Consider the following 54972-nt stretch of genomic DNA (forward strand, 5'->3'; position numbering starts at 1 on the left):
TCTTTCAATCCTACTTAGGTTCTATTTTACACATCCTAATATGCGGGGGAAGCGGCACCGGCAAAAGCTTTCAATCCTACTTAGGTTCTATTTTACCCGTAGCAACGCCGCTAACCAGTAGTCCCAGGACCTTTCAATCCTACTTAGGTTCTATTTTACCCTGGATATCCACACCTGTTTTAGAAAGCGAGAACGACTTTCAATCCTACTTAGGTTCTATTTTACTTAGCAAAAGAGGAAATGAATTGCATTATAATCGACTTTCAATCCTACTTAGGTTCTATTTTACATGGAGCGGGCGAAGGAGATCGCACAGAAGAGGCTCTTTCAATCCTACTTAGGTTCTATTTTACATAAAACCTATCCAGAACGATACCGGAAAACGACAACTTTCAATCCTACTTAGGTTCTATTTTACGGAATTGGATCGGCAATATATTACCATCAATATCAAATCTTTCAATCCTACTTAGGTTCTATTTTACCAATTCATGATACCATTTAGCGTCGAGATGCTGATCCCCTTTCAATCCTACTTAGGTTCTATTTTACCTCCATGAACCTGATAGCTATCTATTGTGGTCAATTTACTTTCAATCCTACTTAGGTTCTATTTTACTTCTGAATATAAATATAGTCCTGAGGAATGGAATAAATCTTTCAATCCTACTTAGGTTCTATTTTACTCTTTTGTTTGTCCATGACGATATTCATTTCCATCACTTTCAATCCTACTTAGGTTCTATTTTACTCGATTGCAAACGGATCAGGAAATATAATAATTGATCTTTCAATCCTACTTAGGTTCTATTTTACGTATTTGCAACCTATCATTGGGGTGGTTTAAAGAACTTTCAATCCTACTTAGGTTCTATTTTACTTTTTGTCTCGTTATTAGGAACGAGAGTGAAAAATATTATCTTTCAATCCTACTTAGGTTCTATTTTACCTCCTATACATCTAACAAAAGGGGCTAAATCGAATACTTTCAATCCTACTTAGGTTCTATTTTACTTAATATATGTGATACATCGTTAGAATTGGATATAGCCCTTTCAATCCTACTTAGGTTCTATTTTACAGACGTACGAGGTGAGGTTCTGATGTCCTATAACCCCACTTTCAATCCTACTTAGGTTCTATTTTACTTTTTAATAAAATATCCTAAAAGTGTAGATTTTCCAGCTTTCAATCCTACTTAGGTTCTATTTTACGTAAACATTGGAAATACTGTAAATATATCAGGAAGTGTACTTTCAATCCTACTTAGGTTCTATTTTACTCGCTAATCATAAAACATAGAGTGAGTAAGACACGATCTTTCAATCCTACTTAGGTTCTATTTTACCCGGCTAAGATGATCAGTTACTGACTATATTATCCTTAGCTTCGAAGTTCGTAAAACGTACATAACCGGAGGTTCTCGGGTGAGTATATAAAGGATCTGTACATTTCTTGAGCGATACCATATCAGATAAAGAGTCATTTAAGACATACCCGCTCAGGCGCAACTAGTATTTCTCTTATAAACTCCTTAAGCCATATTGAGATATCCCTTCAACAGAGGTAAGGCCAAAGTGATTTCATAGGTTCTCAACCCTTAGGTTCTCAACTAAATATACGATTCTAACTCATACAGGCCCAACTTCATTGACCGGGAATGTCCGAGTTCTCAACTAACTACACAATTCTGACTTCAATAAGTATGGTGGTGATATCTTTAGCGATTAATAGATTACTTCGCAATGCCACACAGGAATATCTCCACAGAAGCCTTAGGTTGAAAGGCCGATCGTTTGAGCGCCCCGGACGGGATTTGAACCCATGTCACGGGCTCGACAGGCCCGTATGATAGGCCACTACACTACCGGGGCAACGGGGAGGGGATTTTCACTGTTCAAATAAATTTTTCCCATTCCCCTCTCTCCTCTCTTTCCAGGCCCTCATCTTCCCTATTTCTCCCATCGTCCTTGACCTTATCTCTTCCGGCGTGGGGTACCTTGAGACCCTCCTTCCCCCCTCCAGGTAGGGGGCTAGCACGCCCTCAACTCTCCCTCCACACGGGCACTGCGGCCCGCCCTGGCCAGCGGGCACCACGTATGTGTTCCCGCATGAGGTGCACCTGAACACGTCCTTCCTGCCAGAGAACTTACCCCTCTTCGTCCTCGGCTCCCCGTCCACCTCCACTATGTCCAGGGCGAAGTCGAACGGCCTGGCCGAAGCGATGGATGTGCCTATGCCGAAGACCTCCGCCCCTGCCTGCACTAGGGAATCGAGGTTCTCCAGCGTTATGCCACCAGACACCATGATCCTGACGTCACTGTGGCCCCTTAGCGCCAGTTCCCACCTCACCTCCCTGATGAGCTGCTCGAAGTTGCCCCTCCTTGAAGATGGGGTGTCCAGCCTCATGACCTCCACGTCCGGGTTCTCTTCCACCGCCCTGATCGCGGAGAACTTCTCGTCCATGAACGTGTCGATTAGTATGACCTTCTTCCCCCTGGGCAGTGATTGGAGCGTGTACCTCCACGCGTCATCGTCACCAAGGATTATGGCCAGGGAGTGGGGCATGGTGCCGACTGCGTCCCTGCCTATGATCTCCGCGCCAATTATGCCGCTGACGCCGTCCGCGCCACCTATGTAGGCCGCCCTGTCGATCATGGGCGATATGCCCGGGTGCATCCTCCTTATGCCGAAGGAGTAGAAGGGTATGCTTCCCAGCCTCATCCTGACCCTGGTGGCGTATGTGGATATGCCCGAGGACTGGCATATGAAACCCAGGATGCTAGACTCGAACACACCGAACTCGGAATAACGGCCGGTTATGCTCATGAAAGGCACGGGGATGCCCCTGGAGTCCCTGGGGTTTAGTATTGTGCCCTCCGGGACGGCCCTGAGGTCGACGTCCTTGCCCTCCAGCAGCGATACCACCTCGTCCAGGCCAGAGAAGGTGACGAACGTGTCCAGCGGGCCTGAGACCGTGGCCTCCATGGTCACCACCGGGTCCCTGCCCACTTTCTTGAGCACCTCCATGGTCCTGGAGAAGTAAACGTCAGATGCCCTGCCTTCAAGGATATCCTCCTCTGTCGCTATGTTGAACCTCCTCAAGCGTACCACCACTCCGTCCTCTCCCCCACATCCTGGATCTCTATCCCGCTCTCCCTGAGGGCCTGCCTGATCCTGTCGGACACCTCGTACATCCTCATGGCCCTCATCTCCCTCCTTATGCCCAGAACGTTCTCAACGAGCTTCCCGGTATCGGCCTTTGGCCTCCTGAGTATGCCAAGGAACGCATCTGCCCACTCCAGGAACGACCTGAACTCCTGCACCCTCTCAACCCCCCTGGCGTTGGCCTCCCTGCAGGCCTCCACAACCACCCCTATGGCGCCCCTTGTGTCCATATCACTGTCCATGCAGGCCATGACCCTGCCACTCAGGTCGCCTGTATCAGCGGCCCAGGTGCCGGTGGTGGCCCTGTAGTAGGCGTTCTGTATGTACCTCCTGAGTTCGTCCGAGGCCCTTATGGTCTCCTCATCGAACTGCAGGGTGTTCCTGTACCCGGTGCCCAGAACATGGAGCCTCACGGTCTCCTTCGGGTACCGTCCAAGCAGCTCGCCTATGGTCACATAGTTCCTCAGTGACTTGCTCATCTTCTCCCTGCCCACGTTCACCATGCCTGTGTGCAGCCAGTACCGTGCCAGGTGCCTCCTGCCAGATATGGAACGCATCTGCGCGATCTCGTCCTCGTGGTGCGGGAAGATCAGGTCAGAGCCGCCGCCGTGTATGTCGTACTCCGGTCCGAAGTATGCCTCCGTTATCGACGTGTCCTCTATGTGCCACCCGGGCCTCCCATCACCCCAGGGTGAGGGCCAGTACGGCTCGCCTGGCTTCATGAACTTCCAGAGCACGAAGTCTCCGGGGTTCCTCTTCCCCTCGCCCTCCACCCTCATGTTCGGTATCAGCTCGGAGAGCTTCTGGTGCGACAGCTCCCCGTAGTCCGGGAAGGTGGTTATGTCGAAGTAGACGCCATCGCTGGATACGTAGGCATGGCCTGAATCGAGGAGCCTCTGCACCTGAGACAAGATCTCGTCCATGTAGAGGGTGCTCGGCGCGTACAGGTTCACGGAATCTATGCCCAGGGCCCCCATGTCCTCCATATAAACGCTTAGGAACCTGGAGGCCACCTGCCTGTAGTCCGTGCCCTCCTCCTGTGCCCTCTTGATTATCTTGTCGTCTATGTCCGTTATGTTCTGCAGGTAGAAGACGCTGTAGCCCTTCAGCCTCAGGTACTTCGCAACCGTGTCGAAGAAGACGTATGTGCGCGCGTGGCCCAGGTGGAAGTAGTCATACACCGTGGGGCCGCAGACGAACATGTTCACCCTCCCCCTGTGCATCTCCCTGAACTCCTCCTCGCGGCCGGAGAGGGTGTCCCTGATCCTCATCGGACGCAGGATGGACAGGATCACAATAATGTTTTCTCCGGGCCAGCCTTCCGGAGCACTCCTCACGTCCCGGAAAGTGTTATCTCACCATGCTCCATTCCGCCCTGTTGATCCTGAAGTTCGCCCTCGCCCTGGCGGTGTTCGCGCTCACCCTCTACCTGGTCACGGCAAGGCCGAAGGGCCTGCAGATAGGCTTCGGTGCCATGATAGGTGCAGCCTTGGCACTCCTGGCCGGCATAACCCCGCTCCGTGACGTTGCCACCGTCTGGGGCATCGTGTGGGACTCCACCTTCACCTTCGTTGCCATCGTCGTCATGTCGCTGGTATTTGACGAAGCCGGCTTCTTCGAGCACATCTCGAAGAGGGTGGAGGCCATGACGCACGGGAGCACCAGGAAACTCTTCACCTACAACATACTCCTCGGCGCAGCGGTCTCTGCCCTCTTCTCCAACGACGGCGGGGCCCTGGTGCTCACGCCCATAATATACTCGGTCATAAGGCGCACGGATATACCCGCACACAGGTACCTGGCCTTCATCATGTCGACGCAGTTCATCACAGACACTGCGAGCATACCCTTCGTGATAAGCAACCTCGTGAATATCATAGGGTCGACATACTTCTCCATAACGTTCCTCCAGTACTTTCTGCACATGTTTTTGCCGTTCGCCACCTCCGTTCTATCGTCTCTTGCCATGCTCTACCTGGTCCTGGGCAGGGGCCTGCCGGAGAGGTTCCACTACACGCCTCCCGCAGATACCTACAAGGACGAGAGGGTCATCGCCCTCGCCATCCCGTTCATGGCCTCACTGATCGCCGTCTACTTCGCCACCAGTTTCCTGAACGTGCCTGTTGCATTCATAGCCGTGCCTGCCGTCGCTGGCCTTGCTGGATACGCTGCCGCCAGGGGCCGCATCTCAGTGTCCAGGATACTGAGGGAGGCACCGTGGCAGATCATAGTCTTCTCGCTCGGCATGTTCATCGTCGTATATGGCCTGGGGAACAGCGGCATGACGCAGTACCTCGCTTACGCACTCTCCAGGATACAGGCCACTGGCCCTGTCGCTTCCACGGTCCTGTCGGGCTACATGTTCGCTGGCATGGCGGGCCTTATGAACAATTTGCCCTCTGTGCTCCTTGGCAACCTGGCCATAGCACGCCTGCATGACCCGGGCATACTGCCGTATGTGAACGTGATAGCCAACGACATAGGGCCGAAGTTCACACCCATAGGGTCACTGGCGACCCTGCTCTGGATGTACACGCTGGAGAGGAAGAGCGGTATGAGGGTCTCTGCCCTCTATTATATGAAGATAGGCACAGTCACCGCACTGCCGGTGCTCACACTCACCCTCCTATCCTCCTACCTCGCCTCCCTCCTCTGATCCCTGAAGAAGGGGAATGTGGCGAGCATGGCCAGGGACGATGCGGATGCGAGGACAACAGTGTTCCCGACGCCGAGGATGGGGCCAGCCAGGGAGCCCAGGGCCTGGCCGATGTACATGAAGGTGTTGGATAGGCCGATCACCGAGCCGTATTCACCCCTCACGGAGGCTAGGAGCATTGGGACGAAGAGAGCCTCGAAGAGCGAGTAGCCCAGGAGGAAGAGCGTGTTCGAGACGTAGATGAAGGGCCTCGACGGCAGGATGATGTGCACTGGCAGTGATATCAGCAGTACAGCTGATGCAGTCAGGGCGAATGGCCTCCTCCCCTTTATGTCAGCCAGGCCGGAGAGGCCCACGGCGATCGCTCCGCCGATGACGGCAGGGATCAGGAGGTAAAGGTAATAGGAGTTCAGGCCTATGCCCAGGCTCTGGGTGAAGTAGAAGAAGGCGGAGACGAGGATGCCCGATGCAATGGACGGTATGTAGAGGGGCGATGGCCTAGCGGGGCCGTGCAAGCGTTCCCCGCGCACCTCACTCAGGCCCGGGACGAGTGCAAGGGAGAGGAGGGCCAGAACGCCGGATACTAGGAAGACGTAACTGAGCCCTATGACCGATGCCAGTACGGGCCCGAGAGCTATGCCCAGCAGGAGGGCTGCACCAACGGCAATGCCCGCGATGGCTGTGGCCCTGCTCCTGAACTCCGGTCTCACGCTCTCCTGGAGGAGCGCGTTTGTGCTCACCGAGACGCTACCCACCCCGGACAGGGCCCTGAAGGCTATGAGGCCGTAGATGCTGAAGGGGTGGAAGGAGAGTATGTTGCCGAGGGCGAAGGGCACAAGGGCGATGGCGACAGAGGGCCTCCTGCCCATCCTGTCGGAGACAACGCCCATGGGGTACTGCGATACCAGGAGCAGGATTGGCTGGGCGGCGTAAGCAAGGGATACGAGGAGGTCCGATGAGGTGAACTGCCTCGCATAGAGCACCACGACAGGGAAGGTGAGGAAGAGCGCCATGTACCTGAGGAAGTCCAGTGCGGATACGTTGCGGATGCTCCTTATCTCGTCCCGTGAGAGTGAGGAGAACACACTGCGTGAGGGAAACATGGGTTAATTCAGTTTCCATCGCGTAAAATTTTAGGCCCCGTGGCCAAACCGGGCTCAAATGAAGAAGCGCGCCTCTATTCCAGGCCCGCGCATTTAATCCTTTTACTGCATGCATGCTGCGATCTGACCAGGCATTCGCGAAACCTCACCACGGGTGTGCGAAAGTTTAATCTCAAACCTCGGGAGTTACTCGCACATGGGTGTTGAGGAGTTCCTAGCTCCCGGTGAGACCGTGAGGTTTGCATCCAGGGATACCGTGACGTACCAGGACCAGGAGTACGAGTTCTACATAACGGACAGGAGGCTCATATGGTTCAGCTCAAAGGGGCTGATATTGAAGAAGAAGAACCTGCTGTCCGTGCCCATAGAGCAGGTCAGGAACGTTGCCTACGAGGAGAAGGGGCTGGTGAAGAAGAGGGCCAGGATAGAGATCATCATGGCGGACAGGCGCTATGAGTTCTCGGGCACCGCGCAGTCCATGAGGGCCATATACGGCGAGCTGCAGGCCCATATGGTACCTGCGGGGAAACAGGGCACACAGTGATGGCGCACAGGTGGGCAGGGAAGGTAAGGCGCGGTGGGGCCCTGTCTGGGTACTGGCCAGCGGGACCAGGCCCGGGCAGTACCGCAGGCTGCGCTCCCCATCGCCATCAGTCCCCATGCAAACATGGTGAGGATAATTACAAGGGGATTGCGTGAAACCGTCCCCTGTCGGGATGGGGAACCCTGTCCCTCCACGGACTCATGTCAGGTATTCCCGTTCCGGTGGTGGTCAGAGGCTGAACTCCCCCACCCTCTCGATGGCAGTGCTCCTGTTCCTGTATGCCAGGTATGTTATGACTATGGCGGCAAGGTAGATGCCGGCAATCCACGCGGAGTAGTTCAGGGGTGCAGGCGGTGCGGGGTAGACCGTGTAGAAGATCGCTACAGCTATGGCTGCTGCCACCAGTACAGGTATCACCGTGTGGACGAGGGCCCTGAGATCCCCCTTCCTCCTGTGGTAGGCTGTGAGGCCTATGCCGGCGATGGCGTGGTTGGAGAGGGAGAAGATGGAGTTGCTTATTATCAGGAAGACACCTGCGGTCAGCGGGCCCAGGACGATGCCAGACACTATGGCTATCACAGCCGCCAGGGCGCCGTTGAATATGACCATCCTTCCCGGGGCACCGTGCCTGTTCACCCTGGCCATCCACTGCGGGAAGAGGATGCCGTCCCTGGCGAAGGCGTATGACGTCCTGACCGCCGCGGTCTCGAAGGACACGCCGGAGGAGTTGAAGCTGTTCACTATGAAAACTGCAAAGACTGCGGCCACTGCCGGGCCGAGGAATTTCGCGTATATTATGATGCCCGGGTCGCTGAGGCCCGCGTAATTGAACATGTCCGCTATGCCGTATGATATGGTCTGCGAGTAGCAGTTCAGGATTATCGCCAGGCCCAGGATGGTCGCCAGGAGGGCTAGCGCGAGAGGAACGTTTTTCTTCGGGTTCCTGGTCTCCTCCGCCACTGGCACAACTGTGTTCAGGCCGCCGAACGTCGCTATGCCAAGCACCATGGCGACCAGTAGCGTGGTGGCACTGTTCCCTATCGGTTGGGCTGTGAAGGCCACGGGCGATATGGAGCTGTGGTTCACAACAAGCAGCGCTATGGAGGTGCCGATCAGGAACGCTATCTCGGCCAGGCCGGTGTAGAGCACATAGCGCATGGACGGCTTTATGCCCAGGTAGTTCAGGGCGGAGGTCTCCGCTATCACAGCCAGGGTTATGGGTATCCAGAGCCATGGGTACGCTTTTGCAACTCCAGGGAAGATCACGTATAGGAACGATGAGAGGCCAAGGACGGCGAAGCCTGTGTAGCCCAGGAGGTAATAGTAATAGTAGGTTGTGCCGGCATAGAAGGAGAGGAACCTCCCGGCCCTGTTGAAGGCCTTCCTGTGGTACGCAGCCCAGGAGTAGGCCGAGGCCACCTCCTTCGACCACTCGTACGTTATGAGCGTCATGCCAAGGTATATCAGGAAAGAGAGCGTTACGACAAGCGGGAGCGAGCCTCCGACTATGCCTGCGAGGCTAACGAAGAAGAGCGCAGTGACGGCCGCGGGCCCGTTCGTGCCCAGTCCTTGGGCGAAGGCGTCCCAGAGCGTCAGGACACCCCTCCTGAGTCCCTGTTCTCCTGCCATGAGAGGTAAAATGTGGCACGTACAATATGAATGTTTGGAAATGCGTTCTGGATATTCGCTCTGAAATGGAAGATATTCCCGGCACCATGACGGGATCGTTAACGTGTCACTGCAGATAGAGTGCCACCATGTCCTCCAGGCTGGGCCTCCTCCTCACGAGCCTCGGACTGCCGTCCAGCATGACTTCCGCGGGTGTTGGGAGGAGGTTGTAACTGGATGCCATGGAGGAGACATAGGCACCGCAGTTCCCCACAACCATGAGGTCGCCGGGTGACGGCACAGGCATCCTCAGGCCCCTTGCTGTGAAGTCAGTGTTCTCGCAGGCCTGGCCCACGACATCGAACTCACCCTCATCGCGCTCCGACCTGTAGAGGAAGAGGATCGGGTGGGACGCGCCGTACAGCGGTATGCGTATGAGCGTATTCATGCTCACGTCAGTGCCCACGTATACCCGGTCCGCCACCTTGACCTCTGTCACGGTTGCGATCAGTAGGCCCGCCTCTGCCACAAGGTACCTGCCCGGTTCTATCACCAGGCCAGGAGATCCGGGTATGCCGGCGGAGAGGATGGCCTCATTCGCGAGCCTGGCTGCCCTCTCAAGGTCAAGGGGCTCCTGGCCCTCAGCGTAGGGCACGCCGAAGCCTCCGCCGATGTCGATGTAGTCGAACGCTATGCTGCACCTTGCGGACACTTCCAGCGCTGCCCTTGCCGCAGCCTCAGCCACGGCGCCGAAGAATTCCGGATCAAGGTTGTTCGAGCCCAGCATCATGTGGAGGCCGAAGCTGCAGGCGCCGTGCTCCCTTGCGGTGGAATAGGCCCTAATGGCATCGCCCAAGGGCATACCGAATTTGCTCCCATGGCCTCCAGTGGTTATCGCGCGGAACTGGCCGGAGCCGAAGCCAGGGTTTATCCTGAACGAGACGCGCTCCGGCCCCATGTCCATGACCTTCTTGTACTGCTCGAAACAGTCGAAGTTCACAGCAATGCCGTTTTCCAGGAACCAGATGAGATCCTCCCTGGAGGCGTAGCTGGGCGTGGCCATGACCCTGTCACGGGTAAAGCCCAGTGAGAGCGAGAGCTTTGCCTCGTTGACGGTGGAGGCATCGATGCCCGCACCCAGTCCCCTCAGGACAGAGAGGATCGGAGGGCTCGGGTTTGCCTTGCAGGCATAGTGCACATCCGCCTTTCCGAACGCCCTCTTCATTCTGGCATACCTGGAGCGGATCGTTCCAACATCGTAGACTATGAGCGGCGTACCGAATTCTTCCGCCAGTGACCACAGCGTCCCGGCACCTATACCTTCGTGGAACCGCATTTCCGGTGGGGAGAATCGCTCAATTGATTAAAAAACAGACCCTGCGTGTGGAATGGTGCAGGCTTCCCTGCCGGACGCCCGGGTGAGGTACGCTCCAGTTATTCCTTCTTTACGCCCAGCACCTGTGCTATCTCGGACCTCAGCTGGTCATCGCTCTTGCCATCCACGCTTATGCCCAGGTTCCTGGCGGCCTCCCTCACGTTCACGGTGGCCTGCTGCTGGGGCGTGTAGTTGATGGCGTTCCTAATCTCCCTCTCTATCTCCATCTTGCCCCTCTGAAACTCACCCGATGCCCTGCCCAGGCTCCTGGCCAGTTCCGGTATCTTCTTACTCCCGCCGAAGAGAATGACCGCCACAATCAGTATCTCGAGGATCTCCTCAATACTGATCATTGCTGAGTCATAGTTAGGACATATATTAATCCAACCATGGACGAAATTGAACACTGTCGATCGCCGTATCTAAAGCACGGTGTAGATAAGATAGATATACAGAATCGTACTCTTAACCGCATGGCGAAGTTCCCCAGCGAGGAGTGGGTGAAGCAGTACGTGGAGAAGCTCAACAGCAACCCCGATTACGAAGACGCGGCCAGGAACTGGGAGGGCGATATAACGTTCGTGGTTAAGGGAGATGAGAGGTTCGCGGGAGAGGCATACCTGTACCTCGATCTGTACCACGGGAAGTGCAGGGGTGTCGCCTATGCCTTCAACGACTCCTCGGGCCTTAAGAAGAGCGAGTTCAGGTACATAGGCACATATTCGAACTGGGTGCGCCTGCTGAAAGGGGAGATCGACCCGATACAGGGCGTGCTCATGGGGAAGTTCAGGCTTGAGGGCCCCATGGTCAAGGTCATGAGGTACACAAGGGCGGCGAAGGAGCTGGTGAGGACCGCTGCAATGGTGCCTACGGAGTGGTAGGGTTGTGGTTCTTCAGGGTTCCGCAGGTTGTCTTTGGCGAAGATGCCCTATCGTTTCTGTCGACACTGGGCATCAAAAGGGCCTGCATAGTGTGCGACAGGTATCTGGCCGCTGCGGGGATGCCACAGAGGGTCATGAGGTTCCTGGACGGTGCGGAAGTGGCCGTGGTCAGCGACTTCGGTGAGGAGCCATCTCTCGGAGATGTGGAGAGGAACCTCACGCAGGTCAGGGAATTTGGCCCGGACTGGTTCCTGGGCCTGGGAGGCGGTTCGTCCATGGACATGGCCAAGATCCTCTTCGCCCTGTACGAGAGGCCGGACATCAGCGCGTACGACATAACTCCCCTTGTGCCCCTGGGCCTCAGGAAGAGGGCCAGGCTGGCGCTCATACCGACCACGAGCGGCACGGGCTCGGAGTGTTCCTGGGCAGCGGTGCTCTCCGATGAGGGGCACAGGAAGAACGAGCTGGCTTCGCCGGAGATCATGGCCGACTATGCCATCCTTGACCCCTCCCTGGTGCTTGGCCTGCCGAAGGGCGTGACGAGGAACACCGCGGTCGATGCGATAACGCACTCCGTTGAGGCGTACGCAAGCGCCTGGAGGAACCCTTACTCCGACGCCATGGCGGAGAAGGCCTTCGAGCTGATAGTGAACAGCATCCTTCGGGTCCTGAAGGACCCGTCAGACGTTACTGCCAGGGGGAACGTGCACATAGGTGCCTCCATGGCCGGCTCTGCCTTTTCGAACTCACAGATAGGCCTCGCCCACGCCCTGGGCCACGCCCTGGGCTCGCACTTCAGGGTGCCACATGGCATGTCCGTGGGCCTCTACCTGCCATCGGTGGTGAGGTTCAACAGCCAGGCCGTGCCGGAACGGTACAGGAGGCTGAACTCGCTCGTGCCAGATGGGATACGGAAGGGCACCCTCGATCTCTCCCTCCAGGCCCTGTTTTCGGAAATGGGGCAGCCGCTGAGCGTTGACGAGGCCGGGATCGACAGGTCAAGGTACCTGGAGAGCCTGGAGGGCATGGTAGCAGTCGCATCTGAATCCACAGGCACAGTGGGGAACGCAAAGGACGCGTCCACATCTGACATACGCACCCTGCTGCTCTCCGTGCTGCCTGAAAAATGATTAATAGCCTCACCCGATCTGTGACCATGGGCGTGCCAGGGGTTGACTTCGGCCAGTACCACCACTCCACAAGGGAGGAGAGCGAGGCGCTGAGGCAGAGGATCGCATTGATCTTCTCAAGGGCCTTCTCATACCTCGAGGAGAGCAGGTTCTCCCCATCATCCGTTGTGGACCTCGGTGCCGGCCTTGGGTTCCTAACCCACCTCGTCCTTTCAAGGTTCCCCAGGGCCAGGGCCACGCTGGTGGACACATTCTCAGGCCACGGCCTCCGTGGAGCCTCGGTGGACAGGGCTAGGGCCAATATGGAGGCCCTCGGCTACGCGCAGAGGGTGGACTTCTACGTGGCTGACGTGCGCTCCCTGCCCTTCAGCGACGCGTCTTTCGACATGGCCGTGACGAGCCTGGTCTTCCACAACCTGAGCGATGGGGTTCAGAGGGCTTTCTCGGAGATGCAGAGGGTTGTGAGGCCCCTGGGCTACATGCTGTACGGCGACATATTCATCGAACTGGAGAGGCACAGGGATTACCTCAGCGGCTGCAGGGTGATGCAGAAGTATGAGGAGAGGCTCGGCGAGGAGATGTTCTACACGCTCTACGTCATAAGGAAGGACCCTGACTAGACCTCTCCCTGCTTAGCTTCGATAAGTTCTCTATCAGTGTCCTTGTCCTCCTGTCCCCGCGGTCAAGCGAACCGACCGCTTCCCTGAAGAACTCTATGGCCCTGTCGTAGTCCCTGACGTTGACAGGCTTCGGGACGCCGTCCTTGCCGCCCACCGCGAAGGAGAACTTCACGGGGTCGCGGGTTGATGCCTTCTCTCCCGTTATGACCTCTGCCATGTAAGAGATGGCGCGCAGCGTGCTCTTTCCAAGGCCAGGCATGTCCACCAGCTGCTCGAAACCCGTCACGTCGTACTCGTACAGCTGCCGCAGCCTCTTCCAGTCCACCCTTATGTCCAGGTTCAGCACCGGCTTACCGGTACTGTCCAGCGTCCTCTGGCCACCTATTGCGAACATTGACATGAGGCTCTCTGGCCTCTCCCTTAGGACCTCGACCATTGCCCTCCTGTTCCCCCTGCTTGATGATGCCGTGAGGTCAAGGACGCTGTCCTGCGGGACAGGGGCGGATATGCCCTCCCTGTTGTCGTCCAGCATGGTGCCCATTGTGCCGCTGTACCAGTGGTACCTCCTGGCCATCCTCTTACCCTCGTTCATCCCCTGCTGCACCACCGAGAAAGTGCCGGAGCCAACCACAAGGAACTGCATGTAGAGGTCGTAAGAGTCCTGGAGGAAGGCGTCGTCTATCCTGGCAACCCTCTTCGCCAGCCTCATTGTCGTGTCTGCGTCACCTATGAGGCCAGCGCTTTCCGCGGCCTCGACCTCCTCCCTTGTCGCTGACATGTGCCTCCCCTTGCCACCTGCCACAGCGATCTCCCCTGGGTGCCTGGAGTAATATTCCTTGATGGCCGAGAGCGTTGCGGTGGTCGTGCCGCTTGAGTTCCAGTCAAAGCCTATTACCAGCGACAGGGCATGGAACCAGAAGGGGTCAGAGAAACGCCTCACGAGCTCCTTCGCGCCGTAGACCTGCACTATGGTGTCGCAGAGCAGGCCGCCCAGTTCGACCATCCTCCTGTACAGGTATTCCGGCGGGTGGCCGTAGTGGAGGGGGAGGAGCGAGAAGCCTGTCCTATTCACGCCATGCCAGTGCTGAAATGCATATAAGGCATTCCCATCGCTGCGCAGCCACAAAAATTTTAAGATCGGGGAGGCCATCACACCCTATGGCGGAGTTCAAGTGCTACGTCTGCGGAAAGAAGGTGCTGACCGGCGAGAAGTTCACCTTCACCAAGAGCGGGTCCGTGCACTACGACTGCTTCATATCCGAGAGGAGAAAGCAGGTGAGCGATGACAAGCAGGAGCAGCTCAGGGCCCTCTCGATCATACTCGACATAGAGCTTCAGCACCTCCTGAACGTGCTGTCAATAAAGGTGGACGATGAGAAGGCGCAGGAGATCGTCAAGAAGAAGTACAAGGATATAGAGGCCGCTGCGGGTGACACGACCAGGCAGATAAGTGCCCTCTGATCACCTGCCGCCTTTCTTTTCCTCTTTTCCGGTCTGCTTCTTCTTAAACTCGGTGTACCCGCACCGCCCGCACGATAGCCTGTCCTCGTGCTCCGCGAGGAACACGCCGGGGCCACACCTGGGGCAGTACCTCCTCTCCCTGACTACCTTTTCCCCCTCAAGCTTGTACAGTTCCCTCTTCTGCATCCTCAGCTCGCCTCTTTCTGCTTCAGCCCGTTCCTTATCAGTTCGTAGTCAGGCTCGTACAGCATCGCGCTCTCCCTGTCCCTGTAGACCTTGGCGTAGCCGGTGATCGCGTGCTGCCCTGCCTCCTGCAGGTTCCTGTCCACTATGACCAGGCTGCTGTCCACTCCCAGGTTCCTGGCCAGCAGCTGCCTGACCTCGTCCCTCTTCGGTGTGGGTTCCCTGCCGAAGAGGACCCTGTAGCGCACTTCCTTCCTCTTCAGTAATACGTTGTCCCTTGTCTCCAATACCTTGAGCTCAGCCATTGACCATCATCTCCAGCATCCTCGTAACTCTATCCTTCTCCTCAGGCGTGACCCTTATGCATGCCATGCCAACGTCCGGGACGCCGTAAGCCACCACCGTATTGAGAGGTGCGTAAAAAATTATCGGGATCACCGCCAGGTCCTCCTCTCCCTCCACCTCGATCCTCTTTGGCCTGCCGGTGAGGAAGGCATCCCTTATCTCGATCATGAGGTCGTGGGATATGGTGCCCGCCTCGTTGATCACGCGGACTGAGCCTTCGATGTGCTTGAATGAGGCCTCGCCCCTCTTCGTCTTGAGATCCACGACCTCAACGAAGGGCCTTATGCCTGCCCCCCTGAGCCTCTCGGTCGTCACGTCCCCCACAGACGCCACCATGGCCTCGGACCTCAGGTCTTCTGGGGTGCAGATCCTGTGCTCGAACCTCGATACCCTTTCCCTGACACCGGGGGGCAGGACGAGCCTACTGCCTGACCTTAATTGCATACCTGCCCTTCTCCCTGTACCCTCCTGCCTCCGCTATGACGGAGTGCTCCGGGTCCTCGATGATCACGAAACCGGCCCACTCGTTTGTAGTCTTCTCCTCGGGGTGCACCGAGCACACCTCGTCAGTGGTGAGCCTCTTACACTTCCTGCATGCCCTGTACTCTGCCTTTGCCATGGCACATCACGCCTGTACCTTCTTCTCCGCAAGCCACTGGATCTTGCCTAGGCCCATCTGCTTCATGGTGAGGCCTATCCTGCTGTCGGCGATGGATGAGGAGCTCAGGTTTATGTGCACTATCTTCACCCTGACCTTGTCACCCACCTTCAGGTCCTTCTTGGTGTCCTTGCCTATGAACCTCTGGTTGCCCAGGTCTATGTCGATCCTGTCGTCCATGATCTGGCCTATGTGGAGCAGGCCCTCGAAGGGCCCGATCTTTATGAACGCGCCGAACTTCTGCACCGACACCACTGTGCCCTCGACGATCTCCTGCATTTCCGGATAGAATGCGATTGCCCTGTACCTTACCCTCTGGTAGACGCCACCGTCACCATGGACTATGGTGCCGTCACCCTCTGCGCTCACATCGGTCAGCGTGACAATGTAGCACTTGCCAAGGTTCCTGCCGGTCTTCTCATCGTTAACGTCAACAAGCTGGCCCTCCAGCTTCTCCCTGGCCACCCTCTCCACCACTTCATCGTAGTCCTCACCCAGGAGCTGGGGCGGTATCCTGACAACTTCCTCATCATCAATCTCAACGTACATGTGTGAATCTTCAACCTCCCTGAGAACGTCCAGAGCGTACAGCTCCACAGGTAATCGCTCATGAAAACTTAACTTTTTGCCTCTCCCTCTGAAGTGCATGCATTATATCGGTACCGGCCATATACTCACCATGCTGTCAGAAGAGCTGGAGATGCTCAGGTCAAACGTCAGGGAGTTCGTCTCAAGGCATGTGGAGCCCATCGCCAGGGAGGTTGATGAGAGGGACGAGTTCCCCAGGGAACTCTTCAGGGAGATGGGGAAGCAGGGATACCTTGGCATCACCGTGCCGGAGAGGTACGGTGGCTCTGGCCTGGGCTACACGGCACAGTCTGTGGTGCAGGAGGAACTCGGTTATTCCTCCGCATCGATAGCGCTCTCCTACGGTGCACACAGCAACCTGTGCCTTGATAACCTCTACAGGAACGGGAACGAGCACATAAGGGAGGAGTTTGTGCCCAGACTGTGCTCTGGCGAATGGATAGGTTCGCTCTGCCTCACTGAGCCGGGTTCCGGCTCCGATGCGCTTGCCATGAGGACAAGCGTCACAGAGGACAGGGGCGAGTTCGTCCTAAACGGGAGTAAGACGCTGATCACCAACGCGCCGTACGCGGACCTCATGCTTGTCTACGCCAGGGACGGGGACGGGTACTCCGCATTCGCTGTGAGGGCAACGGACAGGGGAGTTTCGAAGGGCTCGAAGTTCTCCAAGATGGGCATGCGCGGATCGCCCACAGGGGAGCTGCACTTCCAGGACGTCAGGCTTGGCCCAGAGAGGCTCGTGGGCCAGAGGGGGAAGGCCAGGGACGTGATACTGAGCGGCCTGAACATGGAGAGGGTGATCCTGGCCTACCTGTTCCTGGGCCTCGGGAGGAGGGCCTTCGACATGGCCATGGCGTACAGCGTGCAGAGGAAGCAGGGTGGCAGGGAGATAAACGAGTTCGAACTGGTCGAGCAGAAGTTAGCGAACATGTACACTTACCTTAGGACGAGCAGGCTCCTGTGCGACGACGCGCTGGGGGCTGTGAGCAGGGACCCGATGGACGGCGTCGCGGCATCATCCGCCATATACTGGACAGCCGAATCGGCGGAGTACTGTGCCAGGGAGGCTGTGCAGGTGATGGGTGGCTACGGCTACATCAGGGATTCCGGGGCGGAGAGGCTCCTGAGGGACGCTGTCCTGGGGCAGATAGGAGCGGGCACCAGGGAGATAAGGGAGCACGTGATCGCCAGGGGCCTGGTTAAAAGGTATAAGAGAGAGGGCTCAATACGGATATGATGCTGTGCGTGAACTGCGGTGCCAGGGAAGCGGAAGGGGGGCCACTGTGCAGGCAGTGCACCGCAGCCCTCCTGGTCGTGAGGGAGGGGAAGAAGCAGAGGATAGAGGTGTGCCCCAAGTGCAGCTCCATCCACGTGGGCGGGAAGTGGTACAGCGCGGACAGCACCGCTCCGCTGGCCAGGCTCCTGGCATCGTCCTTCCACTTTGAAAACGCGTCGCATGTCAGGGTAGATGAGGCCAGCCTTGACCTGGGATCATCCACCATAAGGGGCAGGGCAACGGCCACAGTGAAGGGTGTCGATGTTTCACTGGACCTTGAGAGGGAGGTGTTCGTTGCCAGGGTCTCCTGCCCGGTGTGCAACAGGGTCACTGGCTCCTACTATGAGAGCATACTCCAGATCAGGACGTATTCCGGGTCGAACAGGAAGCTTCTGGAGGAGGCACTCTCGGTGGTGGAGGAAACGGTCTCAGCGCGCTCAAGCGACCCCTCGTCATTCATATCGAAGGTCGAGTGGCTGCCGGAGGGTGTCGACATATACATGGGCAGGAAGAACGATGGGCAGAGGGCCGCGGCAGCGCTGAGGTCGAGGTACGTGAGCACGGTCAGGGTCAGCAAGAGGCTCGCCGGCTACCGGGAGGGCAGGGAGTTCCACAGGTTCACATACAGCGTCAGGATCCTGGACCTGTCAAGGGGGACAGCCATTAACATGGGCGGGAAACACTACCTCGTCTCGTCCATCTCCGGCTCTGCAGTCCACCTGGTGAACACCGGCGACTGGAGGGAGGAACAGGTTGCGCCGCAGGAGTTCTTCACAAGGCAGTGGGAGCAGAGCAGCGTGCAGCCGGAGAGGAGGCGCGGCCTCGTCCTGGCCAGGAGGCAGGGTGAGACAGACCTCATGGATATGTCCACGTACAGGGTCGTGACGGCCAGGGGAGAGGCCCAGAGCGATGAGGTGGAATACATAGTCTTCAGGGAGCAGGCGTACATAATCTGAGGACACAACACTTAATCTATGCATTTGACCTAACGGTGCGGGTTGTCATGCAGATCAGGTCAGAGTGGGACACGCTGAGGGAGGTCATGGTGCACAGGCCGGAGGTGGAGATCGAGTACGCCATGCTCGCACCGAGGCCCTTCCTCTTCGAGAGGGTGTTCAACACAAGGATAGCGCTGGAGGAGCACCATAGGCTTGAGGATACCCTGAAATCACTGGGCGTCAGGTGCCTTGTCCTGAAGGACACGGTTGTCGAGACTGCGGATAGGGACAGGGCTTTCAGGGAGAAGCTGGAGAGGAGGATACTTGACAGCGTGCGCTTCTTCGGCTCCGTGCAGTCCGTGGAGGCGGCAAAGAGGGAGCTGGAGAGGAACGTGCACGAGATGGACTCGTCAACGCTCTTCAGGATCCTGACCCTGGAGCCCTCCATTGACCTGAAGAAGGACAATGGCTCCGTGGTGGAGTATCCCACAGTCTATTCCAACCTGCCACTTGCGAACCTCTACTTCATGAGGGACCAGCAGGCCGTTTCGCAGGCAGGCATAATCTTCGGCAACATGAGGAAGAGGCAGAGGGCCAAGGAGGCAGACATAACGGAGTTCGTCTTCAGGGAGGCCCTGGGCCTCAGGAACACCTTCAGGGTGGGCGGTGAGGGCACGTTCGAGGGAGGCGACTTCATGCCTGCAGGCGACTTCGCGCTCATAGGTACAGGGCCAAGGACGAACCTGCAGGGCGCAATGCAGGCAATGTCCTCCGGCCTCATGGACTTCGATGAGGTGGCCGTGGTGGACAACCCGGTCTACGACTTCATGGACAGGGAGAGAGACCAGATGGCCAACATGCACCTGGATACATTCTTCAACATAGCTGGAAAGGGCCTTGCCGTTGCTTCGGTGGAGCTCATGAAGAAGGCCAGGGTCTCGGTATACTCGAAGTCCCAGAGGGGCAGGTACGAGAGGATGGCCGATACCACTCTGTATAACTACATCAGGCAGAACGGCTACGACATCCTGGACCTGAGCGTGGGCGAGCAGCTGTGCTACGCCTCCAACTTCCTCACGGTCTCGGACAGGAAGATAGTGGCCGTGGACACGCAGGGGGTGGCCAGGAAGCTGATGGGTGCGGGCGTGCTTGGTGACCAGGTGCTTTCAATCCTGAGGAAGGAGCTGGACGGGCGCAGGATGTTCCCGGACAGCCAGGCGGTGAGGGACTTTGGCATCGATGTCGTGAAGCTCGACCTCAGCGAGCTCACTGGCGGGTACGGAGGGGCGCACTGCATGACCGCGGCACTGGCCAGGTCGTAGGATCGAAAGGTTTAATTGTCGCTCAAAATTACGAAATATTCAAAATTCCACGCTTCACAGAGGGATTGGATGGCAAAGGAAAAGGTTCAGAAGAAGGCAAGGGACAAGTGGCGGGAGAAGGTATGGTTCACGATAATGGCGCCTGACTTCCTGGGCGGGAAGGAGATAGCCATGAGCCCGGCCGAGGACGGGGAGGCCATGGTGTCCAGGAAGGTGGAGGTACCGATATCAGACCTTACGGGCAACTTCAAGAGGGCCAACGCAAAGGCCATCTTCCAGGTCACGGGCTGCCAGGGCTCCAAGTGCTCCACACAGTTCATAGGGCACTACCTCAGCGACGATTACATAAGGAGGATGGTCAGGAGGAGGAAGGAGAGGATAGATATAATTAGGGACTACACGACCTCCGACGGGTCTGTTGTGACGTTCAAGGTCGTGATCGTGACTGACGGCAAGTTAACGAACACCAAGAGGCTCCAGATAAGGCACACCGTTGACGGGATGCTCGAGTCAAAGATCAGGGGCATGGGCTTCCAGGACACCGTGCGCTACATAATAGGCGAGGACATATACAACGACATCATAGAGAGCACCAAGGACATATACCCCATAAAGAAGGTGGAGCTCAGGAAGACAGAGGTGAAGGGCCAGTCCGTGCAACCGGCACAGGGCGAGCAGCAGCAGGAAGTGGAGACCGAGGCCCCTGCAGGTAGCTGAGAGAACAGGCAGGGAACCGGACCTCTCCCATATGGCCTCAGGGGAGAGGCCATGGCACTTTTTCAAGCGTAGAGTTAATTTTTCATCGCCAGGCCTTTTCAAGTCCCGATACTGATAAGAGGAGTGAGGGGATCGCTGGCCATGGGACCCACGGTGGCCGGATACGGCCAGTTCATAGAGAGGAAGAGCAGCCTTTCCTCGATGGAGATATTCGCCAGGGCCTCATCGGAGGCCATGGGCATGGCGGGCCTGTCCCCGGGTGACATAGACGGGTTCCTCTTCGCCACAACGCCCGGGTGCGTGGAGCCTCCGGAGAGGATGATGCTAGCGGACCAGGTCGCCGGATACCTCGGCCTGCATGGCCTGGGCTACATGGAGCACCTGGACATAGGTGGCGCGTCATTCAACGCCATGGTTTTCAGGGCAGCGAGGGCTGTGGATGCGGGCCTCGCCAGGAACGTCCTGGTGCTCGGCGGCGGCAAGGGCAGCATGAGGAAGGAGGCGGCACTGGCCGGCCACAGCTACGAGAGGTATTACACCCCAGCGGCCAGGGCAAGGGAATACCTGCCGCTCAGCGACTACGCAATCCTTACCTCACACTATAACACTGTGAATGGAGGTGAGGACAGGGGCAGGGCCATGATAGCGGTGAGGGAGAGGGAGAACGCGAACCTGAACGGTGGGGCCTTCTTCAGGGGCCCACTGGATGCTGATGATATCCTCGAGTCCCCCGTTGTCTCTGACCCACTGCACCTCCTGGAGTGTGCCTCGCCCTCCGACGGCGCCTCAGCCTTCATAGTGTCCTCCTCGGCCGGGTCTGACTGTTCCGTCTCGATCCTCTCCTATTCAGAGGCGCATGACCCCAGGCCGCTCTTCGAGAGGCCCGAAATGCTGAAGACGCCGGCACACAGGAGCATACCTTCGGCCATGTCCGCTGCCGGCGTGTCCGCAGGGAAGGTCGACCTCGTGATGCTCTACGACGCCTTCACGACCATGGTCATGCTGGAGGTGGAAGCGGCCGGGCTGGCGGAGAGGGGAAAGGGGTGGAAGTACGCGGAGGAGAACAGCTTCGGGCCGGAGTCGAGCACGCCTATCAACACTAACGGTGGCACGCTGAACACCACACAGCCAGCTTTCATGAGCGGGGGCGTGATACTGCACGAGGCCCTCGAGCAGCTCTGTGGCAGGGCGGGCAGGAGGCAGGTGAAGGGCGCCCAGAGGGCCATGGTGAACGCCATAGGCGGCATCATGAACCACTCCACCACCATAGTGCTGGGGGTGTGAGCCGTGCTGCTGGAGATCGAGGAGAAGTATATGGAGGCGGAGCGCTCTGGCCTCCTGCCCTACTGCGTGTGCAACATGTGCGGCCACAGGTTCTTCCTGCCTAGGGCCCACTGCCCAGCCTGCCTCTCCAGCGACGTATCGGTCACTGCGTCTGATGTCACAGGTAAGCTGGTTGCGTTCACGGTCATAAGGAGGGTCTTCAGCGAGCCAGTTGCGGTCGGCATTGCTGACTTCGGTGGCCTCCTGGTGCACGGTAACATGACGACCGCGGAAGGCCTGGCCGTGGGCATGGAGGTCAGGGTCGCCGGCGCATCCACGTCAGGGTCGCCTCTCCTGGCCCCTGCAGGGCGCACTACGTGACGGAGAGCCCACCGTCGATGACGTATGTTTGGCCGGTGATGTATGAAGCGCGGTCTGAGCAGAGGAAGAGGGCCAGGTCCGCGACGTCCCTGGTCGTCGCAAGCCTGCCAAGCGGTGCCCTCCTGGACACCGCCCGCCTGAACTCCTGCGGGTCAATGGAAGACTGCTCAGCGTACCTCCTCACCATGTCAGTCTCGGCCCAGCCTGGAGCTATGGCGTTAGCCCTGACCCCGTAGCGCCCGTACTCCGCAGCAATGGACCTTGTGAGCATGATGAGTGCGGCCTTGGAGGCAGAATAGGGCATGCCGTTGTGCACCGGTATTAACCCGCCCAGAGATGCTATGTTCACTATGGACCCCCTGCGCTGGCCCGCCATCTCCCTCAGTGCATGCCTGCACATCAGGAACGCACCGGTGAAGTTCACCCTCATTATCCTGTCAAGGTCAGCCGGGTCTATGTCCGCCACCGGGGCTGGCCTCCCGTCTATGCCGGCGTTGTTGATGAGTACATCCACAGACCCGAAGGACTCCCTGGCCAGCCTCACGGCGGATGCGCAGTCCCCGTCCAGGGAGACGTCTGTGCGGAGGAAGATGGCCTCGCCCCCGGAGTCCCTTATCATCCTCTCCGTCTCCCTACCCGCCGCCTCGTTGAGTTCGGCAACGACGACCTTCGCGCCCTCGGAGGCGAAGAGCAGTGCTATCTCCCTCCCTATGCCGCTGCCTGCACCTGTCACTATGGCGCTCCTTCCCCTGATCCCTTCCATGGTGTGAGAAGGGCACGGTGGTAGAGAAATGTAACCCTTCCGGGGAAGCAGGGGGAGGAAAAATGGATGGTTTCGGTGATCTTTATATACAGTGTTATGTTGATTATAATATGCCGGAATATAATTATCAGCTAATACTGAAGAATATCTTTCCATCGGCAATGTGGGACCACCCGGACCAGGAGATAGTGTACAGGGAGCTGAGGCGGTACAGACTGGCGCAGTTCTACGACAGGGTGTCAAGGCTGGCATCCGGGCTCTCAAAGATCGGGGTGAGGATGGGTGACAGGGTCGCTGTGCTTGACTGGGACACGGACAGGTACATGGAGGCGTACTACGCGATACCCATGATGGGTGCCGTGCTGCACACGGTCAACATAAGGTACCCGCAGGACCTCATATTCTACACCATGCAGCACGCGGAGGACTCGTTCGTCATACTCAGCGAGGAGTTCCTGCCCGTGATAGAGAGGACATCGAACCTCTTCAGCTTCGTTAGGGGCTGGATCGTCCACTCCGACACGAAGAAGGAGGTGAAGACCTCTCTCCCCAACGTCTACCAGTACGAAGACCTTGTGTCACATTCGGAACCATACGAGTTTCCGGACCTGAGTGAGAACACCACTGCCACGATATTCTACACCTCGGGCACAACGGGCCTGCCGAAGGGTGTGACCTTCACTCACAGGCAGCTGGTGCTTCAGGCCATGGCCAACTCCCTGGTGGGCAACAGGAACCCGCTGCACCTGAACGAAGACGACGTCTACATGAGCCTGGTGCCAATGTTCCATGTGCATTCATGGACAATGCCCTACTTCGTCGTGATCTCGGGCAACAAGTACGTGCTGCCCGGCCGCTTCGACGTGAAGAGGGTCCTCGATCTCATCAAGAATGAGGGCGTGACCTACTCCTTCATGGTCCCGTCGATCCTCTACATGATACTGACGCACCCGGAGGTCGACCAGTACAGGGACTACCTGAGGGGCTGGAAGGTATCGGTCGGTGGCTCGGCCCTCCCCAAGGGGCTCGCTGAGATGGCCTCAAAGTTTGGTATAACCACCATAGGCGGCTACGGCCTATCGGAGACGTGCCCGGTGCTCACCGTTGCGACCTACACCAGGAGTGTTAAGGCAATGAGGGAGGAGGAGCAGATCGAATACAGGATAAGCACGGGGATCCCGCTGCCCCTTGTTAACCTCAGGGTCGTAGATTCCAATGGCAAAGACGTTAAGAGGGACGGTAAGACCATAGGGGAGATAGTTGTCAGGGCCCCGTGGCTCACGAAGGAGTATTACAAGGACCCGGAGAAGACGCAGGCACTGTGGAGGGACGGCTGGCTACACACCGGCGACCTTGCCACCATAGACACGATGGGATACCTGCACATAGTGGACAGGGAGAAGGATGCAATCAAGAGTGGAGGAGAGTTCATACCCTCTCTCCTCCTGGAGGACATAATATCCCTGGCGCCCGGGGTGGGCGAGGTTGCGGTGGTGGGGAAGCACGACGAGAAGTGGGGCGAGAGGCCCGTGGCCTTCGTCACGAAGAAGGGAGACGTGACGGAGAAGTCCATACTGGAGTTCCTGGAGAAGCAGGCATCCGCGGGCAGGATACAGAAGTGGTGGATACCAGACAGCATAGTCTTCGTGGACAGCATGCCCAGGACGAGCACAAACAAGATCGACAAGAAGGAGCTCAGGAAGGTCCTGGAGGCAGGGGTCAGGGGGTGAGGCCCTCACTGCCACCGGATCTCGTGCCTCCGTCGCTGGAAGAGTGCACCCGGATGGCGGATCGGTTCTGGGAGCACCCTGTCACACCCCCATGAGTCCGTCCGTGCCTCCGGCACGCCCCTTGCCCCATACTTTTCCTGTGGTCCCCTGCTGAAGCCGCGCATGTGGCCTGGGTCCCCATGCAACCCGTGCCCTGTTGGACAGGGACATCGGGGCCACCTTCCGGGCCACTGCTGTCAGGTAGTTGCTGTTTCATGGGGTCTGTCTAGAGAGGCCCAGGGGAAAAGGCAAGGGCCGTTACGCACCTCTGCCACCTGTGCCCGTGGGGGCCCTGCAGCATGGCCGGATCGGGGAGAACAGTATGGTCATCCCTGCCGGGAACTCGCGCTACCCGGGTGGGGCAACGGTTCAGTGGGTGTCAGGCCCGTTCAAGCTGTCCCAGAATAGCAGTTCGAACCTGCAGGTTTCCCTGAACACCCCGGCGGCTGTTTTCTGATCTCCCTGCATCCCCTCCACCATTTCCCTGAGGCGCTCAACGTACTCGCAGAATTCCCTTGAAGACCAGTGGGACGAGAGCCTCACAAGTACCGGGTGCTGGGACTTTCCTGAAAGCCACTTCCAGGCCTGGTAGTAGGCCCATTCCTCTGCAAACAGTGCCACAGCCCCGTATACGAAGTCCATGGAGGTGGCCAGGTGGTTCAGGAAGGAGACGTAGGAAACAGTGGCCATTGAAGGCTCACGGCCCAGGTCCACCCCCAGGTCCCTGGAGACCTCCAGGAAGATGGGCACTTCCATTGTGGCGAGGCGGTGCGTGGACTCCAGGAGGAAGTCCAGGTGCCCTTCCGGGGCCCTGCTCGCCAGGGCCAGCATGAACCTGATGGCGCCCCTGACGAAGTGGTAGTCTTCCAGCACCCACGGTCTGAGGGAACCGGGGTCTCCCACGACCTTCACCATGTACGGGTGTGGTACGAACCTGGCCCACACGTCCCTGTTTTCACCGATAAGCCGTTCAGTGTCCACCCTCATATCCGGCCAACACAATAGCGGCGAGGCTTTATACTTTAGTGCCGGGGCCACAGTTTGCACTCCATGGCCCGTGTGGGGGGCCGGAGAGTGCCAGCCGTATGGCAGGGTCCATCAGGATACTCATTGAAGCACCGCAGCCGGGACACAAAGCACGGGCCTGTGACCATCAGAGCATCGCATCACGTTATGGTGGAGGTGTGTCACGGCGGTGCGGTCACGGTGTGACCACCTGCCTGCCAAGCACCTGGCCGCTGTGGAGGGCCTGCAGGCCAGCGTATGCATCGTCCAGGGGCATCCTGGCCGTAACTGGCTTCCTGTAGTCGATCACACCCTTCCTGGCGAGCGCCACCACCTCGTGCTGCTCCGCCAGGGTCCCCACATAGGAGCCGGATATGTTCCTCTCCAGCAGCACCGTGGAACCTGGGGAGATTGTATCCGTCTTCCCGCTGCCCATGAGGCCCACCAGTACGTATATCCCGCCCTTGGCCAGGGCACGTATGTATGTGGATAGCGTGCCGGAACCCACGAGGTCTATGACTGCACGCAGCCCAGACCCGTGGGTCTCGGCCCTGATGCTGGACAGCACGTCGCCGTCGTGGGGCACGATGTGGCTGTCCAGCGGGGTGATACTGGATACGAAGTCGACGGCGCTCTCCTTCATGTCTATGCCGATCAGGTTGGCCTGGGGGCAGAACTTCCTTATGTACTGGGCAGCGTACGCCCCCAGCCCACCGAGGCCTATGACCGCCACGTAGTCGTCCGGGCGGACGTACGGCGCTGCCTTCCTCACCGCCCTGTACGTTGTGAGGCCTCCGCAGGTCAGGGGTGCAGCGGCCGCCAGGTCTGAAATGCCAGATGCATTTATCAGGTACCTGTAGTGGGGTACCAGGTAGTATTCCTGGAAGCCCCCGTCCGTGTGGATGCCTGGGACAAGGGGGGAATCCGAGAGGTTGGTGAGGCCCTCTGCTGTGAACATGTCGTCGTGCTCCCACTGCCACGCGTAGACCAGAACGCCTGTGCCCTCCCTGAAGGCGTCTGGTACCCTTTCCCCTACCCTCTCAACCACGCCCGCGATCTCGTGGGACTGTATGTGCGGGAGCCTCCTGGGGGCCCCGGTCGAGGACCACACGCCCTCCCAGACATGCACGTCGCTGTGGCAAATGCCCGCGCCCACCACCCTTATAAGCACCTGTTCTCCCCTGGGCTCCGGCGTTTCGGCAGTACCGGGGGAGAGGGGCTTCCTGAACTCTGTCAGGTACACTGCCCTGTGCCTTCCTTCGTCTGGCATGTGCATGAATACGCCTCACTCGTTTGTTAGGTTTACCCTCAATAGGAAGACTGCACACATTCCCCATGCGGGGCCGTCCAGGAGCAGCACGGGGGTTTGAGACCACCGGCCATGGCCGGAATAGAAAACGCAGGAACCCCCGATCGCACCAAGGGAAAGTTTTTTGATGTGGTGTGGGACTGAGGCAGTATGTTCGAGATAAGGGGGAAGACCGCTGTGGTTACAGGTTCCGGAAGGGGCATAGGCCGTGACATAGCAGTGCAGCTGGCCAGGCTCGGGGCAAGGGTCGTTGTGAACGTCAAGAAGAGGCAGGAGGACGGAAAGGAGACGCTCAACATGGTGCTGGGCTACAGCGACGGGATCCTGGTACAGGCCGACGTCTCCAGGAGGGACGGGGCCAGGACACTGGTCAGGGAAACACTTGACGCCTTCGGGCAGGTGCACATCCTCGTGAACAACGCAGGGCTCGGCATAGGCGCACCGTTCCTTGATGCGGACGACGCGCTGATAGACAAGATGGTCTCAACCAACCTGATGTCCGCCGTCTACTGCTCGCAGGAGTTCGCCAGGGTCATGCAGCCCGGGGGCTGCATAGTCATGATGGCCTCCATGGCGGGCGTGAGGCCAATGTCCATGCTCTCGCTCTACGGCATATCCAAGGCCGCGGTGATAAAGCTGGCGGAGTACCTTGCGCTCGAGCTCGCGCCGAAGAGGATCAGGGTGAACGCCGTGGCGCCCTCGGTCGTGAGGACGAAGATGGGGGAGAGCCTGATAGAGTTCCTCGGCCTCGACGATGAAGAATACGGCATGAAGCACACGCTCACGGGGAGGATGATAACGGTGGAAGAGGTCACCGATGCTGTGCTGTTCCTGATCCGGTCGGAGAGCATTACAGGCCATACCCTCATGATCGATTCCGGCCAGGCCCTCATGAGCGAGCTGAGCCTCGCCAGGCTGGGGGCCGGCCAGGAGTGATCAGATCTCTCTATCGATACCTGCAGCGAACCTGGCGAGTCTCTTGCTGTCCGTGTAGTCGTAGGACCTGAAGAGCTCCAGGACGCTCGCCTCTATCGATCCCTCCGCGTGGATCATGGCGGCCGTGTAGAGGGCGCCGAACGATGACAGTATCTCCCTGGTCAGGGCGATGAGCCGTGCCCTCTCCATGGGGTCAGAGCCCTTCCTGCCCTTCAAGTACTTTGCAACCAGTTCCCCCAGTTCACCTGAGAAGTCCTGGGATGAAGGCATGGTGGAGGCCAGCCCTCCAGCGACGTCCACAAGCGCCTTAACCATGTCAAGGTAGCCTGTGTTCGCAACCAGCTTGCCGACGTTGGTGAACACCGTGTCGGGTATTGCTATGCCGGTCTCCCTGTCCACCCTGCAGTTCACAGCTGCTGCTATGGCGGTGGCCCTTAGGAGCTCCTTGTACCTTATGGCCTCCACCACATCCCTCCTTATGTGGGACCTGTCGTCCACGCCGTTGTACTCGGCCAGCAGCTTGGCCAGGCCGGTGAACAGGTCACCTATGCCTGCCCTGTATGATATCGCCGTGAACCTGTGGAACGTGGGGAACATGAGGGAGAGCGCGCTGGCGGCCCTCCATTCGCCCGCTAGGAAGACCCTGTCCCAGGGGACAAAGACATCGTCGAATACCGTAAGCGATTCCGTCTCAATGTTCTCCCGGCCCAGTACGAACCAGGGGTCTGTGAGCGCGGCCTCCGCAGCGGGCTCGGGCTTTGCCACCATCTTCAGCCCGGGCGCGTTCGCCGGCACGGCGAAGGCCACAGCATAGTCGGAGTCCTCCTGCGACATGGCCCTGGTGGGCAGCACTATTATCTCGTTCGATACCGGGGCCTGCGTTGTGTGCGACTTCGCACCCCTTACGACTATGCCGTCGCTCCTCCTCTCCACTATCCTCACGTACATGTCAGGGTCTTCCTGCTCGTGGGGCCTCAGCAGCCTGTCACCCTTCACGTCCGTCTGCGCCACCGCGATTGCGGGGTCCGTGTCTAGGACGTGGGAATAGTACCTCTGGACCCTGCTGCTGTAGTCCGTTCCGGCCTCCCTGTCAACCGCCTTCGATACTATCATGAGGGCGAAGAGCGCGTCGCTGCCTATTGCCTTGATTATGTTGAAGGTACCCCGGCCCATCCTCGTTGTCCTGTAGACGAGTTCGAACCTCTCCATCAGGTCCTGGCTGCTCCTGGGCACGGTGAAGAACCTGCTTACCTCCCCGTGCTCTCTGTCCTGTGCAACCGTCAGTGCCCTCGTCTCCGGGGACGCCTGCCACCGGTAGACCAGTGACGCGTGCCTCACAGCGGCTGACAACACCTGGTGCGATGTTATGTCCTCCACCTTCTTCCCCCTGTAGTACACGGAGCGCCCGTCCCTGAGGCTGCTCATGTATTCACTATCGGTCCTGAGCATGGCACATCCATGTTCCCATGGGATCGGACGTTAATAATGGTTGTATGCAGTGCAACGTCCGGGAACCCCCCGGTCATGCCTCCCCCTGCAGGCCCATGCGTCCCGGCAGGTCCAGCTGCAGTAAAATGTTTGTATTCAAATTCGAATTATAATTGAAAAATGTAGAACGCTAATAATTTTGTTAAGGAAACAATTAAATATATGGAATAACCTGTTTTCTCGGGTGCAAAAGTTGCCAGAGGAGAACAGGTCATGGGTATCGGTCGTGGCGCTCGCCAACACAGGCTTCGGCTTCACACTGTTCCTTGATGGCTTCATATACACGGGCCTGGTGCCGGAGGCCCAGGCACTGGGAATGCTTGTGTTCAGCCTGATATTCATGATAGGCCTTGGCTACTTCATTGCGGGCGTGATCGAACTGAGGCTCGGCATGCACAACACCGGCTATGTGGTTATGGCGTACAGCGTCTTCGGCTTCGTCATAGGGTCGATATACCTTTTCTCGTACGGCCTGAAGCTCTTCTACCCACCGTCGCCAACGGTGATGCTTGCCTTCTGGATCTTCTGGATATTCGTTTCCGCTCTGTCCGGCGTCATACTCAGGCCGCTTGGAAGGATAGTCTCCATTAACCTCTACTGGCTCGCCGTGACCTTCGCCCTCTTCGCGGCTGCCGGCTACGGGAACCCAGTAGTCGAGCTTGTGACCGGAATAGTGGCATTCGCACAGGGGATACTGAACTGGTACATTGTGGCGGGCGTGGTCGTGAACACGACTTACGGAAAGATGCTGGTGCCGATGAGGTAAGTACATAAAATAAATAAATATCATTTTCTCAATGTAAGCGCATGGCCTCCAGGGTATCCGTCATCGGGTTCGGCACCATGGGCTCCGGAATAGCAGAGGTATTCGCACTCAGGGGCATGGACGTACGCGTGTACGAGGTGTCGGACGCTGTCTTCGGACAGAACGTTAAGGCGGTCAGGTCGAGCGTTGAGAGGCTCAGGCAGAGGGGCATAACTGCCGAGGGGCCAGACGACGTCCTGGGCAGGATCAGGAGGGCCGGCAGCATCGAAGAGTGCGTCAGGGACAGCGAGGTTGTGGTCGAAGCGGTCAACGAGGACGCAGCGCTGAAGCGTGATGTATTCAGGAAGGTCTCCATGGCGGCACCAGGTGGTGCAGTCCTCTCCACGAACACGAGCTCCATATCCATAACGTACATACAGAGAGCGGCCGAGAGGCCGGAAAGGGTCGCAGGCCTGCACTGGTTCAACCCCCCGGTCCTCATGCGGCTGGTCGAGGTGGTCAGGGGCGACCTCACCTCGGACAGCACTGTCGAAGCATTAGAAGCATTAGGCAGGGAGGTGGGGAAGGAGGTCGTGGTGTGCAGGAGGGACATAAGGGGCTTCATTGGCAACAGGATCATAAGGGCCATGAAGTACCACTGCACTCTCCTGGTGAGGAGTGCAAGGTACACCGTGAGGCAGATCGATGCCTCACTGGTGCACGGCATAGGCATGCCGCTGGGCATATTCGCGCTCACAGATTTCACGGGCGGGCTGGTGCTTGAGAGCCAGGAGAGCAGGACATACGCGGAGATCGTCAGGGAGGTTCCGGGGTATGAACCTTCCCTGGGGTACCACAGAATGTTCATGCACTACCTCTCCCTGGTTGCACCTATGGTGCAGGAGGGGCGGACAGGGTACAGGCAGGGCCGGGGCTTCTATGATTACCCGGGCCCGGGGGTATGGGAGAGGCCTGAACTCCGGCCCGAGGAGGCGGAGGGTGTTGAGGAAGTCCATATCCTGGCTCCGGTCTACAACCAGGCGGAACACATGGTGCGCCACGGGGTCTGCAACGAGGGAGACATCGAGAGGGCGCTCAGGTACGGGTTCAACGTGTCCCGGCCACTGATGCCGTATGTGAGGGAGAGGTTCGGGGAGTGGGCCGTGGAAAGCACCCTCAGGGAGTTCTCTGATACCTACAGTATGGTGCAACCGTTCTACTCGAGGGGTGAGTGGTGATGGATAGCGTACTCTTCTCAAAGGAAGGGCAGCTGGCCAGGATAGTTCTGAACAGGCCAGAGAAGCTCAATGCCATCAGTGTGGAGATGCGGCACGCCATGATGAGGATGCTGGATGAGGCTGAGGGTGACAGTGAGGTCAGGGCCCTGTCCATATCTGGGAACGGCAAGGCGTTTTCTGCAGGGGCAGACGTCTCAGACCTGCATGGCATAGCCTCTAAGAAAAGCCTGGAGGAGAGGGAACAGGCCTCCAGGGGCGACACGATCACGGACCTGGGCATGAGGATAAGGTCACTGGACATCCCGGTGATAGCGGAGGTGCACGGCTACTGCCTGGGTGGCGGGTTCGAGCTCGTCCAGTTCTGTGACATGGTCTACTGCACCGAGGACGCTGTGTTCGGGCAGCCAGAGGTAAGGATAGGCATCATACCCGGGGGCGGTGGCACGCAGAACCTCCCGAGGATCGCGGGGCAGAGGGCAGCGAGGGAGATGGTGTTCACCGCCAGGAGGATCGGTGCCCAGGAGGCCCTGCGCCTGGGCGTCGTGAACAGGGTGTTCGGGGGCCAGGATGAGATGCACAGGTACGTCATGGACACTGTGAGCGAAATATCGCAGGCGCCGAGGGTCACCATAGCGTATGCCAAGAGGGCCATGAACGCAACGCTCAGCACGCCCATCCAGGACGGCCTGGCGTTCGAGAGGCACCTGGTCAAGGCGCTCTTCGGGTCTCCGGAGACGGAGAGGCTGATGTCCGCCTTCCTCTCAAGGCAGGGTCACAGGTAGCCGGACCTGCGGCCGAAGATGGCGGTGGACGCGACCTCCAAATCCAGGTCAGGCCTGACAAGGAGGGCCTCCAGGGCGATCACGTCCCTGTAGAACCTCTCCACGCCGGTCTGCTGGAAGTACCCGTAGCCCCCGTGGGCCTGCAGAGCCAGGTCCGTGGCCTCCCTTGATACAGTGAGTGCTGCGTGCTTGAACGCGGCCTGCCTTGCTGGGTCCACTGACCTTATGGTGGGCAGCATATCGGTCAAGAGGGCAACAGTGCCGGAGAGGAGTGCCAGGCGCCCGCCGATCACGCCCAGGTCGCTGAGGCTCTGGCCGAACGCCTTCCTGCTTGACGCGTATTCAACAGCCCTGCCCAGGGCGGCACCGGCCATGCCCAGGGCCATGGCCCCTATCTCGGGGCCCAGGCGTGACAGGAACATGGGCGAGCCACCGCTGTTTCCGAACTCATGTACGGATAGCACCTCCACCACCTCAATGTCACCGGTGCCAAGTGCCCTGAGCCCCAGCGGGACTTTCGTCCCCATGTCCCTGCGCACACCCTCAAGGAGGAATGCCCTCTCCCTGCGTATCGCGATGAATTGCCGGGAACCTGGACCGACGACACCCTGGAGCAGAGAGCCCCGCTCCACGGTGTCCCCGGATGAGGCGTCTATGTGCAGGCCGGGCGGCCGCAAGCCACCAGGGCCGGTCTTCACCCTGTCCCAGGCGCTCTCGAAGAGGGGCAGCATGGAGCAGAGAGCCACTGTCTGGAGGGCAAGGGAAGGGCTACGCGCTGCTGTGTCATGGATCACGTACAGGTAAGCTTCGTCTCCCAGGCCAGGCCCACCAAGCCTCTCTGGCAGGCCGCAGGTCAGGAAGCCCATCTCGGTGAACTGTCTGATGAAGCCCTCCTGGAACCCGGATTCTTCGGATTCCTCCAGGTCCGCCGCGTGCCCATCGAGGAACTCCCTGAGGGAGTTCCTCACCATCTCCACCTCCTCAGATGGCATCGAAGTCGAGACCTCCCCTGAGGACTTCCCTGGCAATGACGAGGTCCTCTATCTCGCTCGTGCCCTCCCATATGGGCATTATGCGTGCGTCCCTCAGGAACCTCTCCGCCCTTCCGCTTATGCCCGACTGGCCCAGGTACCGTACGACCTCACTGGACACCTGGACCGCCACCTCGCTGGCGAACTTCTTGGCCATGCTGGAGAGTGCCGGGTTTGCCCTGCCGTCCTGGGCCTCCTCAGCTGCCCTGTACGTTATCGCCCTTGCCAGGGACACCCTGGTGAAGAGGGAGGAGAGCAGTGACATGCCGTGGCCCTTCCTCATGTGCTCCAGGCGGCCACCACGCACCTCTCCGACAAGTATGTCCATGGCCCCCTCGGCTATCCCGAGGGACATTGCGGCCACGTTTATCCTTGACCTGTTGAAGAACTCCATGACATGGTAGAATCCCATGCCCACCTGCCCGAGCACGTTCTCCTCGGGCACCCTGCACCCGTCCAGGACGACCTCCGTGGTAACCGAGGGCCTCACACCCATCTTGCCCCTGAGCCTCGTCGCCTCCAGACCCGCTGTGCCCCTGTCGACTATGAAGAGCGTGAGGCCCCTGTGCCTCTTCTCCTCCACCGATGTCCTGGCCAGGACGATGAGGTAGTCTGCCACGGAACCGTTAGTGATGAACATCTTCCTCCCGTTCAGCACATAGAATCCGCCCTCCTTCCTTGCCTCAGTCCTCACCGATGCAACGTCACTGCCCCCGCCGGGCTCCGTGACGGCAAGGGCGGAAATGGCCTCTCCCCTCACTGACCTGTCAAGGTACTCCCTCTTCTGCCGCTCGTTCCCGAACATTGCCACCAGCTCTGAACCGAAGAGGGGCTGCTCCACAGCGGTCAGGCCAAGGCCCGGGTTCACTTTGCAGACCTCCTCAATCACGGCAACCCTTGTCATGACGCTCCCGGTCAGGTAGTGGAGGAGCGGCCTTGCGGCCCTGCGTATTTCCTCCGGGTATGCCCCTTCGTCCTCATAGGCCTCAGTACCTGGGCCTGTGAGCTCACGGAGGGCAAAGGCCCTGGCCTCCTCCCTGGCCCTCAGGATTTCTGGTCCGTTCCACCTGCCCATGTTACCACCCCATCAAGGATCCTGGATGCGACCCCGTGGGACGTCAGACGCTGTGGCTCAGGTTGTCCACACGCCCGCCGTCGACAACGATTACCTGGCCGTTCATGTAGGACGAGGCACCGGAGGCCAGGAAGAGGACAACGCTGGCAATGTCCTCCGGCCTGCCAGTCCTGCGCAGTGTGGTCCTGGAACGGAAGTGTTCCCTCGTGGCCTCAACCTCTTCTTGGCTCCTGCCACCTACGGTCATGTCAGTCTCCACCCAGCCAGGTGCTATGCAGTTGACCCTCACGCCTGTGCCCGAGAGGTCGAAGGCTAGCCTCTTGGTGAACGCGATCACGGCTGCCTTGGTCATGGCGTAGAAAGTTGTCCCCGGCGCAGCCGTGCCTATCCCGGCATTGGAGGCTATGTTCACAACGCAACCTTCGCTTGACCTGAGGTCGTCCAGGAACTCAAGCACTGTGTATACGGGCCCCATCATGTTGACGCCCACCATCCTCCACATGAGCTTGTCATCGTAGTGCTCCAGGTCCATTGGGTAGAGCACGCCGGCGTTGTTCACCAGTATGCTTACCTTGCCCAAGTCGCGGTGTATCTCCTCCGCCATCCTGTGCACATCTTCCCTCTTCGATACATCAGCGTGGTATGCCCTGCCCCCGACTCTCTCCGCGGTCTCCACGGCACCCTCCCGGTCCCTGCTGTAGTTCACAGCGACCCTTGCCCCAGCTGCGGCCAGCGCCTCGGCCACTGCCCTGCCGATGCCCCTGCCGGAGCCGGTAACCAGGGCGACCCTGCCATCCAGGATACCAGGCATGCCTTTTAATACGTTCACAACTAGATACGGTTTTCCATGCCCCTGGACGCCGTGGGCGTGGGTGCACCGCTCAGACGTGAGACCTGAGCGTTCCGCCATCGACAACTATGAACTCCCCGTTTATGTAAGATGCCGCTGGCGAACACACGAACGCCACTACCCGGGCCACCTCCTCCGGCGTTGCTATCCTGCCCACAGGTATCTCCCTCTCGATGTCCCTGGTTATTGCCTCGACCGGTATGGACAGCCTCTTCGACCGGTACTGGAGGAGCTGGGACTGCCTGTTCGTCATCACGTAGCCCGGCCCGATGCCGTTCACCCTTATTCCCCTGGGCCCGAGCTCGAAGGCCAGGGTCTTTGTGAGGCCTGCTATGGCTGGCCTCATGGCATTGGAGATCGCAAGGTTGGGCAGGAACTCCTTGGACGACCTGGACATCATGTTCACTATGCACGAGCCAGGCCCCATGAGGGGCAAGGATGACCGGACGAGCCGGACAACGCCCATGAAGAGCGAGTTGAACGATGCGACCCACTGCTCGTCGGTTATGTCCAGAAACTGGCCCGCGGGCGGGCCACCGGTGTTCGTGACCAGGATGTCAATGCTCCCGAGCCTTGAGGAGAACTCTGCCACGAGAGAGGATATCGAGGTCGCGTCTCCGGTGTCCACGGTGGCCGGTATCACTTCCACAGAGTGCCTTGAGGATATCTCCGACGCTGCCCTAGTTATGCGTTCCCTGTCCCTCGACGCCACCATGACCGTGCAGCCCTCGGATGCGAGGACGTCCGCAATGGAGAAGCCAATGCCATCGCTGGCGCCTGTGACCAGGGCCTTCTTACCCCTGAGCCCGAGGTCCATGGCCTGCCATTGCTAAGTGGTATTTTACAGGATCTGGGAGGGTGAACGATTGCGATCTCATTAACTGCATTCACTTGTCCCGGGAAGGCCCCGGCAGATGCCAAATTTTATTATCACCCGCAGGCTGTATGACCGATGTCATACACAGCCGAGATCAGCAGGAGGAACCCCGGGCTTTTCATATTCCTCCTTGACCAGTCAAGGTCAATGAGCCACAGGATCGCAGGCGGAAAGAGGTCCAAGGCAGAGGAGGCCACCGATGCCATAAACAGGCAGATCTACGAGCTGGTGAACAGGTGCACTAAGTCCGATGGCATCCGTGATTACTTCGAGGTTGGCATTATAGGCTACGGCTTCAGGAAGGGGGAGGCTGCATCGTTACTGGTCAACAGGAACCTGGTGCCCATATCGGAGATGGACTCCCTGATCCTAAGGATGGAGACCAGGAAGCAGGTGATAGACGGGGAGGAGGTTGACTTCGAGTTCCCCATCTGGTTCGAGCCCGTGGCTGCCAGCGACACGCCCATGGTCAGGGCACTGTCACTAGCGGAGGAGTGGGCCAGCGCCTGGGCATCGGAACACCAGTCCAGCTTCCCACCGGTCATAATAAACATAAGCGACGGCGATTCCACTGACGGCGACCCGGTGCCAGTGGCGGAGAGGATCATGGGCATAAGTACCGATGACGGGAACGCGATGATATGGAACTGCCACCTCTCTGAAACGAAGACCGACCCGGTCTCGTTCCCCTCAGACCCCGGGCAGCTCCCACCTGACAAGTACGCGAGGCAGATGTTCTCCATGTCCTCCCTTATACCGGAGAGCATGGTGGCCATAGCCAGGGAGGAGTACAGGGACGTCAGCGAGGGGGCCAGAGCCTACGTGTTCAACGCGCAGCTGGAGGACCTGATCAAACTGTTGGACATAGGCACCAGGGCCATAACGAACCAAATGAGGTAGATGCAGGCAATACGAGGGAGCGTCCCCAAGGCGGGCAACAGGCCCGAGGAGAACGAGGACGCCTGGGCCTGTGCCGGGGACAGGGGTATGTTCTCTGTCTCCGACGGGGCCAGCGAGTCCATATTCTCCGGCCTCTGGGCCAGGATACTGGTCGAGAGGGCCGTGTCGCTCAGCCCCCAGTTCGTTACGGTGCGTTCCGTGCTGGATGCCATGGTGGACAGGGCCAGGGATGCCTGGTACTCTGGCATTAACTGGGAGGGGCTGAAGTGGAATGTGAAGAACAAGGCGACCAGGGGGTCTCATGCCACGCTCCTGATCGTCCATGTCGGCGAGACCGTTGTGTCCTCCGCTGTGGGCGATTCCTGCCTCTTCATAAGGAAGGGGCAGCAGCTGGTATCGTTCCCGATAAGGCATGTGAATGAGTTCGGCATAACGCCTAGCCTTGTGTGGAGCGGCTACGGGGCGCCGCTGAGGAAGAGGGTGAGCACCAGGAATCCGTGGAAGGTCTTCAGTTACACCGGCCCATATGACGAGGTTCTTCTTGCCACTGACGCCCTCTCGGCCTGGGTCATGTCAGAGGGCGCAGGGGCAATGGAGAGGCTCAGGAGCGAGGAGCCGGAGACGCTGCTGCCGTCCCTCCAGAGGGAGGGCTCGGTTAGGAACGATGACCTCACCTTCATCCTTGTCAGGAGATAGGGCTCACCTGTAGGCTTCCCTGACCTTCTGCGGGCTGCCGCCGGCCCAGTCCGGGTCCTCGTCCAGGAACTTCACCAGGAACTGGGTCAGCTTCTTCACCTTCCCGCCCATGGAGATGAGCCTGGATATGAGTTCGGATTCTCCAGGTGCCGTGAAGTCCCTGGAGGTGAAAAGGAGCCTGTCAGCATCGCCGTCGTTGTAGTCCCATAGACTAGGGTCTTTTGCCACAGCGATGAGGGAGAGGAGGATCACGAGGCTGGAGAAGCCATCGATCCTCTCGTTATATTCGTACCTCCTCCTGGGGTGCTGGAAGTTCTCATGGCCCATCTCGGGGGCCTTCTTGCCCCTGAAGGCAGGCACGTACATGCCGTCGTAGTCTATGAAGTACATCTTTCCATCGGACACAAGGATGTTGTCGCCGGACAGGTCGCCGTGCGCTATGCCGTTCCTCTGGAGGGCATACACCTGGTCTATGAACGTCCTTGCGGCAGATTCCAGCACCCTTGGCTTCCCCAGGTTCTGCTCTATGAACCTGTTCAGGTTGATGCCCTCTATCCATGACATCCTCAGGGCAGGATAGTAAGTTTCGGGCCTGCTCATGACCCTGATGGCCTCCTGGAGGTAGTGGAACTCCACCAGGAAAGGCAGTTCCCTGGAACGCAGGTACCTGCTTACCTCCCTGTACCGCACGTTCAGTTCTCCGCTGGCCCTGGTGAAGCACTTGAGGGCGTAGTACCTGCCGGACACATCGATCTTGAAGACAACGCCGAAGTTCCCGGAGCCGTGGATGTAGCTGCTGTACCTGACATTCGGGTTCTTCACCGGCGTACCGGAACGGAGGTCCTGGTACCTGCTGTTTATAGAGAACCCGGGCTTCTGTATTGCCTGCGCGTACTGCGATGAGGTGGGCCACTGGGTTGGAAGGGGCTTCAGGGGCTCTTCCTCGGCCTCGGCACTGCCAGGTGCTGCCTCTCCCTTCTCCCTTGCAATGAAGGTGAATGCCCTGTGCCTCTCACTGCCATCCCTGTATGTGATGGATATCTCAACTGCGTACTCCCCAACCTTCCTGGCCACCACGGGGATGTAGAAGACGCCGGGGCCCAGCATCCTCATCTCCCTCTCCCTGGCGGACGTGGGGCCGCTGATCCTTGCAGTTGCCTCCTTTACCTCCCTCCCGGGGGATGCCCTCACAACTATGACGTTCTTCTCGCCCCTCGCCACCTCGTCCTCCCCGTCCACCCTGACGGACCTCTTACCCCCTGTGATGCTTTTCCTCATCAGGAAATCCCTCAGGCCCATTGCCAAAGACCGCAGTGGCTTGTAGGTGTAAAGTATACATAATAGTTCTGACCTCCTGTGCACCACCGTATCTGGGCCATGCGGGCAGGCAGCCCTGGCCTCCCATGCTCTTTCGCATACGCACTTGTCCAGGCTGTAGTGTGGGTGTACCCTCCACCCGGTAAATATTCTCAGGAGCAGGCATTCTTTAAAATTGGTGAAGTGCTCGAAAAATTTAATATTATTCTTATCAATTATGATAAGTGGAAGACAGGCAGGAGCGGGGAAAGCTGGAGCAGATGGTCAGGAACTACCTCATGCTCTACCCGGACATCTACTCCTCACTGAGGAGCGGGATAGTGAACATAAGCAGCCTGGCCAGGGACATACATGACAAGTTCCCAGAGTACAGCATATCATCCATAAGGTACACGCTGAACAAGATATCATCCGAGACTGCTGAGAAGGGCACTTCCAGAGGCTACCTTGAGGAACTCCTCGGCAGGAGCAAGATCACCCTGCAGGACAAGATTGCTGTCGTAACCACATCAAGGCCAATAAACGTCAAGTACCTCTCCGCCACCTACCTCCAGGACTCCATAGTTTACATAGTGGACGAGCTCAGGGTGGGAAAGATAGAGGTGGGCACATCAGGCCAGGTGGAGAGGGACGTGAGTGCAATACATATCCTGTCGCCCAAGGAGATAGAGAGGGTGCCGGGTTTCGTCATGAGGATAACGGAGAGGCTCTTCTCCGCCGGGATAAACATACTGCAGCTCATTTCCTGCTCAAACGAGACCATAATCGTGGTGAGGAGGAGCGACGGCATAAGGGCCTACGAGGCCCTCACCCTCTAGTCGAACCTCCTGATCCTGGCGTTCTCCATCAGGTCGCTGAGGGCCTGGAATGCCCTGGGGGCCTGCGATGCTTTCAGTAGGACCAGGGTGTCGGTGTAGCTGTTCGTCGCCTCCTCTATGTTCACGCCTGCCATGGCAAGCTTCTCGTACAGGTATGCGAGGAAACCCTCTGTTTCGATGAGCTCCTCGGGCCCCCTTATGACTATGAGCGACAGATCCTCTGCAATGTGTACCGCTTTCCTCTCCAGGTCCTTCCTGAACTCCCCGATGACCTGAGCCTCCGCTATGACCGTGACGTAGTTTGGGCTCGTTGTTACGTATATGTTGTATATCTTGTTCCCCGAGAGGATGTCTCCGAGTATCTGGAGGGCACTCTCCGTGCCCAGGACTACCTTCACCACACCGCCGTAGAGCGATAGGTTGGAGTGTGCCAGGACGTTCATTATCCTGTTCTCGGCCCTGGGCAGGGAGGCCCTCTTCCTCTTGAGCGCGGAGAGGATGGCCTGCTCGGTCACCTCCGAGTTCAGCCTGTCCCTGACGATTGGCCTTATCATCCTGGCCACCTGGCTGAGGTTCGCGTAGCCCCTCTTGAGCGCGTTCGCTAGGAATATGTCGTTTTCGACCACCTCACTGACCATGGACTGTACGCTCCGCTCCCTGGCCTGATCCGTCATGCTGTGACCGATATTGGTCAAAAACTATTTATACTGAGCGGTCATACATCGACACTCATTGACAGGGTGTTGGAATGAAGACGGAGTGCAGCATGTGCGGTGGTTTAATCGAGGTACCGGATGACTGCTTGAAGGGCGAGCTTGTGAGCTGCCCAGACTGCGGCACTGACTATGAGGTCGTGGGCGTGGGCGGCGGGCAGGTCACGCTGCAGGCCGCGGAGGACGTTAAGGAAGACTGGGGAGAATAAAATCAGAATTATTTGTAATTAATCCGAGAGAATTGATATTTTTGACAACTATCTTTTCAGAGTGATAGAAATGGTGAGCGTTGGAGTTGTAGGTGCCTCTGGCTACGTTGGCGGAGAGATACTCAGGCTCCTCCTGCAGCACGGAGGGGTCGACGTAACCCTCGCCACCAGCAGGACCATGAAGGGAGAATACGTTTTCAAGGCCCACCCTAACCTCAAGGGCTTCACGGAGCTCAAGTTCACAGACGATGACCCGGTGACCGCGGCATCAAAGGTGGACCTACTCTTCCTCTCCGTGCCACACGGCTCTTCCGTGAAGGTCACGCCGGAGATAGTGGAGATGGGCACCAGGCTCATAGACATGACCGGCGACTTCAGGCTCAAAGATCCGTCCCTCTACCCCATCTGGTACGGGTTCGAGCACCCTGCACCCGACCTCCTGCCGAGGTTCGTCTACGGGCTCCCTGAGACCCACAGGGAGGAGATAAGGAATGCCAGGTTTGTGGCCAACCCTGGCTGCATAGCATCCTCCACCATATACTCCCTCCTGCCCTTCGCCAGGTCGGGCATGATCAACGACGTCACTGTCGTCGACGCGAAGACAGGGTCGTCGGCCTCAGGGAATGCGGCGAACAGGGCTTCGGTGTACTCGGAACGTTACAACTCCATCAGGCCATACAGGGCTGCAGGCCACAGGCACACGGCGGAGATCGAGCAGGAACTCTCGCAGCACGCGGGGAGGAAGGTGAAGGTGGCCCTCTCCGCGCACGCGGTGAACATGGTGAGGGGCATACAGACCACATCTTCTGTCTTCACGGACAGGGAGGTGGCAGAGGTGGACGTGTGGAAGATCATGAGGCAGACCTACCGCGGGGAGCCCTTCGTACGCTTCATCAGGGACAGGGACGGAGTATACAGGCTCCCAGACCCCAAGATCACGGTGGGCTCAAACTTCGTGGACATAGGCTTCGAGATAGACAGGCACACGGGCAGGGTTGTCGTCATATCGACAATAGACAACCTTATCAAGGGAGCTGCAGGGAACTCGGTGCACTCCATGAACCTGATGCTGGGCTTCCCCGAGACACAGGGGCTGAGCACGATCCCGCTTCATCCGGCCTGATTGATATGATAGTGGTGAAACTGGGTGGGAGCCTCCTTTCCTCGGAGGCCTGGAAGCAGGTGGTGAGGGAGGCAGCCTCCATGGGAACAGTCATACTGGTGCACGGAGGGGGCCACAGGGTTAACAGCCTGGGCCAGAGGTACGGCGTGGAGCAGAAGTTCGTAACTTCTCCTGAGGGCTACAGGAGCAGGTACACCGACTGGGAGACCATGGAGTTCTTCAGCATGGTCATGCGTGGTCTGGTTGCAATGGACATCCTCAGGGAGATGCGCGCCTGCGGCAGGGACGCCATATCCCTCACTGGCCTGGACATGGGCCTCATAAGGGGAGAGAGGAAGAAGAGGCTAGTCGTGCTGAACGAGAGGGGGCGCAGGATGGTGATAGACGGGGGGTTCACGGGGAGGCCAACGCACCTGCGGGCAGACGTCCTCACCGGGATAATGTCGTCAGGTGCGGTGCCTGTGATCGCGCCGATAATATGTGGGGAGGAGAACGAGCCGCTGAACGTTGACGGAGACAGACTCGCCGCTTTCATAGCGTCCAGGATGCGTGCGGACGCTCTTGTCCTCCTTACGAACGTGCCTGGCGTTGTTCTGGACGGCCAGGTGCTGAACAAAATCGACAGGTCGAACTACGATGCGGTGCTCCAGAGGGTCGGGAACGGCATGGACAAGAAGCTCATGGCGGCCAGGGAGGCAGTCGAGGGGGGTGCCAGATTGGCTGTGATCGCGCAGGGGAGCTCTGAGAATGCCATCTCCAGGGCCATATCTGGGGCATCGGGGACGGTGGTCACATGGACGTGAGGGAAACGGAAGAGGAGCTGATGGTCCATTCATACCAGAGGTTCGGGCTCGTCATCTCCAGGGGCAGCGGTGACAGGCTCTACGATCCATCTGGAAAGGAGTATGTGGACCTGATGAGCGGCTACGGGGTGGCAATACTTGGCCACGGCAACAGGGGGGTCCTCGAGGCCCTGGAGAGGCAGTTCATGGAGATGGACATAGCCCACGCCTCTCTCTACACGCCGGCGAGGGCGCAGTTCCTCAGGGAGTTCTCGTCCATCCTGCCATGGAAGTCATCCATGACTTACCTGGGGAACAGCGGCACCGAGGCTGTGGAGGCCGCGATGAAGGTCGCCTTCAAGTACACGAAGAGGAGGAAGTTCATCGCAATGGAGAGGTCATACCACGGGAAGACTATGGGCTCTGTATCCCTGACACACTCGCAGAAGTACAGGAAGTCCTTTAGCGGGCTCCTGTACCCGGAAGTCACGTTCGTGCCATTCGGGGACGCGGAGGCCCTGCGCAGGGTCCCGGACCTGGACAGCTACGCCGCTGTGTTTGTGGAGCCAGTGCAGGGAGAGGGCGGCGTGAACATACCTCCAGGGGAGTACCTGAAGGAGGTAAGGGAGGTATGCGATGACAACGGCATCCTCATGGTGACGGATGAGGTCCAGTCAGGCATGGGCAGGACTGGCAAGTGGTGGGCGCACCAGCACTTCGGCATCGTCCCGGACATCCTGACTGCGGGAAAGGGCATAGGCGGCGGCATACCCATGTCCGCAACATCCGGCAGGAAGGAGTTCATGGAGGTGCTCGAGGTTGGGGAGCAGTCGTCCACCACGGGCGGCAACCCGCTTGCCTGCGCTGCGGGCACAGAGGTCATAAGGCAGCTGAAGGGCGGGTTGCTTGAGCGCGTTGACAGCATTGGGAGGGTACTCAGGGATTCGCTCACGGAAACCGTGGGTGACCACAGGCTCGTAAAAGAGGTCAGGGGCATGGGCCTCATGAACGCCGTGGAGCTCAGAATACGCTTCCTTCCGGTCCTCATGTCCATGATAGACGGGGGTGCAATACCCCTCTACTCCGGGATAAACACAATCAGGCTTCTGCCGCCATATGTGATAACAAGGGAGTCCGTAGAGATCGCAGCTTCCGCCATGGAGGGCGCGCTGGAGAGGCAGGTGGCCAGTGCAAGGGAGGGTGGCGCGTGACGCAGGTGTCAATAGTCTACGACCTTGTCAGGTGGGAGGAGAAGGCCCTGATGAAGGCCGCCCAGGACAGGGGCCTCACCGTGAGGATGATCGATTCCTCAGACATCGTAATGGACCTGAACGGAAAGGTACCGGAGGAGTTCGGTGACGTGACGCTGCAGCGTTCTGTCAGTTATTACCGGGGGCTGCACATAACCGCCTACCTGGAGTACCTGGGCCACCCCGTTGTGAACGACCTGAACAGCACACTGATAAGCGGCAACAAGATGCTCTCCTCACTTGCCTTCGTGAAGAACCGGGTGCCGACACCGCACACGGTTGTGGCCTTATCCACTGAGAAAGCAATGGAGGCATTCTCAGGCATACTTGGTGGCAGGGCCGTGATAAAGCCCGTGACCGGTAGCTGGGGCAGGATGGTGGCACTCCTCAGGGACAGGGATGCTGCGGAAGCCGTCCTGGAGGACAGGGAACACATGTATCCCCTGTACTCCGTCTCATACCTCCAGGAGTTCGTCGAGAAGCCAGGGAGGGACATCAGGGTGTTCGTTGCAGGAGACCGTGCCCTGGCCGCAATATACAGGTACGGGGGAGACCAGTGGAGGACCAACACTGCACGTGGTGGGAGGGCGGAGAAGTGCCCGATAGACAGCGAGCTGGAGGATGTGGCCGTGAGGGCCGCAAGGGCAGTGGGCCCCGGGGTGTACGGTGTGGATGTGATGGAATCGAAGGACGGCTACCTCGTCCACGAGATCAACGGCACCACGGAGTTCAAGAACACGGTGGCCCAGACAGGCGTCGACATACCAGGGGCCATCGTGGACTACGCCCTGAGTGTGATAAAATGAACGTCTCCCGGGCCCTTCTGGAACTCCTGGAGCACTATTCGCCGAGCGGCAGGGAGGAGGGCGTTGCCAGGGTCGTTGAGAGGCTGGCCAGTGAGGCTGGGTACAGCCAGGTTCGTGTGGATGCAACTGGCAACGTCATAGCGGAGGCCGGCTCGGGGAGGCCCAGCGTTCTGCTCTGCGGCCACATGGACACCGTGGCAGGCTTCATTGAGCCCAGGGTGGATGGCGACCGAATATTCGGGAGGGGAGCGGTGGACGCCAAGTCACCTCTACTGGCCCTCCTGCTCGGCGGCGCCATGGCACACAGGTCTGGCTTCCCTGGGAAGGTGGTGTTCGCGGGCGCTGTTGGCGAGGAGAGCAGGAGCAAGGGCATATACAGCATATCCAGGGAGCTCCAGGCGACGGACTTCGCTGTGTTCGGCGAACCCAGCAACACCAAGGACATCACCGTTGGGTACAAGGGCAGGCTCCTCGTTTCGGTTTCTGTGGACACAGAGGCGCACCACGCAAGTGCACCATGGCTGGGCAGGAACGCTGTTGACGTCGTTTATGATATCCTGGGAAGGCTGAGGGGCGAGTTCGGGAACGGCTCACAGTTCAGGGACACCTCATGCTCCGTTACAAGGCTGAGTGCGGGCACCGCGCACAACGTCACGCCCTCCAGCGCGAGGATGCTACTGGACTTGAGGTTCCCGCCATCGGTCACCGCGGCGGAGGCCATGGAGAGGCTCAGGGGCGTGCTTGGCGGCGACGGTAGCCTGAGGGTGAGGAAGCTCTCCTCTGTGGAAGCCTATGTCTCCGACATGAAGTCGCCCCTGGTCGCGAGCTTCAGGAGGGCCATTGAAAGTGTCACGGGCTCAAGGCCGTCTCTCCTGTTCAAGAGCGGGAGCGGGGACATGAACATCCTGGGCAGGCTCTGGGGGATCCCGTGCATAACATACGGTCCAGGCGACCCGCAGATGTCACACACCCGGCTGGAGTGGGTGAGTGCAGGTGACGTGGAGAAGGCCGCTTCGGTCACGGCGGAGGCCCTCCTTGGCCTTGGCAATGTGTCCAGGGGTGATTGATGCCATACCGGTCCGTATACGTGGGCTTCCATGGCACAACCTTAAATAGGGGTGGTATGATACGCTCTATCACATGAACGCTTACGACGGTCGTGAGATGACTCCTGCAAAGGACAGGAGTCGGTGCCTTCATCAGTGATGGCCTGGAGCGCAGGGACACAAGATCTCTTCTACCAAAGGTCGCTGAGAGGCTGAGGCTCACATTCTCGCTGTGGGGCTATGAGGAGGCCTTCCTGCCGAAGGTGCAGAGGTACGATGGCCTGCTCGCCGATGGCATACGCCTTGTGTACGGCAACGAGTTCTACGTTGCCGGGCCAGACCTGACTTCGCAGATAGCGGTGAACTGGAGGCGGGACACCTGGAGCAGGAGGCTGTACTACATTTCCCAGGTCCTGAGGTCCGGCCCTGAGGGCCAGTGGCAGGCTGGCGCTGAGGTCGTGCGCGGCGATCCCCTGGATGACACGGTTGAGGCCATATCCCTGATGATATCTTGCCTCGAATCCCTGGGCATAGGGGACTTCTCCATCGACGTGGGTGACATGTCTGTGATAAAGGAGGCAGTGCCGGAGTCACTTTGGGAGCAGGTCAGGTCCGCGTTCCTGAGGAGGAGTCCTGGTGTCCTGCGGCAGGTACCACTCGACGACAGGTCGAGGGCAAAGCTGCTGGAATTCCTGGGTTCCAGGGGAGAGAGCATGGGCATCCCGTCCCTGGAGTACATTAGGGAGAAGGTGGGGGACAGCAGGCTCACCTTTGACATGTGCACCGTGAACCCGGAACCTTACTATAGCGGGATCGTCTTTGAGGTCTACTCTCCCAGGAGCGGTGTCCTCCTTGGCAGGGGTGGAAGGTACTCCATAGGCAGCTTCTCAGGCTCAGGCTTCGCCCTGGACATGGAGGCAATCGCCTCGCTCTACGACAACAGGAGGGGCGTGGAGAGGAGAGTGATCACGCGGTCAGACATAGGCCGGGCCATGGTGGAGGCCAGGCGTATGGTCAGCATGGGCATACCTGTGGAGGTGGTGCCGTGATCTTCGTGATCCCCAAGGGCCGGCTGATGGGGCCCTCCCTGCAGGTGCTCAGGCTATCGGGTGTGGAAGTCCCGGACACTGCGGGCAGGTCACTGGCCCTCAGGTCTGGGGGCAACACCTTCCTGATATCCAGGGCGGCGGACGTTCCGGGCTACGTGGAGGCAGGGGCGGAAATAGGCATAACGGGGAGCGATGTGGTCGAGGAGAGCGGGAATGACGTGCTGGTCCCCCTGGACCTCCCGTTCGGCAGGTGCAGGCTCAGCATAGCCGCACCGCCTGGCTTCAGGGGCCTGAGGGACGGAGTCAGGATAGCGTCCAGGTACACGAACATAGCCTCAAGGCTGCTCTCCAGCAGGCGCGTGAGCGGTTCCGTGCTCAAGCTCTCCGGCTCTGTGGAGCTGGCCGCGGTCACTGGCATGGCCGATGCGATCCTTGATATAGTTGAGACTGGCAGGACACTGGAACAGAACGGCCTGCTGGAGTACGAGAAGGTGATGGACGTGCGTGCCCAGGTGGTTGTGAACAGGGTCTCGTGGAAGACGAAGTACAGGGAGATGAGGGCCCTTATCTCGAGGATGGAGGCGGCATGCAATGGGGGGTATTGAGAGTTACGTTGCCGGTATCCTTGAGGATATAAGGGCCCACGGGCTGGAAGCGCTGAGGCGCTACTCACAGGAGTTCGACGGCTTCGGTGGCCCCTTCCGTGTACCGGAGGACGAGGTCGAGGGTTCAGGGCAGTTGCTCCCCCAGGGTGTCAGGGAGTCGATAGAGAGGGTGGTGGAGAGGGTCACGGAACACCACAGGCTGCAGGTGAGGGGGAACGAGCTCTATGTTAAAGACGGCTCACTCTACGGCATACTCAGGAGGCCCATCAGGAGGATAGGCATATACGTGCCCGGGGGCAAGCCCCTCCCCTCTTCACTGATAATGGCAGCAGTGCCCGCCAGGGTGGCCGGGGTTGAGGAGATCGCCGTGTGCACGCCACCGAAGTCAGGCAGGGTTGCAGCGGAGATACTGTATGTGGCTAAGGTCCTGGGCATAAGGGAGGTGTACAGGATAGGAGGTGTGCAGGCCATAGCTGCCATGGCCTTCGGTGTTGGCATGGAGAGGGTCGACAAGATATTCGGTCCAGGGAATAGGTACGTAAATGAAGCGAAGAGGCAGGTCTTCGGGCAGGTGGGCATAGACGGCCTCGCAGGCCCATCGGAGGTCTTCGTTGTATCCGATGGGAGCCAGCCCCCCGAACTGGTCCTTGCCGACCTGGAATCGCAGCTGGAGCACGGGCCAGATTCGAAGGCATGGCTATGCACCACGTCCGCCAGGGAGGCCATGTCGCTCAACGGGGGCAGGATAGAGGTCATGCTCGCCGGTAGCGTGGAGGAGTGCATAGACAGGGCCAACGAGATTGCACCTGAGCACCTGGAGATACTGTGCGCTGAGCCCCTCAGGTACCTGGAAAGGGTGAAGAACGCAGGTGCGGTCTACATGGGGCCCTTCACACCTGTGCCGGCGGGTGACTACTTCCTCGGCGTCAACCATGTCCTCCCAACGGGCGGCACGGTCAGGTTCGGCTCAGCGCTAACTGTGGAGGACTTTGTCAGGCGCATCTCGTTTGCGCACGTGTCCAGGGGTGACTTTCAGTCCGGTGTCGGGAGCGGCATAACCCTGGCCAGGGCTGAGGGCATGGAGGGGCATGCAAGGTCTCTGGAGGCGAGGCTGTGAGGAGGCAGACCAGGGAGACCGATGTTTACGTTGAGGTCTCCACAGGGCCTGGGAGCACCGAGGTCGCCACCGGTGACAGCGTCTTCGACCACATGCTGAGGACTCTCTACTTCCACGCGAGGTTCTCGGGCACTGTGAGGGCCACCTGGGACCTCAGGCACCACCTCTGGGAGGACGTGGGCATCACCATGGGGCAGGAGCTCAGGCGGTTCAGGGAGAACTGTGCGAGGTTCCACTCCACCATCGTGCCAATGGACGAGTCGCTGGTCCTGTGTTCCGTGGACGTCTCAAGGGCCTTCCTCAGCTTTGATATGGATGTCAGGGAAGCGGAGGGCTTCGACCCGATGCTGGTCCGTGAGTTCATGTGGGCCCTCTGCAGGGAGCTCGGCCTCACGCTCCACATCGTCGGCATGAGGGTGGGGAACACACACCACGCCGTGGAAGCATCGTTCAAGGCCCTTGGCATGTGCCTTGGCAGTGCGCTCAGGCCCTCTGACAGGACCGAGAGCACGAAGGGGTCACTATGATGGGCGTTGTTGACCTAGGTCTTGGGAACATGAGCAACGTGCTCAGGGCCGTGAGGGGCACCGCAGTGAGGGATGTCTACGGTGTCGAAAGGGCGAGTGCACTCATCATACCTGGCGTCGGTTCTTTCAGCGCGGCCATGCCGACGCTGGAAACGGTGAGGGAAGCGATCATTGGCAGGGTGAGGGAGGGCATACCCGTGCTGGGGATATGCCTGGGCCTGCAGCTCCTCTACGAGGGAAGCGAGGAGGGACCTGGCCGCGGCCTGAGCATATTCAGGGGCACCGTGAAGCGCTTCTCAGGAGTCCGGGTGCCCCACATAGGCTGGAACCAGGTGGAGCCGTCAGGAGAATCTGTGCTTCTGAAGGGCATAAGGCGTGGGGAGTTCTTCTACTTCGTGCACTCCTATTACGCCCCGGTATCGGAGTTCACAAGGGGCTTGACGGATTACGGGGGTGCCTTCTCTTCTGTGGTCGAGAAGGGCAACGTTTTCGGGGTGCAGTTCCATCCAGAGAAGTCTGGCCAGGCAGGGGCCAGGGTGCTAAGGAACTTCGGGGTGATGGCATGAGGTTCAGGGTATTTCCAGCAGTTGACATACTCAACGGCAGGGCGGTGAGGCTGTACCGGGGCATGAGGGAGAGGGCCACGGACTACGGCGACCCCGTGGAGGTGGCGGAGAGGTTTGCATCGGTAACCGGCACGCTCCACATCATCGACCTTGACGGTGCATTCACAGGCTCGCCTAAGAACATGGCAGTCGTGAAGAGGATCGTTGACAGGACAGGTGCCTACGTGCAGGTGGGAGGTGGATTCCGGAGGATGGAGGCGATAGAGGAAGCATATTCCACAGGCGTCCGCTCGGTTATACTGGGCACAGCTGCACAGGACCTCGATTTTGTCAGGGAGGTCGTCAGGCTCTTCCCGGATACGGCTGTCAGCCTGGACTCCAGGGGCGGCCTCATGGCCACCAACGGCTGGACCCGCGTCTCAGGGCGGCATGTGTCCTCGGGCTACTCTGCCATGAAAGGCCTGGTGAGGAGGTTCATATACACGTCCGTGGACAGGGACGGCACCATGGCCGGTGTGGAAACGGTCGAGAGGTTCTGGGCAGACGAGGACTTCATTTACGCGGGCGGGGTGACAACCGCTGACGACGTCCTGAGGCTCATCAGGTCAGGCTTCACTGGCTGCATAATAGGGAAGGCTCTTTACGAGGGCACGGTTGACCTGAAGTCCCTGGGGGGCCTGTGAGTTGCTGGCGAAGAGGGTTGTCGTTGCGCTTGACGTGGCCGGTAGGAGGGTTGTCAAGGGCATCCGCTTCAGGGGCCTGAGGGACGCAGGGGACCCCGTGGAGCTGGCACGGCACTACGAGGAGCAGGGTGCAGACGAGGTCGTGTTCCTTGACATAACGGCCTCCCGGGAGTCCAGGGAAACCATGGTGGCACTGGCAAAGGCTGTGGCGGAGGTGCTAACAGTCCCGTTCATGGTCGGCGGCGGAATCGGGGACCTCGTGACAGCGGTGAACATAATAAGGTCAGGTGCGGACAAGGTCTTCGTGAACACTGCAGCCGTAAGGAACCCGGAGCTGCTGAGGGACATGGCCAGGACAATCGGCTCCTCCAACGTGGTCTGCGCCATTGACGCAAAGAGGGCAGGGGGAGGGTACGAGGTCTTCGTGGCTGGCGGTACTGCACCAACTGGCCTCAAGCTTGAAGACTGGGCCCGCAGGGTGGAGGACCTCGGGGCAGGTGAAATAATGCTGACGTCCATTGACAGGGACGGCACAGGACAGGGCTTCGACACTGGCATGCTAACGGCAGCAAGGGAGGCCACATCGCTACCAATAATAATTTCCGGGGGCGCGGGGACCATGGAACACTTTCTCGATGCGTTCAGGGCAGGCGCTGACGCGGCCCTGGGGGCCTCGGTCTTCCACTATTCCCGCTTCAGCATTGGCGACCTTAAGGAATACCTCTGGAGGAACGGTATACATGTCAGGAGGTGAACTGGCGGAACTCATTTCAAGGATAGGCGACAGGGTGCTCCCGGTGGTGGTGCAGTCCGTAGGGGGAGAGGTGCTGACCCTGGCCTACGCCAACAGGGAGGCCCTGGAGCTCACGGCCCGGACAGGTTACGCCCACTATTATTCGAGGTCCATGGGCAGGGTGAGGATGAAGGGGGAGGTGAGCGGCAACACCCAGAGGGTAGTTGAGATAAGGGGAGACTGCGACTTCGACTCTCTCCTTTACCTGGTGGAGCAGAAGGGGCCTGCCTGCCACATGGGCTATAGGACGTGCTTCTTCAGGAACGCTCCCGGTGCGGAGAGGGAGAACGTTGATTACTCCCTTGCTGTTCTCAGAGACCTGGAGGACGTGATTGAGAGAAGGAGGAGGGAGGGCGGAGAAAACTCGTACACCCGGAGCCTCTTCATGAAGGGGAGGGAGGAGGTCTACAAGAAGTTCGGGGAGGAGAGCATCGAGGTGCTGCTCGCGCAGGGGAGGGAGAGGATCATATACGAGGGTGCCGACATGCTCTACCACTTTCTGGTGCTCCTGAACCTGAACGGTGTCAAGCTCTCTGAAATCATGTCGGAACTTTCGAGGAGGAGGAGATGAGGTACCAGAACAGGCCATCTGGCCTTGTCAGGCTTGATAGGAACGAGAGCCCCTTCGATATACCTGCAGAGGTCAAGGAAGAGGCGGTAAGGGCCATGCTGGAAAGGGAATGGAACAGGTACCCGGACGCTGAGGGGGAAGGCCTCAGGCAGGACATAGCGGATTCACTGGGACTGGGCATGGGGAACGTGGTTGTGGGAAACGGCAGCGACGACCTGCTGCCAGAGGTCATAACCATGTTCAGGCGTATCTATGTATACGAACCGACATTCGAGATGTACAGGTTCTTTGCAGAGAAGCACGGGGTGCAGTACGTCCCGGTGTGGCTCAGCCCGGAGTTCAGGTTCCCGGAGCCTCCGGAGACAGGCAGCGGCGACCTTCTGGTAGTGTGCAGGCCCAACAACCCGACCGGGACGGAGGCGGAAGAGGACATAGTCCTTTCAGCACTGGAGCGTGGCACCAATGTCCTTCTAGATGAAGCGTACTGGGACTTCTCTGGCCACACGATGGTAGAAAAGGTCAGCGATTACCCGAACCTAATGGTGCTCCGGACATTCTCCAAGGCGTTCTCCATGGCAGGCGTGAGGGTCGGCTACCTGGTGGCCAGTGAAGAGACGGCATCTAGGGTGCTGGGCAGGAGGGCGCCGTTCCCGGTCAACGTCCTCTCAGAGTGCGTGGCGCGTGCAATGCTGAGGCACCGCGACCTCGTCAGGAAGACTGTCGATTACATAGTGGCTGAGCGGGAGAGGATGGAGCAGCGGCTGGGCGAACTCTGCGTCAGGAGCACCACAAACTTCTTTCTTGTAAAGGGCGACATGAGGGAGAGGCTGGCCGAGAGGGGCATCCTGGTCAGGAAACTGTCTGGCAGGCTATCTGAGATGAGCAGGGTCACCGTGGGCGAGAGGAGGGAGAACGACGCGTTCCTGGAGGCCTACCTTGAGCTGGTGTCCGGGGCTGGCGGCCGCCTGGCCGGGCCATGATGGTTTAGGCACCACCACAGGGGCGGCTTGAAGCGGAAGCACTGGTAGGCCCCCTTGACCGGCATGCCCGTGTTGCCATGGTGTGCATGGTGCCGGGACAGGTAACCCATGGCCTGTCGTCATGCGGATTACCAGGGCCATGAAGTGCCGGTATATCTGGTGGAGCACAGCTGGTGGCACCGTACCTCGGTCTATGGTGCCGGGCGAATGGGAGGCGCCCACCGCTGGCCAGTTTCCGTTTTGAAAAGTTGCCGTATTTTCACTGCAGTTTCTACCATTCCCTTCACCCCTGACAGTTCATGCATCAATATATTACAGCTAACTAGTCTAATACTTAATATATTACAATAGATGTCACTTGATATCAGAAATGAAATGAATAAATAGATACAATTGATAATACTGTGTATGGAAAGTGCGAACGCGGAACATACGCACGAGAACCAGGACAGGAAACTGAGGAAAGCGCTCTCCACCTGGGACCTGCTGATGCTCAGCGTGGGCGGCATAATAGGCTCCGGCTGGTTATTTGCCGCCTACGGTGCATCCGTCCTCTCGGGGCCAGGCTCCATAGCGGCCTGGGTTATAGGGGGCGTCATAGTGATATTCATAGCGCTCGTCTATGCGGAACTGGGCGCGATGATACCTAGGAGCGGTGCCATAGTGAGGTACGGATACCTGTCACATGGCAGCTTCGCTGGTTTCATATTTGGCTGGGCTTACTTTCTCAGCGCTGTTTCTGTCCCGGCCATCGAGGCGGAGGCTGTGGTGACCTATGCCGCCAGCTACGTGAAGCACCCTACCCTGGTGGCCAACGGTGTCATGACTGGCATCGGGACGCTCATTGCCATGCTCCTCATGACCGGCTTCTTCGTCCTGAACTACTTCGGTGTCAACATAATGGGCAAGTCAAACCAGGGCCTGACATGGGTGAAGGTGGCCATACCTGTCGTGACGATAGTGGTGCTCTTCGCGGTGCACTTCAACCCCTCAGATGTGGTGCCTCCCAACGGCTTCCTCCCGTACGGGTGGGCGCCCGTATTCGCCGCAATATCGAGCAGTGGCATAGTCTTCTCGTACTTCGGCTTCAGGCAGGCCCTGGACTACGGTGGCGAGGCCAAGAACCCGCAGAGGTCGATACCGATAGCAACTGTTGTCTCTGTGCTGATAGGCATACTCATTTACTCGCTCCTCCAGGTCCTCTTCGTAGGGGGCATCAACTGGTCGGCAATGGGCATTGCCCCGGGCCAGTGGCAGACACTGAACGCCCTGGCCACAGCAAGGGATGCCGCGGCCCTGCACCCCCTTGCCTATAACCTGAGGAACTCACCGTTCGCAACGATAGCACTTTCAGCCGGCATGGTGTGGCTCACTTACACACTTTATGCGAGCGCATACCTGGCGCCTGCAGGGACGCTCAACGTGTACATGGGCACATCCACAAGGACACTCTACGGCATGGCGGTGAACGGCCACCTACCTGCTTCGTTCAAGAGGATCAGCGATTGGACCAGGATACCACTGCTGCCCCTGGTGGCCACGCTGCTCGTTGGCTTCCTCTTCTTCCTCCCATTCCCCAGCTGGTACAAGATGGTGGGCTTCATAAGCGGGGCCACGGTATTCACCTACGTGGTCGGCGGGGCCGCCCTCATGAACCTGAGGAGGCAGGCGCCAGAGCTGAGGAGGCCCTTCAGGCTGTGGGGTGCCAGGGTGCTATCGCCGGTCGCGTTCGTCCTGGCCTCTGAGACGGTGTACTGGACTGGGTGGCCGGACACGCTCTACCTCGCGATAGCGATATTCGCAGGCTTCATCCTCTACTTCGCCCTTGCCTTCGCCGGCAAGATCAGGCAGAGCTTCGACAGAAAGAACCTGAAGGCAGGTGCCTGGGTGCCTGTGTTTATCCTAGCCCTGACGCTCCTCTCCTACCTCGGAGAGTACGGTGGAATCGGTGTCCTGGGGTTCCCTGTGGACCTCATCGTTGTGGCGGTATTCAGCCTCGGCATGTACTTCTGGGCAGTGCACTCGGGCATCAGGACGGAGGAGGTGGAGGCCATGGTCAGGTCAGGGGACCAGTACGTCTGATGCACACCCTTACCCCTGGCCCACATGTCCTGAATTCTTGCCCACAGGCTCGGGATTTTCCGTTCGACCAAGTTTTTAATACTATCACCGCATTGCGTCCTGAAATCGTAAATCTCTTTACGAAATTCGTAGAGGTGTACGTGTTGGCAATGAACATGGTGGAGAAGATCCTGGCGGAACATTCCGGCCTTAGCACGGTGTCGCCGGGCGATATTGTGAATGTGAGCGTGGACAGGGCCATACTCCTGGACATA

59 protein-coding genes, 1 tRNA gene and 1 CRISPR repeat array (1 of these 61 only partly in view) are annotated in these 54972 nt (G+C 58.8%); of the genes, 37 read left to right on the plus strand and 23 right to left on the minus strand.

The window, feature by feature from the left end; genetic code table 11:
* The first annotated feature begins 1 nt into the window (after position 1).
* Positions 2–1348: direct repeats of the CRISPR family, unit length 29 nt; unit sequence CTTTCAATCCTACTTAGGTTCTATTTTAC.
* A gap of 453 nt (positions 1349–1801) precedes the next feature.
* From IEW66_RS05920 to cysS, 3 genes are all read right to left on the minus strand, one after another.
* A tRNA-Asp gene (locus IEW66_RS05920) sits at positions 1802–1874 on the minus strand.
* 16 nt (positions 1875–1890) lie between these two features.
* The gene (locus tag IEW66_RS05925; protein ID WP_188681264.1) at positions 1891–3105 is read right to left on the minus strand and encodes a nicotinate phosphoribosyltransferase; all 1215 of its coding nucleotides are present in this window, start codon (positions 3103–3105) and stop codon (positions 1891–1893) included.
* Positions 3102–4439, minus strand: coding sequence for a cysteine--tRNA ligase (gene cysS, locus IEW66_RS05930; protein ID WP_188681266.1), 1338 nt, complete (start codon positions 4437–4439; stop codon positions 3102–3104). The genes IEW66_RS05925 and cysS overlap by 4 nt, the downstream gene beginning before the upstream one ends.
* 107 nt (positions 4440–4546) lie before the next feature.
* Here cysS and arsB point away from each other — a divergent pair, with 107 nt between their 5' ends.
* A complete protein-coding gene (gene arsB, locus IEW66_RS05935) occupies positions 4547–5824 on the plus strand; it encodes an arsenical efflux pump membrane protein ArsB (protein ID WP_229657524.1) in 1278 nt (425 codons plus the stop codon).
* Here arsB and IEW66_RS05940 read toward each other — a convergent pair.
* Positions 5803–6927, minus strand: coding sequence for an MFS transporter (locus tag IEW66_RS05940; protein WP_188681268.1), 1125 nt, complete (start codon positions 6925–6927; stop codon positions 5803–5805). The genes arsB and IEW66_RS05940 overlap by 22 nt on opposite strands.
* 196 nt (positions 6928–7123) lie before the next feature.
* Here IEW66_RS05940 and IEW66_RS05945 point away from each other — a divergent pair, with 196 nt between their 5' ends.
* The gene (locus IEW66_RS05945; RefSeq protein WP_188681270.1) at positions 7124–7471 is read left to right on the plus strand and encodes a PH domain-containing protein; all 348 of its coding nucleotides are present in this window, start codon (positions 7124–7126) and stop codon (positions 7469–7471) included.
* A 228-nt stretch (positions 7472–7699) separates the two neighbouring features.
* On the opposite strand, the gene IEW66_RS05950 is transcribed toward IEW66_RS05945, so the two are convergent.
* The 3 genes from IEW66_RS05950 to IEW66_RS05960 all read right to left on the minus strand — a co-directional run bounded on the left by IEW66_RS05950 (position 7700) and on the right by IEW66_RS05960 (position 10807).
* Positions 7700–9100 carry an APC family permease gene (locus IEW66_RS05950; protein WP_188681272.1) on the minus strand — a complete coding sequence of 467 codons (1401 nt, stop codon included), beginning with the start codon at positions 9098–9100 and terminating at the stop codon, positions 7700–7702.
* Between the two features lie 106 nt (positions 9101–9206).
* On the minus strand, positions 9207–10415 hold the full coding sequence (locus IEW66_RS05955) for a diaminopimelate decarboxylase (protein WP_188681274.1): 1209 nt from the start codon (positions 10413–10415) through the stop codon (positions 9207–9209).
* A 98-nt stretch (positions 10416–10513) separates the two neighbouring features.
* Positions 10514–10807, minus strand: coding sequence for a Sec-independent protein translocase subunit TatA/TatB (locus IEW66_RS05960; protein WP_188681276.1), 294 nt, complete (start codon positions 10805–10807; stop codon positions 10514–10516).
* A 120-nt stretch (positions 10808–10927) separates the two neighbouring features.
* On the opposite strand from IEW66_RS05960, the gene IEW66_RS05965 reads away from it, so the two are divergent.
* From IEW66_RS05965 to IEW66_RS05975, 3 genes are read left to right on the plus strand one after another with little or no spacing between them, the layout of a single operon-like run.
* Positions 10928–11335, plus strand: a complete 408-nt coding sequence (locus IEW66_RS05965; RefSeq protein WP_188681278.1) for an SCP2 sterol-binding domain-containing protein — start codon at positions 10928–10930, stop codon at positions 11333–11335.
* Positions 11329–12465, plus strand: coding sequence for an iron-containing alcohol dehydrogenase (locus IEW66_RS05970; RefSeq protein ID WP_229657525.1), 1137 nt, complete (start codon positions 11329–11331; stop codon positions 12463–12465). The genes IEW66_RS05965 and IEW66_RS05970 overlap by 7 nt, the downstream gene beginning before the upstream one ends.
* Before the next feature lie 26 nt (positions 12466–12491).
* Entirely contained in the window at positions 12492–13085 is a 594-nt protein-coding gene (locus IEW66_RS05975) for a class I SAM-dependent methyltransferase (protein WP_188681282.1), read from the plus strand.
* On the opposite strand, the gene IEW66_RS05980 is transcribed toward IEW66_RS05975, so the two are convergent.
* On the minus strand, positions 13063–14157 hold the full coding sequence (locus tag IEW66_RS05980) for a DUF763 domain-containing protein (RefSeq protein WP_188681284.1): 1095 nt from the start codon (positions 14155–14157) through the stop codon (positions 13063–13065). The genes IEW66_RS05975 and IEW66_RS05980 overlap by 23 nt on opposite strands.
* A gap of 86 nt (positions 14158–14243) precedes the next feature.
* On the opposite strand from IEW66_RS05980, the gene IEW66_RS05985 reads away from it, so the two are divergent.
* Positions 14244–14546, plus strand: a complete 303-nt coding sequence (locus IEW66_RS05985; RefSeq protein WP_075056955.1) for a DUF2175 family protein — start codon at positions 14244–14246, stop codon at positions 14544–14546.
* Here the strand turns inward: IEW66_RS05985 and IEW66_RS05990 are convergent, their stop codons facing one another.
* Genes IEW66_RS05990 through IEW66_RS06010 form a run of 5 tightly spaced genes read right to left on the minus strand, consistent with a single transcriptional unit; the run spans position 14547 to position 16329 of the window.
* On the minus strand, positions 14547–14732 hold the full coding sequence (locus IEW66_RS05990) for a 30S ribosomal protein S27ae (RefSeq protein ID WP_188681286.1): 186 nt from the start codon (positions 14730–14732) through the stop codon (positions 14547–14549).
* A 2-nt stretch (positions 14733–14734) separates the two neighbouring features.
* Positions 14735–15034, minus strand: a complete 300-nt coding sequence (locus IEW66_RS05995) for a 30S ribosomal protein S24e (RefSeq protein WP_075056957.1) — start codon at positions 15032–15034, stop codon at positions 14735–14737.
* Complete coding sequence (locus IEW66_RS06000) at positions 15027–15518, minus strand: GTP-dependent dephospho-CoA kinase family protein (RefSeq protein ID WP_188681288.1); 492 nt, start codon at positions 15516–15518, stop codon at positions 15027–15029. Before IEW66_RS06000 ends, IEW66_RS05995 begins: the two co-directional genes overlap by 8 nt.
* Entirely contained in the window at positions 15496–15693 is a 198-nt protein-coding gene (gene spt4, locus IEW66_RS06005) for a transcription elongation factor subunit Spt4 (protein WP_075056958.1), read from the minus strand. The genes IEW66_RS06000 and spt4 overlap by 23 nt, the downstream gene beginning before the upstream one ends.
* Positions 15694–15699: 6 nt before the next feature.
* Entirely contained in the window at positions 15700–16329 is a 630-nt protein-coding gene (locus IEW66_RS06010) for a DNA-directed RNA polymerase (RefSeq protein ID WP_229657526.1), read from the minus strand.
* Between the two features lie 82 nt (positions 16330–16411).
* On the opposite strand from IEW66_RS06010, the gene IEW66_RS06015 reads away from it, so the two are divergent.
* The 6 genes from IEW66_RS06015 to IEW66_RS06040 all read left to right on the plus strand — a co-directional run bounded on the left by IEW66_RS06015 (position 16412) and on the right by IEW66_RS06040 (position 22217).
* A complete protein-coding gene (locus IEW66_RS06015) occupies positions 16412–17557 on the plus strand; it encodes an acyl-CoA dehydrogenase family protein (protein ID WP_188681290.1) in 1146 nt (381 codons plus the stop codon).
* The gene (locus tag IEW66_RS06020; protein ID WP_188681292.1) at positions 17554–18552 is read left to right on the plus strand and encodes an NMD3-related protein; all 999 of its coding nucleotides are present in this window, start codon (positions 17554–17556) and stop codon (positions 18550–18552) included. Before IEW66_RS06015 ends, IEW66_RS06020 begins: the two co-directional genes overlap by 4 nt.
* A 47-nt stretch (positions 18553–18599) precedes the next feature.
* On the plus strand, positions 18600–19856 hold the full coding sequence (locus IEW66_RS06025; protein WP_188681294.1) for an arginine deiminase family protein: 1257 nt from the start codon (positions 18600–18602) through the stop codon (positions 19854–19856).
* A 69-nt stretch (positions 19857–19925) separates the two neighbouring features.
* Positions 19926–20573, plus strand: a complete 648-nt coding sequence (locus tag IEW66_RS06030; RefSeq protein WP_188681296.1) for a 30S ribosomal protein S3ae — start codon at positions 19926–19928, stop codon at positions 20571–20573.
* A gap of 141 nt (positions 20574–20714) precedes the next feature.
* Positions 20715–21857 (plus strand): thiolase family protein, encoded by a 1143-nt coding sequence (locus tag IEW66_RS06035; protein ID WP_188681298.1) that lies wholly within the window; start codon positions 20715–20717, stop codon positions 21855–21857.
* Between the two features lie 3 nt (positions 21858–21860).
* A complete protein-coding gene (locus tag IEW66_RS06040) occupies positions 21861–22217 on the plus strand; it encodes a Zn-ribbon domain-containing OB-fold protein (protein WP_188681300.1) in 357 nt (118 codons plus the stop codon).
* On the opposite strand, the gene IEW66_RS06045 is transcribed toward IEW66_RS06040, so the two are convergent.
* On the minus strand, positions 22210–22980 hold the full coding sequence (locus tag IEW66_RS06045) for an SDR family NAD(P)-dependent oxidoreductase (RefSeq protein WP_188681302.1): 771 nt from the start codon (positions 22978–22980) through the stop codon (positions 22210–22212). The two genes, IEW66_RS06040 and IEW66_RS06045, sit on opposite strands and share 8 nt — an antisense overlap.
* A 110-nt stretch (positions 22981–23090) precedes the next feature.
* On the opposite strand from IEW66_RS06045, the gene IEW66_RS06050 reads away from it, so the two are divergent.
* On the plus strand, positions 23091–24710 hold the full coding sequence (locus IEW66_RS06050; RefSeq protein WP_188681304.1) for a fatty acid--CoA ligase: 1620 nt from the start codon (positions 23091–23093) through the stop codon (positions 24708–24710).
* 408 nt (positions 24711–25118) lie between these two features.
* On the opposite strand, the gene IEW66_RS06055 is transcribed toward IEW66_RS06050, so the two are convergent.
* Both IEW66_RS06055 and IEW66_RS06060 read right to left on the minus strand, forming a co-directional pair.
* Entirely contained in the window at positions 25119–25736 is a 618-nt protein-coding gene (locus IEW66_RS06055; protein ID WP_188681306.1) for a thiaminase II/PqqC family protein, read from the minus strand.
* Positions 25737–25950: 214 nt separating this feature from the next.
* Positions 25951–27024 carry an alcohol dehydrogenase catalytic domain-containing protein gene (locus IEW66_RS06060; protein WP_188681308.1) on the minus strand — a complete coding sequence of 358 codons (1074 nt, stop codon included), beginning with the start codon at positions 27022–27024 and terminating at the stop codon, positions 25951–25953.
* Between the two features lie 189 nt (positions 27025–27213).
* Here IEW66_RS06060 and IEW66_RS06065 point away from each other — a divergent pair, with 189 nt between their 5' ends.
* Entirely contained in the window at positions 27214–27999 is a 786-nt protein-coding gene (locus tag IEW66_RS06065; protein ID WP_188681309.1) for an SDR family oxidoreductase, read from the plus strand.
* Here IEW66_RS06065 and IEW66_RS06070 read toward each other — a convergent pair whose 3' ends face one another.
* Entirely contained in the window at positions 28000–29448 is a 1449-nt protein-coding gene (locus IEW66_RS06070) for a 4-hydroxyphenylacetate 3-hydroxylase N-terminal domain-containing protein (RefSeq protein ID WP_188681311.1), read from the minus strand.
* 232 nt (positions 29449–29680) lie between these two features.
* Here IEW66_RS06070 and IEW66_RS06075 point away from each other — a divergent pair, with 232 nt between their 5' ends.
* The 3 genes from IEW66_RS06075 to IEW66_RS06085 are packed head-to-tail and all read left to right on the plus strand — an operon-like array spanning position 29681 to position 32252.
* Positions 29681–30253, plus strand: coding sequence for an acetate uptake transporter family protein (locus IEW66_RS06075; RefSeq protein ID WP_229657527.1), 573 nt, complete (start codon positions 29681–29683; stop codon positions 30251–30253).
* A gap of 41 nt (positions 30254–30294) precedes the next feature.
* On the plus strand, positions 30295–31470 hold the full coding sequence (locus tag IEW66_RS06080) for a 3-hydroxyacyl-CoA dehydrogenase family protein (protein WP_188681315.1): 1176 nt from the start codon (positions 30295–30297) through the stop codon (positions 31468–31470).
* Positions 31470–32252 carry an enoyl-CoA hydratase/isomerase family protein gene (locus IEW66_RS06085; protein WP_188681317.1) on the plus strand — a complete coding sequence of 261 codons (783 nt, stop codon included), beginning with the start codon at positions 31470–31472 and terminating at the stop codon, positions 32250–32252. The genes IEW66_RS06080 and IEW66_RS06085 overlap by 1 nt, the downstream gene beginning before the upstream one ends.
* Here the strand turns inward: IEW66_RS06085 and IEW66_RS06090 are convergent.
* From IEW66_RS06090 to IEW66_RS06105, 4 genes are all read right to left on the minus strand, one after another.
* Positions 32243–33244 carry an acyl-CoA dehydrogenase family protein gene (locus tag IEW66_RS06090; RefSeq protein ID WP_188681319.1) on the minus strand — a complete coding sequence of 334 codons (1002 nt, stop codon included), beginning with the start codon at positions 33242–33244 and terminating at the stop codon, positions 32243–32245. The two genes, IEW66_RS06085 and IEW66_RS06090, sit on opposite strands and share 10 nt — an antisense overlap.
* Entirely contained in the window at positions 33234–34358 is a 1125-nt protein-coding gene (locus IEW66_RS06095; protein ID WP_188681321.1) for an acyl-CoA dehydrogenase family protein, read from the minus strand. Before IEW66_RS06095 ends, IEW66_RS06090 begins: the two co-directional genes overlap by 11 nt.
* Positions 34359–34401: 43 nt before the next feature.
* Positions 34402–35169: a glucose 1-dehydrogenase gene (locus IEW66_RS06100; RefSeq protein WP_188681323.1), complete on the minus strand. Its 768-nt coding sequence runs from the start codon at positions 35167–35169 to the stop codon at positions 34402–34404.
* A gap of 70 nt (positions 35170–35239) precedes the next feature.
* A complete protein-coding gene (locus IEW66_RS06105) occupies positions 35240–36025 on the minus strand; it encodes an SDR family oxidoreductase (protein ID WP_188681325.1) in 786 nt (261 codons plus the stop codon).
* A gap of 135 nt (positions 36026–36160) precedes the next feature.
* On the opposite strand from IEW66_RS06105, the gene IEW66_RS06110 reads away from it, so the two are divergent.
* Both IEW66_RS06110 and IEW66_RS06115 read left to right on the plus strand, forming a co-directional pair.
* Positions 36161–36985 carry a vWA domain-containing protein gene (locus tag IEW66_RS06110; RefSeq protein ID WP_188681327.1) on the plus strand — a complete coding sequence of 275 codons (825 nt, stop codon included), beginning with the start codon at positions 36161–36163 and terminating at the stop codon, positions 36983–36985.
* A complete protein-coding gene (locus IEW66_RS06115) occupies positions 36986–37681 on the plus strand; it encodes a protein phosphatase 2C domain-containing protein (RefSeq protein WP_188681329.1) in 696 nt (231 codons plus the stop codon).
* Positions 37682–37684: 3 nt separating this feature from the next.
* Here IEW66_RS06115 and IEW66_RS06120 read toward each other — a convergent pair whose 3' ends face one another.
* The gene (locus tag IEW66_RS06120) at positions 37685–38959 is read right to left on the minus strand and encodes a protein kinase family protein (protein ID WP_188681330.1); all 1275 of its coding nucleotides are present in this window, start codon (positions 38957–38959) and stop codon (positions 37685–37687) included.
* Positions 38960–39222: 263 nt separating this feature from the next.
* Here IEW66_RS06120 and IEW66_RS06125 point away from each other — a divergent pair, with 263 nt between their 5' ends.
* A complete protein-coding gene (locus tag IEW66_RS06125; protein WP_229657528.1) occupies positions 39223–39816 on the plus strand; it encodes an ACT domain-containing protein in 594 nt (197 codons plus the stop codon).
* On the opposite strand, the gene IEW66_RS06130 is transcribed toward IEW66_RS06125, so the two are convergent.
* Complete coding sequence (locus tag IEW66_RS06130) at positions 39813–40490, minus strand: ACT domain-containing protein (RefSeq protein WP_188681332.1); 678 nt, start codon at positions 40488–40490, stop codon at positions 39813–39815. The two genes, IEW66_RS06125 and IEW66_RS06130, sit on opposite strands and share 4 nt — an antisense overlap.
* A gap of 74 nt (positions 40491–40564) precedes the next feature.
* Here IEW66_RS06130 and lysW/argW point away from each other — a divergent pair, with 74 nt between their 5' ends.
* From lysW/argW to IEW66_RS06215, 17 genes are all read left to right on the plus strand, one after another.
* Entirely contained in the window at positions 40565–40738 is a 174-nt protein-coding gene (gene lysW/argW / locus IEW66_RS06135) for an alpha-aminoadipate/glutamate carrier protein LysW/ArgW (RefSeq protein ID WP_188681333.1), read from the plus strand.
* 70 nt (positions 40739–40808) lie between these two features.
* Positions 40809–41861: an N-acetyl-gamma-glutamyl-phosphate reductase gene (argC, locus tag IEW66_RS06140; protein ID WP_229657561.1), complete on the plus strand. Its 1053-nt coding sequence runs from the start codon at positions 40809–40811 to the stop codon at positions 41859–41861.
* 5 nt (positions 41862–41866) lie between these two features.
* Positions 41867–42664 (plus strand): [LysW]-aminoadipate/[LysW]-glutamate kinase, encoded by a 798-nt coding sequence (locus IEW66_RS06145; protein ID WP_188681335.1) that lies wholly within the window; start codon positions 41867–41869, stop codon positions 42662–42664.
* Positions 42655–43854, plus strand: coding sequence for an aspartate aminotransferase family protein (locus tag IEW66_RS06150; RefSeq protein WP_188681337.1), 1200 nt, complete (start codon positions 42655–42657; stop codon positions 43852–43854). Before IEW66_RS06145 ends, IEW66_RS06150 begins: the two co-directional genes overlap by 10 nt.
* The gene (gene lysX / locus IEW66_RS06155; protein ID WP_188681339.1) at positions 43851–44699 is read left to right on the plus strand and encodes a lysine biosynthesis protein LysX; all 849 of its coding nucleotides are present in this window, start codon (positions 43851–43853) and stop codon (positions 44697–44699) included. The genes IEW66_RS06150 and lysX overlap by 4 nt, the downstream gene beginning before the upstream one ends.
* Positions 44696–45766 (plus strand): M20/M25/M40 family metallo-hydrolase, encoded by a 1071-nt coding sequence (locus tag IEW66_RS06160; RefSeq protein ID WP_188681341.1) that lies wholly within the window; start codon positions 44696–44698, stop codon positions 45764–45766. The genes lysX and IEW66_RS06160 overlap by 4 nt, the downstream gene beginning before the upstream one ends.
* A gap of 143 nt (positions 45767–45909) precedes the next feature.
* Positions 45910–46794 carry an ATP phosphoribosyltransferase regulatory subunit gene (locus IEW66_RS06165; RefSeq protein WP_306789770.1) on the plus strand — a complete coding sequence of 295 codons (885 nt, stop codon included), beginning with the start codon at positions 45910–45912 and terminating at the stop codon, positions 46792–46794.
* The gene (gene hisG / locus IEW66_RS06170; RefSeq protein WP_188681345.1) at positions 46791–47399 is read left to right on the plus strand and encodes an ATP phosphoribosyltransferase; all 609 of its coding nucleotides are present in this window, start codon (positions 46791–46793) and stop codon (positions 47397–47399) included. Before IEW66_RS06165 ends, hisG begins: the two co-directional genes overlap by 4 nt.
* Positions 47386–48516: a histidinol dehydrogenase gene (hisD, locus tag IEW66_RS06175; protein WP_188681346.1), complete on the plus strand. Its 1131-nt coding sequence runs from the start codon at positions 47386–47388 to the stop codon at positions 48514–48516. Before hisG ends, hisD begins: the two co-directional genes overlap by 14 nt.
* Positions 48513–49043 (plus strand): imidazoleglycerol-phosphate dehydratase, encoded by a 531-nt coding sequence (locus tag IEW66_RS06180; protein WP_188681348.1) that lies wholly within the window; start codon positions 48513–48515, stop codon positions 49041–49043. Before hisD ends, IEW66_RS06180 begins: the two co-directional genes overlap by 4 nt.
* The gene (hisH, locus tag IEW66_RS06185; RefSeq protein WP_229657529.1) at positions 49043–49609 is read left to right on the plus strand and encodes an imidazole glycerol phosphate synthase subunit HisH; all 567 of its coding nucleotides are present in this window, start codon (positions 49043–49045) and stop codon (positions 49607–49609) included. Before IEW66_RS06180 ends, hisH begins: the two co-directional genes overlap by 1 nt.
* On the plus strand, positions 49606–50292 hold the full coding sequence (gene hisA / locus IEW66_RS06190; RefSeq protein WP_188681351.1) for a 1-(5-phosphoribosyl)-5-((5-phosphoribosylamino)methylideneamino)imidazole-4-carboxamide isomerase: 687 nt from the start codon (positions 49606–49608) through the stop codon (positions 50290–50292). Before hisH ends, hisA begins: the two co-directional genes overlap by 4 nt.
* Before the next feature lies 1 nt (position 50293).
* Entirely contained in the window at positions 50294–51046 is a 753-nt protein-coding gene (gene hisF, locus IEW66_RS06195; RefSeq protein ID WP_188681353.1) for an imidazole glycerol phosphate synthase subunit HisF, read from the plus strand.
* Positions 51033–51656 carry a bifunctional phosphoribosyl-AMP cyclohydrolase/phosphoribosyl-ATP diphosphatase HisIE gene (hisIE, locus tag IEW66_RS06200; RefSeq protein ID WP_188681355.1) on the plus strand — a complete coding sequence of 208 codons (624 nt, stop codon included), beginning with the start codon at positions 51033–51035 and terminating at the stop codon, positions 51654–51656. Before hisF ends, hisIE begins: the two co-directional genes overlap by 14 nt.
* The gene (locus tag IEW66_RS06205; protein WP_188681357.1) at positions 51653–52636 is read left to right on the plus strand and encodes a pyridoxal phosphate-dependent aminotransferase; all 984 of its coding nucleotides are present in this window, start codon (positions 51653–51655) and stop codon (positions 52634–52636) included. Before hisIE ends, IEW66_RS06205 begins: the two co-directional genes overlap by 4 nt.
* A 408-nt stretch (positions 52637–53044) precedes the next feature.
* Positions 53045–54718 carry an APC family permease gene (locus IEW66_RS06210; RefSeq protein ID WP_188681359.1) on the plus strand — a complete coding sequence of 558 codons (1674 nt, stop codon included), beginning with the start codon at positions 53045–53047 and terminating at the stop codon, positions 54716–54718.
* 143 nt (positions 54719–54861) lie between these two features.
* A protein-coding gene (locus IEW66_RS06215; RefSeq protein WP_188681586.1) for an aconitase/3-isopropylmalate dehydratase large subunit family protein crosses the window boundary here: on the plus strand, positions 54862–54972 show its 5' portion. Its footprint extends 1143 nt past the window's final position; the window shows 111 of its 1254 coding nt (coding positions 1–111); its start codon is at positions 54862–54864; the stop codon falls past the right edge of the window.

The sequence above is a fragment of the Thermogymnomonas acidicola genome (genome assembly GCF_014646795.1).
GTDB lineage: Archaea > Thermoplasmatota > Thermoplasmata > Thermoplasmatales > Thermoplasmataceae > Thermogymnomonas > Thermogymnomonas acidicola.

What these genes read in the sequence shown, in the direction of transcription:
- IEW66_RS06130 (WP_188681332.1), bottom strand. Translation starts at nt 40,490, where the DNA reads ATGACGGATCAGGCCAGGGAGCGGAGCGTACAGTCCATGGTCAGTGAG.
- IEW66_RS06025 (WP_188681294.1), top strand. Translation starts at nt 18,600, where the DNA reads ATGCAGATCAGGTCAGAGTGGGACACGCTGAGGGAGGTCATGGTGCAC.
- IEW66_RS06035 (WP_188681298.1), top strand. Translation starts at nt 20,715, where the DNA reads ATGGGACCCACGGTGGCCGGATACGGCCAGTTCATAGAGAGGAAGAGC.
- IEW66_RS06030 (WP_188681296.1), top strand. Translation starts at nt 19,926, where the DNA reads ATGGCAAAGGAAAAGGTTCAGAAGAAGGCAAGGGACAAGTGGCGGGAG.
- hisIE (WP_188681355.1), top strand. Translation starts at nt 51,033, where the DNA reads ATGTCAGGAGGTGAACTGGCGGAACTCATTTCAAGGATAGGCGACAGG.
- hisA (WP_188681351.1), top strand. Translation starts at nt 49,606, where the DNA reads ATGAGGTTCAGGGTATTTCCAGCAGTTGACATACTCAACGGCAGGGCG.
- IEW66_RS06015 (WP_188681290.1), top strand. Translation starts at nt 16,412, where the DNA reads ATGCTGTCAGAAGAGCTGGAGATGCTCAGGTCAAACGTCAGGGAGTTC.
- IEW66_RS06160 (WP_188681341.1), top strand. Translation starts at nt 44,696, where the DNA reads ATGAACGTCTCCCGGGCCCTTCTGGAACTCCTGGAGCACTATTCGCCG.
- IEW66_RS06110 (WP_188681327.1), top strand. Translation starts at nt 36,161, where the DNA reads ATGTCATACACAGCCGAGATCAGCAGGAGGAACCCCGGGCTTTTCATA.
- IEW66_RS06100 (WP_188681323.1), bottom strand. Translation starts at nt 35,169, where the DNA reads ATGCCTGGTATCCTGGATGGCAGGGTCGCCCTGGTTACCGGCTCCGGC.
- IEW66_RS05960 (WP_188681276.1), bottom strand. Translation starts at nt 10,807, where the DNA reads ATGATCAGTATTGAGGAGATCCTCGAGATACTGATTGTGGCGGTCATT.
- hisH (WP_229657529.1), top strand. Translation starts at nt 49,043, where the DNA reads ATGGGCGTTGTTGACCTAGGTCTTGGGAACATGAGCAACGTGCTCAGG.
- cysS (WP_188681266.1), bottom strand. Translation starts at nt 4,439, where the DNA reads ATGAGGATCAGGGACACCCTCTCCGGCCGCGAGGAGGAGTTCAGGGAG.
- IEW66_RS06085 (WP_188681317.1), top strand. Translation starts at nt 31,470, where the DNA reads ATGGATAGCGTACTCTTCTCAAAGGAAGGGCAGCTGGCCAGGATAGTT.
- IEW66_RS05945 (WP_188681270.1), top strand. Translation starts at nt 7,124, where the DNA reads ATGGGTGTTGAGGAGTTCCTAGCTCCCGGTGAGACCGTGAGGTTTGCA.
- IEW66_RS06105 (WP_188681325.1), bottom strand. Translation starts at nt 36,025, where the DNA reads ATGGACCTCGGGCTCAGGGGTAAGAAGGCCCTGGTCACAGGCGCCAGC.
- IEW66_RS06000 (WP_188681288.1), bottom strand. Translation starts at nt 15,518, where the DNA reads ATGCAATTAAGGTCAGGCAGTAGGCTCGTCCTGCCCCCCGGTGTCAGG.
- IEW66_RS05975 (WP_188681282.1), top strand. Translation starts at nt 12,492, where the DNA reads ATGGGCGTGCCAGGGGTTGACTTCGGCCAGTACCACCACTCCACAAGG.
- IEW66_RS06045 (WP_188681302.1), bottom strand. Translation starts at nt 22,980, where the DNA reads ATGGAAGGGATCAGGGGAAGGAGCGCCATAGTGACAGGTGCAGGCAGC.
- IEW66_RS06060 (WP_188681308.1), bottom strand. Translation starts at nt 27,024, where the DNA reads ATGCCAGACGAAGGAAGGCACAGGGCAGTGTACCTGACAGAGTTCAGG.
- IEW66_RS06050 (WP_188681304.1), top strand. Translation starts at nt 23,091, where the DNA reads ATGCCGGAATATAATTATCAGCTAATACTGAAGAATATCTTTCCATCG.
- IEW66_RS05955 (WP_188681274.1), bottom strand. Translation starts at nt 10,415, where the DNA reads ATGCGGTTCCACGAAGGTATAGGTGCCGGGACGCTGTGGTCACTGGCG.
- IEW66_RS06055 (WP_188681306.1), bottom strand. Translation starts at nt 25,736, where the DNA reads ATGAGGGTGGACACTGAACGGCTTATCGGTGAAAACAGGGACGTGTGG.
- IEW66_RS05995 (WP_075056957.1), bottom strand. Translation starts at nt 15,034, where the DNA reads ATGGCTGAGCTCAAGGTATTGGAGACAAGGGACAACGTATTACTGAAG.
- IEW66_RS06090 (WP_188681319.1), bottom strand. Translation starts at nt 33,244, where the DNA reads ATGCCATCTGAGGAGGTGGAGATGGTGAGGAACTCCCTCAGGGAGTTC.
- IEW66_RS06205 (WP_188681357.1), top strand. Translation starts at nt 51,653, where the DNA reads ATGAGGTACCAGAACAGGCCATCTGGCCTTGTCAGGCTTGATAGGAAC.
- IEW66_RS06115 (WP_188681329.1), top strand. Translation starts at nt 36,986, where the DNA reads ATGCAGGCAATACGAGGGAGCGTCCCCAAGGCGGGCAACAGGCCCGAG.
- IEW66_RS05985 (WP_075056955.1), top strand. Translation starts at nt 14,244, where the DNA reads ATGGCGGAGTTCAAGTGCTACGTCTGCGGAAAGAAGGTGCTGACCGGC.
- IEW66_RS06080 (WP_188681315.1), top strand. Translation starts at nt 30,295, where the DNA reads ATGGCCTCCAGGGTATCCGTCATCGGGTTCGGCACCATGGGCTCCGGA.
- IEW66_RS06095 (WP_188681321.1), bottom strand. Translation starts at nt 34,358, where the DNA reads ATGGGCAGGTGGAACGGACCAGAAATCCTGAGGGCCAGGGAGGAGGCC.
- IEW66_RS06020 (WP_188681292.1), top strand. Translation starts at nt 17,554, where the DNA reads ATGATGCTGTGCGTGAACTGCGGTGCCAGGGAAGCGGAAGGGGGGCCA.
- IEW66_RS06150 (WP_188681337.1), top strand. Translation starts at nt 42,655, where the DNA reads ATGGACGTGAGGGAAACGGAAGAGGAGCTGATGGTCCATTCATACCAG.
- spt4 (WP_075056958.1), bottom strand. Translation starts at nt 15,693, where the DNA reads ATGGCAAAGGCAGAGTACAGGGCATGCAGGAAGTGTAAGAGGCTCACC.
- IEW66_RS05940 (WP_188681268.1), bottom strand. Translation starts at nt 6,927, where the DNA reads ATGTTTCCCTCACGCAGTGTGTTCTCCTCACTCTCACGGGACGAGATA.
- IEW66_RS06065 (WP_188681309.1), top strand. Translation starts at nt 27,214, where the DNA reads ATGTTCGAGATAAGGGGGAAGACCGCTGTGGTTACAGGTTCCGGAAGG.
- IEW66_RS05950 (WP_188681272.1), bottom strand. Translation starts at nt 9,100, where the DNA reads ATGGCAGGAGAACAGGGACTCAGGAGGGGTGTCCTGACGCTCTGGGAC.
- hisD (WP_188681346.1), top strand. Translation starts at nt 47,386, where the DNA reads ATGGGGGGTATTGAGAGTTACGTTGCCGGTATCCTTGAGGATATAAGG.
- IEW66_RS05990 (WP_188681286.1), bottom strand. Translation starts at nt 14,732, where the DNA reads ATGCAGAAGAGGGAACTGTACAAGCTTGAGGGGGAAAAGGTAGTCAGG.
- IEW66_RS06070 (WP_188681311.1), bottom strand. Translation starts at nt 29,448, where the DNA reads ATGCTCAGGACCGATAGTGAATACATGAGCAGCCTCAGGGACGGGCGC.
- IEW66_RS06145 (WP_188681335.1), top strand. Translation starts at nt 41,867, where the DNA reads ATGATAGTGGTGAAACTGGGTGGGAGCCTCCTTTCCTCGGAGGCCTGG.
- IEW66_RS06120 (WP_188681330.1), bottom strand. Translation starts at nt 38,959, where the DNA reads ATGAGGAAAAGCATCACAGGGGGTAAGAGGTCCGTCAGGGTGGACGGG.
- argC (WP_229657561.1), top strand. Translation starts at nt 40,809, where the DNA reads ATGGTGAGCGTTGGAGTTGTAGGTGCCTCTGGCTACGTTGGCGGAGAG.
- IEW66_RS06210 (WP_188681359.1), top strand. Translation starts at nt 53,045, where the DNA reads ATGGAAAGTGCGAACGCGGAACATACGCACGAGAACCAGGACAGGAAA.
- lysW/argW (WP_188681333.1), top strand. Translation starts at nt 40,565, where the DNA reads ATGAAGACGGAGTGCAGCATGTGCGGTGGTTTAATCGAGGTACCGGAT.
- IEW66_RS05965 (WP_188681278.1), top strand. Translation starts at nt 10,928, where the DNA reads ATGGCGAAGTTCCCCAGCGAGGAGTGGGTGAAGCAGTACGTGGAGAAG.